The organism is Clostridium paraputrificum (assembly GCF_900447045.1).
Taxonomy (GTDB): Bacteria; Bacillota; Clostridia; order Clostridiales; family Clostridiaceae; genus Clostridium; species Clostridium paraputrificum.
This window is the reverse complement of sequence record NZ_UAWH01000005.1, coordinates 576,715-634,385: the sequence shown is the minus strand read 5'-3', so window position 1 is coordinate 634,385 and position 57,671 is coordinate 576,715. Positions and strand designations below refer to the sequence as shown.

Genomic DNA, 57,671 nt, shown 5'->3' with positions numbered 1-57,671 from the left:
AGCTAATTTAAAGGATGAACAATATAGCAAAATTGGTGAAGCTATAAATGAATTATTTAATAAATATCATGAGCAATGGCTAGAATCAATTAAATAACAAAAAATTTTTAAAAAGGTAGAGTGGATATTTATTTCCTTTGTACTAAAGGTAAAGAAATTATAAAAATCTAATTCCCCATTTAACTTCTAGGAAAAAAGAGAAATTGCTTGGCAATTTCTCTCCCCTTATTAATTTTAATCAGCTTTATTTTAATAGCTATTCTTCTGTCTTATCATTTGTTTTTTCTGGTATTTCTTCTTTTGTTTTATCATCTAAATAACCTGTATTTTCAGAAGTAGGGTTATTTAATATTCCAGCCATAACCAATACACCCAGTAAGGCAACAACTATTTCTTCGTAATTACCTGGTAGTATATTAACCCCAAAACCTTGTAAAACTAAAGGAATTAACGCAAATATTGAAACCCATAATCCATAGTTTTTAAAACGGGATAAATCCATATAGTAGCACCCCCTTTTACACTTATATTATATGTAAAGTAGGAGGAGACTGTTACATAAGTTTAAATTATTTAACTTATAACTCTACTCTCTATATTATCTAGTAATCCATGTTTAACCTTTATTCTACTTAATTTTTCTATCATAGGCTCTGAAATAAGATATAAAAAAATAACTGTTGATAACGCATGAATTGCATCAACCGGAACACCTGATAGTATAAAAGCAGTTAATGTAGCAAATGAAATATGGCTGTTCATCATAAATACAGAACTTGTATTCATTATAAAACCATATATAAAAAAAGTTGATAATCCACCAAAAATACATAATATTATTCTCTTTGGCTTTATTATTTCTTTACTGAATATCACTCCACTCAAAAATCCCACTAACCCAAAAGAAAACATTTGCCATGGTGTCCAAGGTCCTTGTCCAAAGAAAAAATTAGATACAAATGCAGTAATTGCACCTGTTAAGAATCCTGCCTCACGTCCTAGAGCAACTCCAGTAATAATTACTATTGCCATTACAGGCTTAAAATGTGGTGTCATAAAGAATATCATTCTCCCTGCAACTCCAATTGCTGATAGTGAAGATATAAGTATGATTTCCCTTGCTTTAGGTTTTCTTTTTTCAAACAGCATAAAGAATGGAATCATAGTATATATAATTACTAGTAAACTTATAAAATAATATCTTCTATCTCCTAACGCAATCTTTCCAAATAAGATTGTTGTTGGTATTAGAACTAAAATTATTAATGTGCTTATTAATTTTTTCTTCTTTACTCTAGATTCATTTTGCATAACTTAACCACATCCTCACAGGTTATTGCATCATCAAATAAGTGTCTACTCATTTTATTTCCAAAAGTAGTATAAAAATTATTATTCCTAAGAAATTTTTTTGTTTCACTAATTGAAGTCATATTACCGTTAAAAAACATTCCACATCTATCTGAATACATAGCTGCAAATTCGATGTCGTGAGTAACCATTATTATTGTGGTTCCATTTTTATTTAACTCCTTTAATATGTTCCCTAACTTTATCTTGTAATAGTTATCTAATCCCTTTGTAGGCTCATCTAACAAAAGAATTTTAGGTTCTAAAAGTAATATCTTTGCTAAGGCTACCTTCTGTTTTTCTCCTCCACTCAAATCATAAGGATGCATATCAAAAAGATGTTCTATACCAACCAACTCTGATACTTCTTTTATCTTTTTATTTAATTCTAACTTATTAATATTCTCATAAAGCAAAGTTTCTTCTAAATCTAATTTAACTGTACTCTTTACAAAGATAGACTTAGGATTCTGTGGAAGTACTGATAGGTTTTTATTAAATAACTCCCTACAAGAATACTTATTAATTTCTTTTCCTTTAAGTATCACCTTTCCCCTATAAGGTTTATTCAAACCACTAATAACTGATAAAGTTGTACTTTTTCCTGTCCCATTACCTCCAACTATAGAAAATATCTCTCCATCATATACTTCAAAAGACAGGCCTTTTAAAATATCTTCACCCTTCTTATCATACTTAAACCATATATCTTTAATTTCTAATACTGAATCTTCTCTTCTTTTAGAAATTTTATTCAAGGATTTATATCTTAAGTCTTTTCCTTTAAATAAACTATCAAGATATCTTCTGCCTTCTCTAACTGTAATAGGTAAACCTCTTTTTTCACCTAAAGATATTGCTACCCTCATTGGAACTGGTAATAAAGATGTAATAACATTTCCTATATCAGATGGCTCATCATAAGCTATAATTTCTCCATCTTCCATAACGACTACCTTATCTACCATAGGAAACACCTCTTCTAATCTATGTTCCGAAATAATTATTGTAACTCCCAAATCATTATTTATTTTCTTTAAAGTTTCTAAAAATTCTGATGATGCAATTGGATCCAATTGTGAAGTAGGTTCATCTAAAACTAAAACCTTAGGATTCATCGCCATAATAGAAGCTAAATTTAATATCTGTTTTTGTCCCCCCGATAATTCTGTTACTTCCCTCATAAACCACTCTTGTATTCCGAAATAGCTTGCCATCTCTGAAACTTTTAATCTTATTGTTTCATTGTCATATCCTAGACTTTCTAGCCCAAAAGCTAATTCATGCCATACCTTATCTGTTACTATTTGTCCTTCTGGATCTTGAAGTACAAAACCTATTTCTGATGCTTGGGTTCTGTTGTCCACATATTCTAAAACTTGACCTTTATATAATATATTTCCTTGTCTACTACCATGAGGTGTTAATGGAGTTTTAAAATGTCTTAGTAAAGTACTCTTTCCACATCCTGACTTGCCGCATACAACAATAAAATCTCCCTCTTCTATTATTAAGTTTACTTTTTTAAGAACTTTTTTTTCTTGAGTCGAATATGAGAAACTTAAATCTTCTATTTTAATAATTTCCATTTTAATTCCTCCAACGCATCTAAAATTATTGGTATTAAGCATAATAATCCATAAGCTACATAAGATATTATACTAAGCTTGCTTATCCTTGCTAATTTTATAGTTGGAAAAAATACCACTCTATTTACCCCTGCTATTCCTCCAACTAAAACTATTCCTATAAACAAAACTATTATTAACAAAATAATCTTATCCCTCTTATCAAGTCTATATATTGAAAAACTTGTCCTTCCATTTAGTCCATATCCTCTAGCATTCATTGAATCTGCTGTATCTATTGAATCTTCCAATATCCAGGTAACTAATATTGATAATATGTTCATACCACTTCTAATCCTTTGAAATAGGTTTCCCTGAGTAACATCTCTCCCCATTGACTTCTGTCCATTTGATATTACCTTTATTTGTTCTTTAATTCTTGGTACAAACCTTAAAACCATGGAAAATATAAGAGATGCTGATGGAATAACCCTTCCAAATAAATATATAAACTTATCTGATGTCATTATTTTGTTATAACAACTAAACCAGATTATAACTGATATAAACATAACTGATGAACATACAGCATAAATTATCCCTTCTAAAGTAAGTGCTTTATCATTTATGTAAAGAAGTATTGTAGCTCCTCTATGATTTAATAATACATTTATAACTACAAAAAATAAAAGCGTAGGAAGCATATATAACAAATCAAATCTTAATGCCTTTACACCTTTAAGTTTTATTGAATACAGTATAGAACTAATTAAAGATATTATGAGAAAAACAGGATGCATAAAAAACATTGAAAGCAATATCACCCCTATTAAATAAGTAAAATTAATTATTGGATGATATGTTAAAAATGTATCTTTCATCCTGATTTCTCCTTTCAAATCTTAATATCCTCCACCTATGTCATATCCTAAATCACAAGTATATAAAACCTCTATATTCTCTCCACCATTTAATTTGTAGTGTCCTACTCCATAGTTAGGAAAAATTCCATTAATCCTATACATCCAGCCACTTTGCTTGCCACAATCAAACTCATATATATGATTAATACCTTTTATATAGGCGCTCTCCTTATTTCCACTATAATCTATAGGTATCCTTTTTCCCCTAGTCACCCTATATAAAATATCAAATACTGTCTTATCACTTTCCGCTAGCTCTATCTTAGTTGATGATAATATTACACCATTATTAATATAATCCTTTTTGTCCATATTAAACTTATCCATATTGTTTAATATAGTATCACATCTAATAGAAATGGTAACATACCTCTTCTCATCCTTTACAATATCGGTACTTTCACCTTTATCTGTTATAATATGATTTGGCTTTTCGGGTTCTTTTTTATCTTCATCTTTTACCTGTGATGTAGAAGGAATTTTTTCTTCTCCCACTTTATCTTCAGTTTTTATATTGCTATTACCTTCTTCGACCTTTGTAGAATATTCTTTTTCTTCATTAGCAGAACTATTCTCAACAGAACTTTCTACTGTTGTATTATCCTTAGGAACTTCAATTTTACACCCTTTAACTCCAATAAAAACAGCTACTGCTAAACAAATACATATTAGAATACTCTTCCAGTATTTTTTCATATTCTAAGCCTCTTTTACTTCCTTCTTCTTGCTATAAATCATTACTGCTCCACTTAATATTAAGACTGCAAATAAATAGCCAAAGTTCGAAGTATCTCCAGTTTGTACAACTTCTGAATATGAAGAGTTACCTTCTTTTCCTTCTTCCTTGTTTTCAACTTCTACTTTTTCTAATGCTTCAATCTTAGCCTTTGCTGCTAAAACTTCATCATATCCAACAATATATTTCTTATCTTTATCACTTAAAGCTTCGTATCTACTGATAATGTCTAAAACATCCTTTTTATTTTCTAAGGATACATTTTCAGGATTAATTTTATCCCAAATGTCACTATTAATTGTATTTATAGTATCTTGTATTTCAGCTATCTTTGATGATGCAGAATTTAGTTTACTTTTTCCAATAACTTGTATCTTATATTCTTCTGGTAATGAATTAAACTTAGCTAATATAGAATTTACTTCTTCTTTATTATCCAAAGAAATTGCTTCTATCCCTGGTAAAGTTTCAATTCTTGAATTAACTTCCTTAACAATATTTAAATAATCTGTCGTACTAATAACATCTGTCATATCATATAAAGAAGTTTTTCCATTTACTAACCTATCATAAGAAGCTAATGAATATAAAGCTTGCTCTGTTGCCATTCCATTTGCTCCACTATCTGAATGAATATACTTAAACTCTCCATTACCGGTGTAGAAGGTTATTAAATTACCAAGTAGATTATTTTCACCCTTTACAAATGCTTCTGATGTAGTTGGATTTTCTCCTAAAGCAGTTAAGAATGTAATAACTTGAGCTACACTATTTGAATTCTCATTTCCCCATGAAACATATCCACCGGTCTCTGTTTGTAGCTCTGATAGAATTACTAGTGACCTATTCATTGTCTTTTTTACATCTTCCCTATCTTGATGTTTTACTAAAGCTTGTAATACCATTGCAGTACTATCTGGTTCAGGTGTTCCCCATCCAAATCCACCATTATCTAATTCATTAGATAATAGCGCCTCTATCATCTTATCTCTTGTATTTAAGGCATCTTTAGGTTCTTGATAATTTTTAGAATCTACAGCTATTAACACGTATGCTAATGATGTATAGTATTCATTTAAAATTCCATCTTGATGCCATACTATATCTATTAAGTCATTTCCGGCTACATTTCTAGGATCTTGTCCAATAGCTGATACTGATAAAATTAGTTTTGCTAAATCTCCACCTGACATTTTTTGATTGTTTGATATTTTATCTTGAACAAATGCCTCTACCTTGCTGTAATAAGTATCAAAAATCTCCTTTGGAACTTCTTTATCTGATCTAGCTAGTCCTATAATTGCCCATGAATCCCATGTTATATTGCTTGAGAATCCATTTTTAAATTTTTCTATATACTTTTGTATAGTTGTATTAAGTGCATTATTATAATCCACTTTTTCTGCTGCACTTATCCTTTGTGTTGGTAATGCAAATAACATTGTAAATACAAATATCACTGCTATTACTTTTGATAATAGTTTTTTCATTTCTTCTCCTCCTCTTTCTTGGAAGAAAATAAAGAAAGGACTCCTTATTGGGAGTCCTTGTAGTAGCATCACAAAAATACATAGTACTCATTGCACTATGCTCTTGCTTCCACCACACTTTATCTCCCGCCGAAATAAATTTGTGATATTAATATATGGCAGGTCTCCTGACTCAAGGCTTCAACCCTACTTTCTCATCTTCCCAAAATAAATTCAGTGATCTTTGAGATTTCGTATCCTTTACAGTAGCGGGGGCTGTTGTGGATTCTAACCACATTCCCTTTTAATTTTCTATATTAAAACCATATATTACTATATTAGTCTATCTTTAAATTTATTCTTTTGTCAAGCCTATCTAAAATACCACCTATAATTTTTAACCAAAAAAGAAACTACTCAAATTTGAGCAGTTTCTTTGTAATTAAGCCTCTAATAAGAAAGCGTAATAACCTTTCATAGCTTCATATATATCAACCTTACTAGCAACTTCCCAAGGAGCATGCATGTTGTGAAGAGCAACACCACAATCTATAACTTCCATATTGTAATTAGCTAAGATATAAGCGATTGTTCCACCGCCTCCTTGGTCAACCTTTCCTAATTCAGCTGTTTGGAATGCAACATCATGCTTATCCATAATAGCTCTAAGCTCTGCTATGAACTCTGGATTAGCATCATTACATCCTCCCTTACCTCTAGAACCTGTATACTTATTGAATACTAATCCCTTACCAAAATAAGCAGAGTTCTTCTTTTCCATTACTGATGGATAATTAGGATCAAAAGCAGCACTAACATCTGAAGATAACATCTTAGAATTCTTTAATGCTCTTCTAAGTTTTATATCAGAATAATCTCCTACTCTATCCATAACTTCTGCAACAGTATTTTCAAAGAATTTAGATTGCATTCCTGTAGCACCAACACTGCCTATTTCTTCTTTATCAACTAAAAGACAAACACAAGTTTTATCTATTTTATCAACTTTTAGCATTGCCATAAGTGAAGAGTATGAACATACTCTATCATCATGACCATATGCCATAACCATACTTCTATCAATACCATAATCTCTTGCCTTACCAGCTGGTACAATTTCAAGTTCTGCTGATAAGAAATCTTCTTCTTCTATTCCATACTTATCATTTAATATCTTTAAGATATTAGCCTTAACAGCATCCTTTTCTTCTCCCTTTAATGGAATACTTCCAACAAGTACATTTAAATCTTCACCTTCAATTACCTTGTTAGCCTTCTTTTCTTGTTGAGTTTGTGCTAAATGAACTAGAAGGTCTGATATTCCTATTACAGGATCATTATCATCTTCACCAATAACTATATCAACCTTAGTTCCATCCTTCTTACACACTACCCCATGTATAGCTAAAGGTAATGTAACCCATTGATATTTCTTTATGCCACCATAATAATGTGTTTCTAAAAGGGCAAGGTCAGTATCTTCATATAATGGATTTTGCTTTAAATCTAATCTTGGAGAATCTATATGTGCCCCTAAAATCTTCATTCCATCTTCCATAGGTCTTTCACCAACTATAAATAAAGCTATAGCTTTATCCATATTATTTGCATAAACCTTATCTCCAGCCTTTAAAGCTTCACCATTTTTAATAACATCATCTAAATTCTTATAGCCATTTTCTTCAGCTATTCTAATAGTTTCCTTTACACATTCTCTTTCTGTTTTGCATAGGGACATAAAGTTCTTATATCCTTCATTAAAATCAAATATCTCCTTTATACCTTGTTCGTCATATTTTTCCCATGCGCATTTTTCATTTTTGCTCATACTTTATAGCCTCCTTTAATATATAGAAATAGTTTATCCCTTATCCTCAATTTTTATATTGAAAGATAGGGATAAACTTATTACTTATCGCTAACTAAATTCATTCTGCTTTCTATTATATCTACAGCAGAAACATTAGACATTAATGAATATCTATAGTTTACTGCTGCTGCTTCAATAATTACAGCAATATTTCTACCTGGTCTTACTGGTACAGTTAACTTTCTAACTGGTACACCTAATATATCCATATAATCAAAGTTATTTCCTAATCTATCATAATCATTATCATCTTTCCAATGTTCAAAATGCATTACTAAAGTTATTGTTTTCTTTAGAAGAATAGAACTTATACCATAAAGAGCTGGTACATCTATAATTCCAATTCCTCTAACCTCTAACATACCTCTAGTTATACTTGGAGATGATCCTATTAGTTCCCCATCAATTTCTTTTATATCAACAGCATCATCTGTAACCAATCTATGTCCTCTTTTAATTAACTCTAACGCTGTTTCACTCTTACCTATACCACTTTCTCCAGTAATTAATATACCAATACCTGATACATCTACTAAAACCCCATGAAGGCGTGTTTCTGGTGCTAGCTTATCTGATAAATAGATAGTTAAATTACTCATAAGCTTTGTAGTAACCAAATCACTTCTAAGCACCCATATATTTTTCTTATTTGCAGCATTAATTAACTCTTCATGCGGTTCAAGACCTCTAGACATAATTATGCAATGCATAGGAAATGTAAAATACTTATTTAGTCTTTTCTTCCTAAACTCAACTTGCATATCATCTAAAAAGCTCCATTCAGCCTTGCCTATTACCTGTAATCTTTCAGGCGCAAAATAATTATAAAATCCCGCAAGTTGAAGCCCTGGCCTATTTATATCGTTTACGGTTATAAGCTCATTAGGTTTTCCTTCTACTAAAACCTCTAAGTCAAAATCTTTAATTAGTTTTTCAACTGTTACTGACAATCCCCATCACCCTTTATTTTTTATTAAGTTCTATCCCATCTAATTGTACTCTAAAATTCCTTTTAACATTATCAATATATCTTCTTCTAAGCTTTTGTTGGATTTCCTTTTCCTTATCTGACAAACCTTCTTCTTGGCTCTTTTTATAAAGCATATTTATGTGTTCTATTACTTCTTCTATTTTCATTGAATCTATATCCATTACTACAACTCCTTTGTTACTTCTTAAGCTTATTTTACCTATAATTCTCTATATTATCAACCTTTCACAAGGTTAATATTTCTTAACTTTATCTTACTTTCTGTTATTTCCTATTAATGTTTTCGCCAAATTTCGTATTTAAAATACTTTTATTATTGTAGATACTAGTTAATTCTTCTTTAAGAAAACCTTTGCTAATTTACTTTTGTTAATTCTTGTCACTTAATGTTGCATGAAATAATTTTACATTTTTTCGGGGCATGTTATAATAATAAATAAGGAAAACTTACGAATTTTGGAAAAAGAGGTGATATTATGAAAATACATAAGCTATCAAAAATAATTAAACGCGAAAAATTATTTTTAAATATATTATTAAAGTTCCTTTCCCCAACTAATAGAATTTGTATTCTCTTATCTCAAAAGTTGGACAAGCACGTAGCACTCTATCAGCATTACATTTACATAAGGTATAAGAGGAAACATAAAAAATACTTTGAACCTCGAAGATTAACGGCCTAAATATCTAAATAATAAATGAATAAAAAATACCTCAATAATAAAATTATTGAGGTATTTAAAGTCAATACTAAGTCCCAACATGCCGTTTGCTTATATATTCAGACCTGCTCCTCGCAGGTGGGTTAAGCTCATTCTACTTTTGCCATCTTCTGCCACAAAATTGTGAATTAAATGAAGCCCGACATCCATAAAAACTGTTGCAAATCCCGTTTATCATATGTAGGTTGAATATGATAAGCTAGGCGCACATCTCAGGATTTCTTATGACTCTATTATAGCACACTTTTTTTTCATTTCAATAGAAATTATTTACTATAAGTAATCGTTTAAAGTTTCTTCCAAATCTTCCTCAAAATCCTCTGAACACAAGATAGCAACAAACTTCATATAGTCTGCATTATTAACATCAATTTCAACTTCTTTTATCTTACTTGAAAGTTCAAGCTCATCTCCTAAATCCTCTACAATGCCTTCAACATTATCTTTAGCAATATCAGATAAATATGATAAATACCAATCACGATACCATTCATCGCTCTCTTCTTCTAAATCACTTTCTTCATTAGCATATGCTCTTGCTGCAAGTATTTCATCTTTATCAAAATCATAATAAAATTTTAAAACCACAAAATTATCTTCTATTTTAATTTCTTCAATTTCAGATAATCCATTTTCCTCTAAAAATTCTATTATTTCTGTTGTTTGCATAGTAAAACTCTCCCCTTATTAATATAATAATTTTTTATATTCTTTTTTTACTGCTAAGAACTCTTCATCATCTTCTACAAGATTGAGTTCTTCTTTTCCATCTACATTATCAACTCTAAAGATAAATACATCTTCACTTTCTTCATCTAAAGGCGCTAATAATAAATATTCTTGCTCTTTTACATATATTCTAGCTACCGCTTCAAAATCAACTTTATTTCCATCTTCATCTCTAAAAGACATTATTTCTCTATCTTCCATTTTTTATACCTCGCTTTACAAAAGTTATTATATCCATTGTATTATATTATAAACATATGGTAAGTTAAATAGAAAATGAATAAATTAACTAATATGCTTCTCTATAAATTAAAAAGAAACTGCCATAGGGCAGTCTCTGCTACATATTCTCTATAAACTTTTCAATCATCTCGTCAGCTTCTTTATACTCTTTTTCAGCTGGTACAAATTTAAATCTAAATCCTGGATCTACAACCTTTAATCCTAAAGACTTCATTCTATCTGTAAGCATTGGAACTGCGTTACCACCCCATCCGTAAGAACCAAATGCCATAGCTACTGTTCCTCTATTTACTATTGGATTAACAAGTGATAGTAAATCCCAAGCTGGCTTAACTGCATCCGCATTTATTGTAGGTGATCCTACCATGAATCCTTTTGACTTTTCAACTAATTCAATACAATCTTCAATTTTCATTGAAGTTATTTCATGAACTCCAGCCTTATATCCTTTTTCGTTAAGTTTTTCACTAATATACTTGGCCATTGCTTCTGTATTTCCATAAGCAGAAATATAGAATATTTCAACTTTCTTAGAATCTATAGGTTCCTCTGTTGACCATTCTCTATATAAATCTAAATATTTCTTTATATCTTCTCCTTTATGAATTGGTCCATGGCTTGTTCCTATCATTTCTATATCTAAGTCCTTAATCTTATCAAGAGCTTTTAAAACAAAAGGCTTAAATGGTCCCATAATACAATCAAAGTAGTACTTCATTTCAGTTAAGTAGTCATCTCCACCAACTTCTAAAACTGTACCTTCTGGACAATAATGACACCCAGTAAAGTCACATGTAAATAAGAACTTATTCTCCTTTACATAGGTAAACATAGTATCTGGCCAATGTAAATTAGGAGCTTTTATAAATTGTAACGTCGTCTTTCCTAAAGATATATCTTCACTAACTTCTCTAAAATTAAAAGGCTTATTTAAAATTTCTTTTAAATAATTAATAGCAGCTTTTGTTCCTAAAACTATAGCTTCTGGATAATCATCTAAAAGCTTAGTTAAAGATCCGCTATGATCTAATTCTGTATGTTGAACTACTATATAATCAACATTTCTTTCTCCAATTACATCCTTTAACTTTTCTTTAAAATCTTCATAAAAACCATTCTTGCAAATATCAACTACAGCAACCTTCTCATCATCAATAACATATGAATTATAAGTTGTTCCTCTCTTAGTCTCCATAATAATATCAAAGATTCTTAGTTCTGCATCCTTAACACCAATCCAATGTATATTATCTTTTAAGTTAACTGCTGGCATTTTGTTCCCTCCTAATAATTATTATCTTATAACATTAATTTTATTATACTCCCATCCTGACTTTGTTACAATATTATCAACAAACAATTTACTTTATTAACTCATATTTAATTATTATTCTCTTTAATCATAAATGTAATTCTATTAAGTTTTATTATATATTCATAGTGAAGAGCCCTCGTTAAAGATACATACAACAATCTTTTGTCTAAAATATTGTCAACATAGCTTTTTTCACTTGGATCTAAAATTATTGTACAATCAAATTCTAATCCCTTAGTAAGATATGAAGGAATTATAATTAACTCATCTTCTAACTTTTTCTCTTTTCCCTTTATTAAAGTAAAAGGACTTTTAGTTTTTAACTTTTTAAATAATTTTAATGCATCATGACTATTTTTTGTAATTATAGCTATACTCCTCTTACCGCTTCCACTATATTATCTATTACCTCTGAATATTCATTAATGCTTTCTACCTCTATTACTTTTGGAACATCACCATGCCTTAACACTGGCATTGAATTTTTTAGCCCAAGTTTTTGTGCTTTTAAAGCTCCGGAAGCAAAATCAATAATTTCTACCGTTGATCTATAGCTTTGTGTTAATTGTATATAAGTTGCATTTCCTTTAAATAAACCTTCTGTTATGTCTTCCCATTTGTTTATCCCCTTGTAATAATAAATTCCCTGTGCTAAATCTCCAACTAAAGTTAATGAATTGCCTCTAGATAATTTATTTATTAAATATATTTGAAGAGGACTGTAATCTTGAGCTTCATCTACCACAATATGTTGGAACTTCTCTTTTTCATCTATCCCCTCTAAAATCATTCTTATATATAAAAGTGGTGCTAAATCATCCTCATCTATAATATTACTTTCATAATTTTTATTAATCTCATTTTTCATAAATCTTGCTAATTCTTCAGGTACTTTTCCGTCAATAGAGATATCAAATAATATTTCATCATTAAAAAAGTTATAGTATATATCCTTTGGATTTATTCCTCTCCAATTTTTGAAATAGTTATTAAATTCTTTTTTAGAATTAGACTTTATATTATTTTTCATTTCATCTCTTTTATCATAAAGTTTAATAAGCCCCTCTCTTCTTTCTTGAGAGTCTTTTAAATTCATCTTAAATTCTTTTATTTTTACATCCCATTCTCTATCAACTCTTAATGTTAATTCTTCTATCTTTTCTTTTAATTTAAGATTTAAATATCTCTTAATCTCATCTTTCCTCTTATTAATTGGATATGACTTTAAGTCTTTTAAATACAACCTTGCAATTTCTTTTCTAGAAAACAGAACATAATCATCTATCTTTATATCATCTATTTCCACAGAGCTTCCCTCAACTAAAGCAATATATCTATCAAGAATAGTTTTAAATAAAAGGCTTCCTTTAACTTTGGATGAATTTGAAATATTTAGCCTTCTCTCCTCATCCTTTTCCTCCATTAAATCCTTAAGCTTTTCATCTTTATTATAGATTTTCCCCTTCAATTTAAGTTTTGATAATATAAGCTCTTCGAAGGTATTTTGATTTACCTCAGTTGCTCCTAATGATGGTAAAATATCTGAAATATAATCTAAAAATAGGTTATTAGGTGCCAAAACTAATATTTCATTACCACTCATTTTTTCCTTATACCTATAAATTAAATAAGCTAGTCTATGAAGTGCTATTGTTGTCTTTCCTGATCCTGCTGATCCTTGAACTATTATAGGTAAATTCTTTGGCCATCTAATAACATCATTTTGCTCCTTTTGAATAGTTGCAACTACTTCCTTAAGCTTCTTACCTCTACTGGTTTCAAGATTAATCTTAAGGAATTTATCTACTAACTCTTCTCCTTCTTCTCCATTTATCATAAGCTTATTTATTCCTTCATCAAAGATTTTCTTTATATCTCCATCTTCAAAAAGAAATTTTCTTTTAAGCTTAAGTTTCCCCTCTATTATTCCACTAGGGGCTTTATAATAAGCCTCTCCCCCTGTTCCACTATAATATAAATCTGCTACGGGGGCTCTCCAATCTACTACTATTTCATCTCCATTTTGACTATTATTAATTCCCTGCTTTCCAATATAAATTTTTTCTGTTAATCCCCTATATTCTCTAAAGTCTACTCTACCAAAGTAAGGTGCTTCTAAAGCGCTTTTATAGCTATCAACGTCCTTAGATAAAACCTCACTTATTTTCTCTACTGCCTCTTTTTCTACATCATACTTTCCCTTAGTTTCTTTTCTTAAATTATTAAGCTTGTTTTCTATATTTAAAGCATCAGACCTCTTTTTCTCTAATTCAAATTTTATTATGTCTCTTTTTTCTTTAAGTATCTTCTTTTCTTCTAATAAATTTATATTCATAAGTTCTTACCTCATATTTTATTTATATATTTAATTATAGACTATAAAAAGCCCTATAATCAGAGCCTTTTACAATTTACTATTAATTTCTTTTATTTGTTTTTATCTTTTTCTATTTTCTTATAAGCACCATAAATTCCATCTCTTACTGCTTCTCTAATGACTACATAAGCAAATAATACCACAATGCATCCACCTACTAAATATATCAAAATCCCCATGTTTATCCCCCTTACCAATAATAATATAACTCTCTAATACGTATTTACCTATACTTTACATCTTATAAAACAAAAAAGAAACCAGATATTTCCAGTTTCTTAAATTTAATATTCATTTATTAATACGCCTGCCATTATAGTTTTAAAATCCATTTCAAATTGTTCTAACAAATTATAATCTCCATTGTGAATTCCCCAGTCAAAAATAAGCCCACGTAAAAATCTAATGCAATAGTTTGTTAAATATTCCAAGGTATACCCTGATGATATAACCCCTTCATCAATACAACGATTAAGCTGTTCCTTTATTGCTTGATAATATGGGCGTTTAGGATCAAAAACAGAAATATTTACCCCATCTAACAAGACTTTATGATATTCCTTAACTAGTATCCCAGCCTCATTTACAATAAAGAGTACATATATTTTTAAAATTTCATAGAGTCCATGCATTATCTCCATATCATTACATGATTTAATAAAATCTGGTGTAACTAGCTTGTCAATTTGGTAATATGTATCCTTTAACAATTCCTCTTTACTATTATAATAATGATAAAATGCTCCATTAGAAACTCCTGAATTCTTACAAATATCACGAATGGTTGTATTTTTAACTCCCTTTTCTTTAACCAACTTTATAGTAGCTGACAAGAGCTTTTCTTTTGTATCAGACGTACATTTATAACTGTTTCTACGCATAATTTTCACCTCTTATTTTTCGATTATACTTTATATCAAATTGACAAGCAAGTTAAAACTATCCTATAATATTTTAAAACAGAGCATTGCTCTGGATTGGAGGGAAGGCATGAAAAATAAAATAGCAATTGTAACTGACACAAATAGTGGAATAACTCAAGAAGAAGCAAAAGAATTAGGTATTTACTTAATAGCAATGCCATTTTTTATAAATAAAAATACATATTATGAAGGAATAACATTATCTCAAGAAGAGTTTTTTAAAAAACTAGAAGATGATGAAAATATATCAACCTCTCAACCTTCACCTGGAACAGTAATAGAACTTTGGGACAACCTATTGAAAGATTATGATTATATTTTACATATTCCTATGTCAAGTGGATTAAGTAGCTCTATGGAAACTGCTAGAATGCTTTCTAGCGATTATGAGGGAAAAGTTTTAGTAGTTGATAACAAAAGAATATCAGTTACATTTAGGCAATCTATTTTAGATGCTTTATATCTTATAGAGAAAGGGCTATCTGCAAAAGAGATACAAGAAATTTTAGAAAAAGAAGCTTTAGAATCTATAATCTATGTTACAGTTGATACATTAAAATATTTAGAAAAAGGCGGTCGTATTACCCCTGCTGTAGCTGCTTTAGGAAGTATGTTTAATATAAAGCCAGTTTTACTAATTGATGGTGGAAAGCTAGATACATATAAGAAAGTAAGGGGCTTAAAAAGTGCTCAAAAAGCAATGATAGAAGCAATAAAAAATGATATAGAAAATAGATTCAAAGGAACTGATTATTTAATTCAGACAGCTTACTCAGGTGATCTTGAACAAGGTAATAAGTGGAATGAAACAGTTAAACAGGCATTTCCAGAACATGATGTTTATAATGATGTGCTTCCAATGAGTATATGTTGTCATGTTGGACCTGGAGCTTTAGGAATAACATGCGTTAAGAAAATATCTTTATAGTTAACTAAAAAAAGTGGTAATAAAAATTATTATTTTTATTACCACTTTTTACCTGCTACCTAGTCTATATTTCTGCAGTGTTATTAAATTCCCCAAATGTATCATATATATTACATCTTCTTGCTCTGCTTACACCCTTTATTACGGCATATGATAATACGCTATCAAATAAATGATGTGCTATAGTACCAATACAAGTAATTACAATTAAATAGTATAGATCAAATCCTACAAAAGGAATAACAACAAGTGCTTCTGCTATTCCATGAATAGGTGCAGTTACAATAGTTGCCAATTTATAATTCTTCTTTTTCTTAATTATTAATGCCCCAACATATCCAACTAAAATATGTGTTGCTGCTCTAAATACAACTGGCATTATTGTACCTGTTAATAAAAATCCAATTGTTGACCCTATTCCAACTACAATAGCAACCATCGGTGAAATCATCATAGCAACAAACATTGGTAAATGTGATGCTGGTGTTGCTGTAAAAGGTCCTATTATTATTTTTATACCACTAAATATTACCGGTATTATAATTGCTAGAGCTATAAGTAATGCTGCATAAATCATTTGTTTTGTTTTATTTCTCATTTTTATATCCCCCTTCTAGTGTATATACATCAGTTTACACTATATATTTACTCTTGTAAACTACATTAAACATTTACAAAGAAACTTTTAGTAATTTTTACTTTTTTCTTACTTTATATTTATATAAATCGTAGTCTATAATAGAAATAAGTACCTCATAAAAAGGAGATATATTATGAAAGATCATTTAGTGGATATTGCAATAGAACTCCAATCGATTGCTCAAGCAGGCCTAGAATATTCTAAAGATAAATTTGATATTGAACGATTTCAAAGAATAAGAGAAATATCAGCAGAAATAATGAGTAAAAAATCAGAATTGAGTTTAGATAAAGTAAAAGATTTATTCTGTAATTAAACTGGATATCAAACATCAAAAGTTGATACTAGAGCTGCTATTTTTAAAAATAATAAAATATTATTAGTGAAAGAAATATCTGATGAGAAATGGACTTTACCTGGTGGATGGTTAGATGTTAATAAATCTATTAAAGAAAATATTATTAAAGAAGTATTTGAAGAAGCAGGATTAAACATTAAAGCTGAAAAGCTTATAGGTATTCATGATAGAAATAAACATAATCTTCCTCCATTTGCTTATGGTGTATGTAAGATATTTATTTTATGCTCCATTATTAATGGAGAGTTTTCTCCAAACATAGAAATATCTGATTGCAGATACTTTGCTTTAAATGAAATTCCTGAATTATCTGTAAGTCGAACATCTCAAGAACAAATAAAGATGTGTTTTGATGCATATAATTCTCCTAACTGGGAAGTTGTTTATGATTAAGAAAAGAAACTACCAAAAGCAGTTTCTTCCTCTCCCTATTGTTTTTGTTATATTTTTTTCCTTATCAACTTTTAAAAAATTCTTTAGCAATTTCAACTGCTTCTTTAGCATCTTTTGAATAGTAGTCTGCACCTATCATATCAGCATACTCCTTAGTTAATACTGCTCCTCCTACAAATACCTTACCTTTATAGCCTGCACCCTTTAAAGCTTTTATAGTCTCTTCCATGCTTTTAATTGTAGTTGTCATTAAAGCACTTAAACCAACTAATTGTATCGCTTCATCCATAGCAGTTTTAACTACACTTTCTATAGGTACATCCTTACCTAAATCTAAAATATCATATCCATAATTCTGAAGAATAACCTTAACTATATTTTTACCTATATCATGAATATCTCCCTTTACAGTAGCTAAAATAATTCTTCCCTTTGAAATATTCTTTTCCTTTTTACCACTTAATTTTTCCTTTATAACCTCAAAAGCATTCTTTACTGTTTCTGCTGATTGTATAAGCTGTGGTAAGAAAATCTCACCTTTTTCATACTTTTGTCCTACCTCATCTAAAGCAGGAATAAGCATATTATTTACAACTTCAAGTTCCTCCATGGTTTCTAGAAGCTCTCTTGTTGCAATGGACGCCTCTTCTTTAAGACCTTTTATTACAATATACCTTAAATCCTTATTAACTGTATAATCTTCCTTTTTAATAATCTCAGTTGTAACCACTCCCCTTTCTACTTTTCCACTACCATAAAGGGAAATATATTTCTCAGCTCCCTTATCATAGTTATAAAGAACATTATAAGAGTTAATTACGTCCATCATCCCTCTACTGTTAGGATTCATTATAGGCAAATCTAACCCATAACCTAAAGCTAAGGAAAGAAATGTTTCATTAATTAATTCTCTGCAAGGTAATCCAAATGATATATTAGAAACACCAAGTAATGTTTTTACTCCTAATCTTTCCTTAACCATTCTTAATGCCTTAAGAGTTTCTTTAACTTCTGCCTGCTGTGCTGATGCTGTAAGAACCAAGCAATCTATGAACACATTACTTTTAACTATTCCATATTCCTTAGCTTTCATTACTATCTTTTCTGCTATTTTAAATCTCTCTTCAGCTGTAGGAGGAATTCCTTTTTTATCCAAAGTAAGACCTACAACGTTAGCCCCATACTTTTTAACTAATGGAAGTATTTTTTCTAGAACCTCATCTTCACCATTTACTGAGTTTACTATTGCCTTTCCATTATAAGCTCTAAGTCCAACTTCTATTGCATTTATGTCCGATGAATCTATTTGAAGTGGAGTATCTATTATTCCTTGTATTTCCTTTACTACCCTCTTCATCATATCTTTCTCATCTATTTCTGGTAGTCCTACATTTACATCTAGAATCTCTGCCCCTGCCTCAACTTGATCTATGGCTTGCTTTAAAATATAATCCATATCATTATTCTTTAAAGCTTCTTTAAATAACTTCTTACCTGTTGGGTTAATCCTTTCCCCAATTACCTTTACCCCTTTTATTTCTATCACCTTAGAAGGTGTACATACTGCTGAATAAGCAACCTTTTCCCTTTTAACTCTTTTATTATTATCTGCTAACTCCCTTAATTCTTTAATAAACCCTGGAGTAGTACCACAGCATCCACCAATTATACTTACTCCTTCTTTAATAAATTCCTTTACCCAAGTAGAAAAATCCTTAGCTGAAATATCATAAATAGCTTCACCAAATGATATTGTTGGAAGTCCTGCATTAGGTTGAGTCATTATAGGAAGATTAGTCCACTTCTTTATCCTTTTTACTATTGGTAATAGTTCCTTAGGCCCTAAAGAACAATTTATTCCTATGGCATCTGCTCCTAGCCCCTCTAGAACCATAACCATACTTTCTGGTGTACAACCCGTAAATGTCCTTTCATTCTCCTCAAAAGACATTGTACAAAATACAGGAAGACTAGTATTTTCTTTTGAAGCAAGTAATGCTGCTTTTGCTTCATATAAATCAGTCATAGTTTCTATTAGAATAATATCTGCTCCTGACTTTTCCCCTTGCACTACTTGTCTTTTAAATATTTCATAAGCTTCATCAAAGCTCAATGTTCCCATTGGTTCAAGTAGTTGCCCTATTGGTCCAACATCTAATGCTATATAAGCTTCACTATTTCCTCTAGCTTCTTTTGCTATAGATACAGCAGCATCTACTATCTCTTCTACAGAATATCCTGTTTCTTCAAGCTTTATTTCATTTGCCCCAAAGGTATTAGTTGTAATAACCATAGCACCTGAATTTAGATATTCTTCATGTATCTCTCTTACTTTATCTTTCTCTTTTATATTAAATAGTTCTGGATTTTCCCCAAGCTTTAATCCTTTTTTTTGAAGCATAGTACCCATAGCCCCATCAAAAACTAGTATATTATCTTCTAAATATTTCTTAACTTTCACAAACAATCCCCTCTTTTCTAAAGCTACAATTTTCATAATTCTTGCAAACCTCACAGCCTTTTTTCTTGACTTCTTTATTCTTTGGAATTAATCCAATAATAGCTGTTACAGACTTCCTTGGCATTAATAAGTTATGAGTCGAAACTGTTAATCCTATAGTTTTCTCTGACTTTAGTATATTTATTATATCTTTTTGAACATCTAATGATAAATCTCCATATCCCGGGCTATATCTAAAGGTTATGAACTCTCCATTGCCTATTACTTCACTCTTTATATAATCCTCTACCTTATCGCATATCTCTTCTACTGCTGTAGTGGCACAAGAGTCTAATATTAAAGACTTAGTTAAATTAGTTTTGCCATATAGGTTAATCCTCTTTTCAATATTTCCACCTATTGTAACCCCCATTAATACACATTCTTTAGAATCTTTTAAATGCTCTTTTATATCATTTCCAGTTAAAATAACACTTGTCCCTAATAACTTTACTCCATTCTCTACTAAACTCACTTTACACCTAGATGTAATGAATCTTGGAGCTATTAAGGTCTTACTTTCTTCTATGGTTAAATTTATTAATTCATCTAATTTTTCATCTATTAGCTGAGACCTATAACCTAAATATCTAAGGACTTCATCCTTAGGTATTTCTAGTTTTCCTATTTTATTCTCCATAAATATTTAAAGAAAATCCTCTTTCTAAAGCTTCTTTTGCATATTCCTTTGCTCCAAATAGGGATAGGTCTCTATAATTACCACATTGTATTTCATTTGCAGCTGGCATTTCTTTAGCATTTAATATATCCTTAAGTGTAGCTTCTAATGCTTCCTTAATTTCTGTTGGTTCCCTATCTCCCCATATACTTAAATAAAAACCTGTTCTACATCCCATTGGAGATAAATCTATAATACCTTCAAGCTTTTCTCTTAATGTATGTGCTAATAAATGTTCTAATCCATGCATTGCAGCTGTACCAAAAGCTTCTTTATTAGGTTGTAAAAATCTAAGATCAAACTTAGTAACCTTATCTCCCATTTTTCCATCTAACAAACAACATTTTCTAACATAAGGAGCTTGTACTTTTCTATGGTCTAATTCAAAACTTTCTACTTTATTCATTCTTAAATTCCTCCTAAACTAATTCCACTTTATTAATTGATTCTATTATTCTTCCTACGCTACCTGAAATTTTTTCTGCAACGTAAGGATTATTCATTACATATAAATGTATTCCTTCTACACCTGTTGATACCAAATCTACTATTTGTTCTACTGCATAAGCTATACCAGCATCCCTTAATGCTTCTGGATTATGCTCATACCTCTCTATTATTCTTTTGAATTTATCTGGAAATGATGCACCACTTAAGGCTACCATTCTTTCTATTTGCTTCTTATTTGTAACAGGCATTATTCCAGCTTCAATAGGAAGTTTTATATTGGCTGCACGAACTTCATCCTTAAAATTATAGAATAGATTATTATCAAAAAATAACTGAGAAATAAAATAAGATGCTCCAGCTTCTTCTTTTCTCTTCATGCTTTCTATTTCTCTATATAACCCTTTATGCTCTATATGTCCTTCTGGATAACATGCAGCTGCTATATTAAACTTCCCCTTTTGGTTTATAAAGTCTATAAGTTCATTAGCATGATTAAATTCCCCAATAATCTTTCCATCTGCTGGTACATCCCCTCTAAGTCCAAGAATGTTTTCTATATTATTTTCTTTAAGCTTTTCTAAATAATACTCTATTTCATTTTTAGTAGAACTTATACAAGTAAGATGAGCTACTGCCTCTATTCCATATTTATTTTTCACTAATGATGAAAGTTCAATTGTTCTATTATCTTGTACACTTCCACCTGCCCCAAAAGTAATACTCATATAATCTGGACTAAGTCCCTTTAATGAATCTAAAGTCTTATAAATTGTTTCTATTGATGATGTTGTTTTGGGTGGAAATATCTCAAAGGAGAATACCACCTTTTTGTTCTCAAATAACTCTTTTATATTCATTTTTATGCCCCCAATTATTTAAATAATAAAAAAATGCCTAAAGGTAATCCTCTAGGCATAAATAAACACACTACAAAATAACCTTATCTTTCAGCTTTACGCTGCAGGAATTAGCACCACATATGCTTATGATTCATATCGGTTGCTGGGTTTCATCGGGCCAGTCCCTCCACCTCTCTTGATAAGAGAAATATTCATTTTTATCAATTATATCCTAATTAATACATTTTGTAAATAAGTTTACATAGATAAACTTTCTATTTTTTTCATTATATCTGTTACTTCTCGTTTTATTAATAAGAACTCTTCAGTTAACTTAGTTTCTTCTCCTCTTTCTTTTGGAAGGTTAACCTTAATCTCTCCTTTTATAACTGCTGGTTTTTCAGAAATAACATACACCCTATCTGAAAGTAAGACCGCCTCATCTACATCATGAGTTATTAAAAGTATTGTAGAATTCATATTCTTTTTTATATCTAAAAGCCATTGTTGCATATTACTTCTTGTTATAGAATCTAATGCACCAAAAGGTTCATCTAAAAGCATAATATCATTTGAAGTTAGATAAGTTTGAAGGAAATTTGCTCTTTGTTTCATTCCCCCTGAAAGCTTATTGGGATATTTATTTTGGAAACCAGTTAATCCAAAGGTATCTATATACTTTTCAACTTCTTTTCTTGCATTCTTCTTATCCATCCCCCTAAATACAAGAGGAGTTGCTATATTATCAACAACCTTTTTCCATGGTACCATCATGTCCTTTTGGTACATATAACTTACATCCCCATTAACTCTCTTTTCTCCTGAGTCAAACTTAATTAAATTAGTTATAATATTAAAAATAGTACTCTTTCCACTTCCTGAAGGACCAACTATAGATACCAATTCGCCTTCATTAACTTCTATATTAATATCCTTTAAAATTACCATGTTATCAAAAGATTTTGATATTCCTCTAAGTAGCATTTTATTTTGGTAAGAACTCATTTGTATAAGCCTCGCTTGCTTTCATATCTTTGTTTATTAATTTGTACTCCAACATAAATTGAGTATAATTATCCCATATACTATCCTTCATTTCTCCCCATCTATTTGCATCTGATTTATATTCTTTAGCTAAGAACTTTTGACTTTCTACAGCTAAATCCTTATCTATTTCAGGTACTTCCTTAACTAAAATTTCAGCTGATTCTTCAGGGTTATTAATTGCAAATTCATAACCTTTTGAAGTTGCCTCCATAAACTTCTTAACCATGTCACTCTTTTCATTTAAAGTACTTTCTGATGAAGCAATAATTGGAGTATAGTAATCTAATCTTTCATCCAATTCTCTTAATGGGATATAATTAATATCAAAGTTTCTAAGCTTTGCAGATATATTAGTCCACCCTTCAAAAGTCCATTCAAAATCTAAGTTATTCTTAGTTGCAATAAAGAAATCTTCAGTTCCTACATCAACTGTAGTTAGTTTCGAAAAATCTGCTCCTGCCTTTTCCATAACAGCTTGAAGAATAGCCTTTTCACTAGGGCCTCCAAAGCCTCCATAAACCTTTCCTTCAAAGTCTTTTACTGTTTCTATATTCTTCTCCTTAGGAGATGCAAAACCTGATGTATTATGTTGTATTATTGTTGCAATTGCCTTAACAGGCATTGGTGAATCAGATGTTCTTGCATAAGTTAAATCCTCTTGATATGTTATTGCAAAATCACCTTTCCCAGCTGCAACAAGTTGAAGCGATGATCCTTCTGAGGGTTGTATTATTTCTACATCTAGCCCTAACTCTTTAAAATATCCCTTTTCTTTTGCTACATATATACCTGTATGATTAGTATTAGGAGTCCAGTCTAAAATAACCTTAACCTTTTCTACCCCCTCTTCTCCCTCACTTTTCTTTGATGCTCCACATCCTGACAACATCATTATTGAAGCTAATGCCATTGATATTATTGATACCATTCTTCTTTTTTTCATATTATTCTCCTCCATCCTTTATCTTTTTGTTCCATGGTGTAACTAATCTTTCTACTAAGCCTATCATAAAGAAAATAGCCATACTTAATATAACTATTATTACAATAGCCCCAAACATCTTATCTAGTGCATAAGCACTCCTTGCTCTAGTCATATATACACCTAGTCCCTTATCTCCTCCTAACCATTCTCCAATCACTGCACCCATTATACTGTAGGTTGCCGCAATTCTAACACCAGAAAAGAAATTAATTATCCCATAAGGTAGCTTTAAATGAGTAAATATTTTAAACTTAGATGCACCCATAAGCTTAAAATGATTAATAAAATCCTTATCTACATTTTCTAACCCATCTGAAATACTAATTACAATTGGGAAGACGCATACTATTACAACTACTATAATTTTAGGTAATGCTCCAAAACCAAACCATATTATAAATAAAGGTGCTAAAGCTATAACTGGCACAGTTTGAGATACTACAAGCAGTGGATATAATCCCTTCTTTATAAATGGTACTAAATCCATTATTATTGCTAAAACAAGTGCTAATACTATAGCGATAATAAAACCTACTAAACTTTCATACAGTGTAGCTATAATATGTGGAAGCAGAGTATTAAAATCTTTAACTATTGCTTTAACAATGTCTGTAGGTGCTGGCATTATGTACTTTTCAACTCCACCTAACTCTATTACACCTTCCCATATAGCTAAAAAAACTAATAGGAAAACTAATGGCACTAACTTGTTACTAATTCTTTTTATTTTATTCAAAACTCCCCCTCCTTCTCTTTAGTATATTGATCAATACTATACTTTTCTGAAAAGTAAAAAAAGCATAGTACTTCCTAATCTGAAAATACTATGCGTTAGATAACTATTTATTATACATATTTTATCTTCCTACGTTGGCATTATCCAAATCAGGTCATGGGTCGAATAACTTATTCCTCTCAGGCTATCTCTTAAGCCTCCCCAGATAAATCTTTTCTTGTTTAATTTTACTATTTCATATTAACCCTTATTGCTTCATTAGTCAATAATTAATAATCATTGTCCATTAGTTTTCTCCAATTTTCCATTATTATAGACTTAATATCATCCCTTTTCAAAAGCTTAGAAATATCATTTACAACTCTCTTAACCTCACTTGGATATCCATAAACTCCATTAACCCACTCTAATGCTGTTGGCCCATCTGTTTCAGAAAGGAGTTTATCTAAAGGAATACGCTTTAACACCTCTTCTGTAACCTTAGAATATCCTATATCGACACTTATAGTAAAATAGCAGCCAAGCTTTATAAACTTATCTAATACGTCTAAATTTCCACTGTACCAATGAATAATAACTTTATTATAGCTATGTTCCTTCAAAATATTATAAATCTCTTCCTCTGCTCCTTTAGTATGAAGACAGACTATCTTTTTCCTCTTAATGCTTTCCTTCAATATAAACTTAAATATTTCTCTTTGCTTAGGAAAAGTACTCTTATCCTCAACCCAAACATAGTCTAATCCAATTTCACCAATAACCTTACTCTCTTCTATATATGGAATCAGCTCCTCTAACTCTCCAGAAAAACTTCCAGCACTCCATGGATGAATACCAAAACAAGGAATTATATATTCACTTCTCTTTCCATACTCCTCATTTAAAAGGTAACTATCTATATCCATACTATTAGCTAATGTAATAATCTTATTTTTATTTATATCCTCAATAGCTTTATCTATGTTCTCCTTAAAATAATCTAAATGTGTATGACCATCTATGTACATAAAACCCCTCCTTTAATCAGTGAATAGTTAGTGAATAGATAAGAGCGAATGGTGAATAGTTTAGGAATACAATCCTAAGGGATTGTATAAGTTCATCTCAATTAATCTTCTTATCTTAATTATCTTAACTAACTCTTGTACCTTCTTACCTTGCTTTTTACCTAAAAATAAAGAGAAACTGCAAAGCAATTTCTCATCCACATCTCTATTATCTAAAATTAGTATTTTAACAATAATAATATTATTGAAATAATACTAAATCCTAAACTAATAATCATTATATAATTTACACTTTGCTGAACTGTTAGTCCCTTTTCTTCAAGCCTATAGTGCATTTGACTTCTATCTGCTTGATAAACTGGCTTCCCCTCAGTGAATCTTTTAAATATAACAAAAAGGTTATCAAAAATAGGCACTGCCAAAGCTAATATTGGTATAAATAAACTCATTATTGTAGCTTGTTTAAATGCACCATCAATAGCTATTATACTTAATAGAAATCCAATTACATTAGCTCCTGAATCTCCCATAAAAACCTTTGCTGGATACTTATTATACTTCAAAAATCCTAAAATTGCCCCTCCAAGTATAATTGATAATACTGCAGACTCTCCCTGTTTTAATACAATTGCTGCAACAAAGAAGGTCATTGATGATATTAAAGATATTCCTCCTGCTAGGCCATCCATTCCATCAGACCAATTTATAACTGTAGTAACACCAAATATCCAAGTTATAGTTAATACAAATTGAACCCACTCAGGTAAAGATATATATATTCCAGTTAAAGGATTAGTAAACCCCAAAAAAACTACGCCTGACTTATAAACTAAAATAGCTGCAAATATCTGTACTATTAATCTTGGATATATAGCAAATTCCTTTCCCTTAGATTTATAATAATCATCTACTAATCCAATTCCTAAGATTAAAGTAGTAGCTATAAATACCCATACATATTCACTATTCTTTATCCCTAACCATCTAAACATAATAAAGCTAACAATAAAGAAACCTATGTAAATTCCTAAACCGCCACAAAGAGGTATCTCTCCCCTGTGCTTCTTTCTTTCTGTAGGTTTATCTGTAAATCCAACTTTTAAGGCAATTTTCATTAATTGAGGTATAACTAAATATACAATTAAGAAAGTTGCTAGCAATGCTATTATATAATGTTGTATATTAACTTGCATTATAAACTCTTCTCCTTAACGTTTTCTGTCATTATACTTTAAGGTCACAATACACTTAAGTGTATACTTACATAAGAATTATACTATTATGTAGTTTTTTAATCAATTACAAAAAAATTAATATTATATACCTTTCCATCTAAATAATACATTATTTTATATAATGCGCCTATACTTTTATTTTATTTTTTAATATCTTAATTTCCTTTGAAAATTTACTATTAACTTGAGATTTTATATTTGCTAATATTTCATCTGATTTATTACCATTTTCTAACCCCTCATTAACTATATCATCCCATAACTTAAATACAGCTTTATCTAAAGGAGTTACAGAATATTCTTGTGTCTTAGACATTAACTCTTCATAAACTCTTTGGTCCTCTTGACCACCTAAAAATTCATTCTTATGTTTTAAGTTTTCTTCAACACCTCTAAAAGGTAAATATCCAGAAACATTTCCTAATCTATTTTTGTCATTATGTTTAAAAATGTAATATTCTATAAACTTCCATGCCGCATCTTTATTTCCACTGTTTTCCGGAATGGAAATAATTGATGCATTATTCCATCCATATGCTCCAAAAGGAAGAGCTGTAACTCTCCATTTACCTTTCTGCTCAGGTACTAAGGTCTCCAATTCACTAGCCCCCCATGAGCCTAAATATAACATAGCGAACTTATCTTCCTTCAACATTTTAATACCAGTATCTGACCAAATATCATTATAGGGTGAAATCCCTAAATCCCTTCCCTTCCTAGCTATTTCTATAGCTTCTTTAAATCTTTCATTATCTCTTTGATATTCTAAATTTTCATCAAAATACGCCATATCTGATGTTGAAATTCTTACAATCTCACCAATCCATTGAACAATATATTTATCATCAGCCTTTAGTTTTTTTCCAATTTCTAACCAATTATTAGCATCTCTCATAAATTCAGCTAATTCCTTTGGATTACTTGGAAATCCATAAGCCTCCATTATATCAGCCCTGTAATACGTAACAATAGGAGCACTTGCAATAGGTAACCCCAACAATTTACTTTTATCTATAGACTTTCCTAATTCCCATAGTTCTTTATCGTAGTCCTCTCTATATTTAGTAGCATTATATTTATCATCTAATAAATTTTCTAATCCATTAATTGAATTAAATTCTCCATATTCATTACTATCTATTATTAATATATCTGCATCCCCATTTTCCTTAATCATAGATTCTTTATATTTTAATTCGTATTCTTCATATGGAAAAGTACTTATTTTAACCTTTATATTAGGATTCTCCTTCTCAAATCCCTCTATTATTTCGTCAAATCCTCCATAGTAAGACCAAAGTTGTAATTCAACAATATCACTATCTACATTAGGCTTATCTATGTTATCACTATTATCTCCATTATTCATTCTCCCACAAGACATAATAATACTCCCTAAAATTATTATGCTTAAATATGTTCTTAACCTTCTCAAACTATTTCCCCCTCTATTTATCTAATAGCTCCTTAACTTTATCTAAAGCAATAGGTTTGCTGAAATAATATCCTTGAAAATAATCACATCCCATTTTTTCTAAAAATAATTTTTCTTCCTTAACTTCTATTCCTTCTGCTACAACACTTAAATTTAAATCGTGTGCCAGTTCTAATATTAAATTTACTATTTTCCTTTTTTTATTGTTATTTAAAATATTTTTTATAAGCTCCATGTCAATTTTAACTTCATCTATAGGCAAAGAAGTTAATATATTTAAAGATGAGTATCCTTTACCAAAGTCATCCATAGAAGTTCTTATTCCTATCTCTTTAAATCGCTCTAATATTCGTTTTACTGTTGAAACATTTTTTACAAGAGTACTTTCAGTTATTTCAATTTTTAATAATTTAGGATCTATATTATTTTTATTAATACATCCTAATACTAAATCTAGGATATCATCATTAACAAAATGTTTTGCTGATACATTTGCTGAAATTGTAATGTTATTATATCCCTCATCTTGCAACATTCTAATAACTTTACAAACTTCGCTAATAACCCACTTATCAATTTCTAATATAACTTCAGACTCTTCTGCTATAGGAATAAATTTATCTGGAGGGACAATCCCAAGTCTATCATTTTTCCATCTTAAAAGTGCTTCACCCCCTCTAATTTTACCATCTTTAGCTGATACTTGTGGTTGATACTCTAGATATAATTCACTATTTTCAATTGCGTTTTTAACTTCTTTCTCTATAGTAGCTTTTTCATAGAACTCTTTCTTTAATGTATCATTAAATAAATATAATGAATTGCCACCATTACATTTAGATTCATACATTGCTATATCTGCATATTTTATTATTTTATCTATATCAGTTCCATCTTGTGGATATATACTAGCTCCAATACTTCCTGTTATTTTAACTGAAAATTTATCTTCTAAAATAAACTTTTCTTTAAATATTTCTACAGCTCTAATACCATCATTCTTTATTTCTTCTATACTATTTACTTTTGATACAATTACAAATTCGTCTCCACCTAGTCTAAAAATATGATGCTTTTCATCTTGCAGACTCTTTAATCTTTCAGCTACTAACACCAATAACTTATCTCCAATATCATGTCCCATTGTGTCATTAATTGTTTTAAACCTATTTAAATCCATGAACATTACGCATATACGATTCTCACAATCTTTAATTTCATCTTTTAGATACTTTTTAAAGAAAAGTCTATTGGGTAGATTTGTTAATGAGTCATAGTAAGCTTGTCTATATAATTTATCTTGTGATTCTTTAAGTTTAATAAAGCTAAATCTTAAACTATTAACCATATTCTTTATATTATCTGTTAATAAGTCTATTTCCATAATACTACTGCTAGGCCACATAATAACTTCTTTACTATCTATCATTTTTAAAAAGTTAGTTGCATTATTATTAATTTTATTAAAGTCATTTATTACTATACTAATTAGCAACTTTCCTATTAATAAAATAAAAATACTAAATAAAACTAGGAATTTAAATTGTCCTATATACTCTTTTATGATTCTATCTTTATATATTATAATAGGAACCTCTACCATTAAATATAATCCCAGGTTTCCTATTTCAGATTCATATACAAAATATCCATCTGCCCATCTTTTATTATAGTCCATTGATATGTATCTTTTGGGTAGCAGTTCCCAAAAATAATCAGACATTTTCTTTCTATCATACTCATCGTAATTTTCTATATATTTATTAGAATTTATAAAATCTATAATTATATTTCCTTTTTTATCTTTTATATGTACATTATGTTCTTTATAATTACATGATTTTTGAATAACATCTCCTAAATATCCTAACTCTATAACACCTAATAACTTTAAATTGTAAATTTTCTTTTCATCCCAATCGTCTATTTCATCAAATACGCTATCATAAACTTCCTTTGCAGAAGTTAATGCAGTATTAGATATGTAATCATAACTATTTACCATATCGATAAATATGTTTATTATAAATGGAACTAATATAGCACCAGAAAGTATGTGAAAAATCATCCCCTTAAATTCGGTCTTAAATTTTTCCCTATATATAAAATCTTTAATCACATATTCATAAATAACTTCTGCAATCAAAGTATTGAACATAGAATTTACAGATAAGATTAATATGGGAAAATAATTATACTCTATAAACCCATCATATTTTTCTCCAAGAAAAATTAAAATTATCGATAAAATAATAATTGATATCCAAAAGAAAAAATCTATTATTATAACCTTAACATTCTTATTTTTCTTTATGAAATAAATTATAAAAAGGACCTCACAAAAGCTTATAAAAACATTAACTATATTTCCATTAAATAAAAGATCAAATATAGAGATAGTTATTGCTCCTATAACTGCTTTTTTAAATCCAAAAATAAAAAGGATAAGTAATAGAAAAATACTTGCAAACTCTATTATTATCCCAAAGAAAAGTTCAATTTTACTAATTTTTAACAAACATCCCAGTAATATAAGAATAATAAAAATACTTATTTCTTTTATTTTCTTCTCTTTAGTGTTCCCCATTTTTATTCTCTTTCTTAATTATTTTAAATGTTAAATCTCATTTACAATTGTACTATATTTTTCCTGTAAAACAAAGTTTTTTCTTAACATTTTTATTCCAAATTCTTATACAAATTACAACTTATTTAAATTATATATAAACTTACTTATTTAACTATATAATAAAAAAGGAGACACTTTCGTGCCTCTTTCTTCTATCCTCTTTGTTCAAGCATACTTTTAACTTTCATTAGTCTTGTTGTAGCTGATCTTTCATTTTCATCAAGCTTCATCCTAATATACTTAATAGTTTCTTGTAATTGAGGAATTGTCATATATTCAAGAGCATTAACTCTTCTTCTAGTCTTTTCTATCTCATCTGCCATAAGTTGGCATGACTTTTCTACTTCTGCAAGTTCTAGTAGTTTAGGAAGTATTCCATAAAGCTTAGCTATTGCATCATCTAGTTCTGAAGAAGTATTGGCAAAACCATAAGGATAAATGCTTCCCTCATCCCCCTCAAGTTGTCTCTTGAAGTTCATTACAGGTACATTTACACTCATAATGTTCTTTTCCCCTACTTCAACTGAAATATGCTCTTTAGGATATGCAACTGCTTCCTCTAAGAATTCTGAACTCATTACAGCTCTTGCCATAACAAAATCTTTTAAAGAACCTTCTAATTGTCCTTCAACTTCTGCTCTTAAAGTATTGTTGTATTTAACAAGGTTAATGAATTGTCTCATTAATTCGTCTTGTTTATCCTTAAGAAGCTTATGACTTCTTGTAGATGTTGCTAACTTTTTCTTAAGTCTAGTAAGCTCCATTCTAGTAGGATTGACATTTAATTTTGCCATAGACTATTCTTCCTCTCTTGGCATATATTTTTCAAGGTATTCATCTCTAATTCTCTTAAGTTCAGTTCTAGGAAGCATCTTTAATAACTTCCATCCTAAATTTAATGTCTCTTCGATAGTTCTGTTTGTTTCAAATCCTTGTGAAACATACTCACTTTCAAAAGCTTCTGCAAACTTAGCAAGTTTCTTATCTGTATCAGATAATGCTGATTCTCCTAAGATTGCTGATAATTCTTTCGCTTGTTTACCTTGAGAATATGCTGAGAATAATTGGTTCATAGTATCTGCATGGTCTTCTCTTGTCTTTCCTTTACCAATACCCTTATCCTTAAGTCTTGATAATGAAGGTAAAACATCGATTGGTGGTGTTACACCTTTCTTGTATAATTCTCTTGAAAGAATTATTTGACCCTCAGTAATGTATCCAGTTAAGTCTGGAATTGGGTGAGTCTTATCCTCTTCAGGCATTGTAAGTATTGGAATTTGTGTAATGGAACCTTCTTTACCTCTAAGTCTTCCTGCTCTTTCATATAATGTTGAAAGGTCAGTATAAAGATAACCTGGGTAACCTCTTCTACCTGGAACTTCCTTTCTAGCTGCAGATATTTCTCTTAGAGCTTCTGCATAGTTTGTAATATCCGTCATAATTACAAGAACGTGCATTCCTTTTTCATAAGCTAAATATTCAGCTGCAGTCAATGCCATTCTTGGAGTAGCTATTCTTTCGATAGCTGGGTCAGACGCAAGGTTCATGAATAGAACTGATCTATCAATAGCACCTGTTGCCTTAAATTCATCTACGAAGAATTGAGCTTCTTCGAATGTTATACCAATAGCTGCAAATACAACGGCAAACTTCGAATCAGAATTTAAAACTTTTGCTTGTCTTGCGATTTGTGCAGCTAGTTGTGCATGAGGTAATCCTGATGCAGAGAACACTGGTAACTTTTGTCCTCTAACTAGAGTATTTAATCCATCAATAGCAGAGATACCAGTTTGAATAAATTCTGATGGATAGTCTCTAGCCATTGGGTTTATAGCTTCACCATTTATATCTACTCTCTTTTCAGGAATTATGTTTGGACCGTCATCATTTGGCCTACCCATTCCATCAAAGACTCTTCCTAGCATATCTTCTGATACACCAAGTTCAAGTGGTCTACCTAAGAACTTAACCTTAGTTTCCTTTAAGTTAATTCCTGTAGATCCTTCGAAGATTTGTACCATTGCTCTTGAACCATTAACTTCAAGAACCTTACCTCTTCTCATTTCACCAGTATGAAGTTTAATTTCAACTAGTTCATCGAATTTAACTCCTTCAACACCTTCAACAACCATTAAAGGTCCAACTACTTCAGTAACTGTTTTATATTCCTTAAGCATCTAGAACCCCTCCTTCGCTGATTAACTTATCGATCTCAGCTTTTAGGTCAATGCTGATTTGATCTATCTTGTTTAGTTCTTCTTCGTGAATATACTTACTTCTTGCAATTCTATCTCTTACTTCATCAAGAGCTAAAATCTTATTTAAGTAAACACCTGCATCTAAAGCTCTTTCTGCTTCAACCTTGAATGATAATATAAGCTTTAACATCTTATATTGTTTATCTAATGAAGCATAAGTATCCACTTCATGGAAAGCATTTTGTTGTAAGTAATCTTCTCTGATCGACTTAGCAACTTCTAGCTTTAATCTATCTCTTTCTGATAATGCATCTATACCAACAAGTCTTACAATTTCTTGAAGATTAGCTTCTTCTTGTAGAAGTGACATAGCTTCTACTCTTAGTTTTGACCAGTCATCTGATACATTTTCGTTCATCCAAGAATCAATTTTATCTGCATATAATGAGTATGATGTCAACCAGTTAACTGATGGAAAGTGTCTTTGATAAGCAAGTTGTGCATCTAGTCCCCAGAATACCTTAACTATTCTAAGTGTAGATTGTGTAACTGGCTCAGAAATATCTCCTCCTGGAGGCGATACTGCACCGATAGCAGTAATAGCTCCCTCTCTACCATCTTTACCTAGGCAAATAACCTTACCAGCTCTTTCGTAGTAGTCAGCAAGTCTTGATCCAAGGTAAGCTGGGTAACCTTCATCACCAGGCATTTCTTCAAGTCTACCAGACATTTCTCTTAAAGCTTCTGCCCATCTTGAAGTTGAGTCAGCCATGATTGATACTGAGTAACCCATATCTCTGAAATACTCTGCTATTGTTATACCAGTATAAATTGAAGCTTCTCTAGCTGCAACTGGCATGTTAGAAGTATTTGCTATAAGAACTGTTCTCTTCATTAAGCTTTCTCCAGTTCTTGGGTCCTTTAGTTCTGGGAACTCATTAATAACGTCTGTCATTTCGTTACCACGTTCACCACAACCAACATAAACAACTATTTCAGTATCTCCCCATTTAGCAACTTGGTGTTGAACAACTGTTTTACCAGCTCCGAATGGTCCTGGTACCGCTGCTGCACCACCCTTAGCAACTGGGAAGAATGTATCTATAACTCTTTGTCCTGTAACCATTGGAGCTACTGGATTAAGTTTTGATGCATATGGTCTACCTTTTCTTACAGGCCATTTTTGCATTAATGAAACTTCTCTATCACCAGTTTCAGTTTCTACTACGCAAACTGTTTCTTCAACTGTAAATTCACCTTCATTTATGCTCTTAACCTTACCTGAAATTCCATAAGGAACCATTATCTTATGAAGCACAACTGTAGTTTCTTGAACTGTACCTATTATGTCCCCAGCAGAAACTTCATCCCCTACTTTAACTGTAGGTATAAATGCCCATTTTTTATCTCTATTTAATGATGGAACAGATATACCTTTTGTTAAGAAACTAGACTGAGCTGCTTCCATAAATGCATCTAGTGGTCTTTGTATACCATCAAACATTGATTCTATTAGACCAGGTCCAAGTTCAACTGAAAGTGGTTCTCCAGTTGTTACAACTGGGTCTCCAGGACCTATACCAGATGTTTCTTCATATACCTGGATAGATGCTTTATCCCCTCTCATTTCGATAATTTCTCCAACAAGGCCCTTGTGTCCAACCTTACATACGTCATATATATTAGCTTCATCCATTCCTTCAGCAACTACCAAAGGTCCAGAAACTTTAATTATCTTTCCGGTCTTCAAACTTACCAACCTACCTTCCTATAAAATATTAACGCCTACAGCTTTTTCAACGTTATCGCTAATTCTTTGCATACCTATATTTAATGTTCCTTGATTGCTTGGAATTAATATTACAGCAGGAAGTACCTCTCTATTGTATCTCTCAATAGTTTCTTCTATATCCTTTGCAACTTGTTCAGTCACAAATATTACTGCATAATTATTCATTGCTAATCTATCAATAGTTTTTCTTGCTTCATCAGCTTCAACTACTGGGAAAACATCAATTCCTAGAGCTTTGAAAGCTAAAACTGAATCTTTATCTCCAACCACTCCAATTTTCTTAAACATAAATATCACGCAGCCTTTCTCTTATTACTTCCTCAGCAATATTATTAAGCTTGCCAACCATTATAATTCTAACTACTTTAATTTCTGTCTCTTTAGCATAAATATATGCTAGTAAAGGCTCTCCTCCAAATGGAATCATCTTAGCTTCCTTCATCATATTCATGATGTAGTTATCTACTAACTTTTCTAAAACTCCAGCTGACCCACTCTTTGTATAGTCTTCAACACCATTCTTAAGTACATCTGCATAATCAGTATGGCTTAACTTACTAAAAATATTTTCATTAGCATCATTAAGCAGTGATACTAATACATCCTTATCAATCTTTCCACCATCAATTAATACAGATAATAAGAATTCTCTACCTTTATTTTGTTTCTTTACTCTTAAAAGAGTTTTTACATTAGTTAAATCTATTTGAGCTTTAACATATTTTTCTGTAAAGGTATCATTTAATTCTTTAGCAACATGCTTCATTTCTTCAAACATATATTTATCTAAAATAACATCAATTCTTTGAGGGTCCTTCTTAGAGTTAAAATCATTTATAGCTTCTTCCACTGCTTCTCTCATAATTGGATTTAAATCGCCAAAGCTATTTGTTTCTATAATTATCTTTAGCTTTGATGCTTCTATTGATCCAACATGTATTAACATATTAGAAAAATCTTTTTGTAGAAATATTCCCTTAAGAATTACTTTTATATTATGATAGTCATACTTCATACTCATGATATCAACTAACTCTTTACAAGGAGTCATGTCATACATATCATGATATACTCTCTTAAGTTCATCACTTAGTACAGCCTCATAATCTTCTGCTCTTTTTGCACCACTCATAACATTTGAATACTCAGTTTCTCCAAGTACTCTTAATGCTTCATCAGCAGATTTAGAATCTATCATTCTATCTAACTTGGCTTTATCAAGGAGTCTGGTTTCTAATACTCTAAGTCTTGGTATAACTTGAGTAAACTGCATTATATCCATTACTTATCCTCCTTAATTAAATAATTCATTTGCCACTTCAAACTCTAATTCATCCTTTAATGAGCTTACTAAAGCTTCAAAAGTATTATTTATTTCTATTCCACCTTTTTCAAGGATAAATCCACCCTTAAAGTTACCCACTTCTGTGCTTATAGTTAATAAACCTTTTTTACCTTTTGAAGTAAGTTCTTTATTTATATCAACTAATAATGTGTTATCAACTAAACTCTTACCTTTTTCATTTAGAATTAGCTTTTCATCTCCAGCTATCCCAAGTGTAAGAATACTTTCTTTAATAAAAGTTTTATATTCTACATCGCTTAACTTGCATAATTCATCAACACTTTTATTAAATACTTCTTCAATGATAGCTTGCTTAGCCTTAAGCTTTTCATTTCTAGCCTTTAATTCAGCTCCAGAAATAACTCTTTCTTTTCTTGTTTGAGCTTCGCTTTTTGCCTTCTCTATCATTTCAGCTTCTAGTGCCTTAGCTTCCTTGTTTCTTTTTTCAATTATAGAAGCTTTTTCACTTTCAGCCTTAGCTAAAATACTGTCCTTTCTTTCTTCTGCATCCTTAAGGATTTTAGAAGTCAGATTACTTATATTTGACATAGCTTCACTTCCCCAATCCTAGAATAATTGAACTACTAACATGATTGATATAACGAATCCTAATAGCGCATATGTTTCAACCATTGCTGTTAAAACGATACCCTTTGTGTTATGTTCTGGCTTTTTAGCTAAGATTTGAACTGCAGAAGCTGCTGCTTTACCTTGAGCTATACCTGAGAATAAACCTGCTATACCAACTGGTAAACATGCACATAATAAGTACATACCTTGTGCTAATGTAGTAGTAGAGCTTAATTGGAATAATACCATTAATCCAACAACGAAACCATAAAGACCTTGTGTACCTGGTAATAATTCAAGAATTAAAGCCTTACCAAACTTTTCTGGTTGTTCTGTAAGTAATCCAGAAACCGCTTGACCTGCTATACCAACACCCTTAGCTGAACCTATACCTGATAAACCTACTGCTAATGCAACACCTAAGCCTCCTAAAACGAAGCCACCAAAATTTTCTGATAAATATTGAATCCAAGTCATTTCCATTATAAAAATCCTCCTAATCTTTCTTTACATTAATGTATTTATTTTGTGTCTTAAATGGAGAGAATGCCTTTCCTCCACCTTCATAGAATTTTCCAAAGTATTCAACATACTGTAATCTACAAGTATGAACATATGCTCCAAGTAAGCCTAACGCAAGGTTAAATATATGACCAAATACGAATATTACAGGTGCAAATAAAATTCCTGCAACTCCAGGAATCATACCCATTATCATGTTAAATGCTCCTGCAAGTGATCCACCTGCAAGACCAAGTGCCATAAGTCTTGTATATGAAACTAAGTCTCCAACATAGCCTGTAATACCATAAAGTGCATACGCACCTTGACCTAATTGTGCTCCTCTTGTTTTTTCTTCTCTACCACCTGTTAATACAATTACAATCATACCAAAAATCATAAATCCGATTGCTATATTTTTAACTAATGGTGATAAACCTAACATACCTGAACCTAAAACTAAAGCTACTGATACTAAAGTAATTACCCAAGCCCCTACATCATAGAAGGCATCCTTAGGTTTTCCTGCCCTAAGTAACATGTATGCTTTAATTCCTAAACCAAAGAATATTTGAACTGCTCCAAATATTACAGAAACAATTAATATGGTTGTAACATCCTTATTAGGATCTACTAATCTCCAAGGCATTTCTATAATACCTCCAAAGAATGAACCATAAAGTATTCCAAATCCAATAATAGGGTAACTTAAGTAATAGAAGAACTTAGCAAACTTTCTTGTTCCCTCATCTAAATTAAAGGCCTTAAGTGCCACTAAGGTTACTATTAATTGAAGTAATCCATATCCTATATCCGCTACCATCATACCAAAGAATAATAAGTAGAATGGTGTAACAAACGGAGTTGGGTCTATTTCATCATATCTAGGAGTAGCATACATCTCAGTAATATTTTCAAATGAACTATTCAATTCATTATTCTTAAGTTTTACTGGAACCTTATCTATTTCTTCATCTTTAACATCTTCAAATGTTAAATAATAATCTTCTCCTAAAGCTTCTTTTATGATAGCTTCTAATTTTTGATTCTCTTCAACTGCTAACCAACCTTGAAGGACAGTAATATTTTCTGTTCTCAAGAAATTACTTATAGCATTTTTTCTATCTACAAGGTTTGTATAATATTCATTAGCAGCTTCTAACTTATGATATCCTGCTTCAAAACCAGACAATTCTTCTTGAACAAAGAACTTCTTTGAATCTAGTTTAGCTATTGTATCCATATTGTCATGCATGACTTTAATTGGCGTTTCTTTTATATCTGTCTTAAATTGACTAAAGCCAAACCCTCTTAACTTGTCACTTACTTCCTCTTTATGCTCTTCTCCGCATATTACTAAGAAAAACATATCCTGATTGTTTCTAGATATAATTTCTAGATAATAATCATTCATTTCAGCAACTAAAGTATCTTCATACTGCTTTGGTACACTTCCTATGAAATAAGGAGTTTTAATTGAAGATAATTCTTCAAATGAAACATCTAAACCTTCCCATGGTCTTAAGGATTCAACAATAGATTGTAGTTTAGTTTTTTCGCCTTCTAAACTTGCTATTACCTCTTCCTTTTCTTTAACTTTCTTATAAACTTCTTCCCAATTATTACTCATAACTTCTGTTTCAAGTTCTTTTAAAGTTAATTGTCTTTTTCCTTCCTTCATAGCCTTTAGTGCTGACTTTTGAGGAATATAATCTTTTAGAAATTCAAGGGCAAATTTAGTCATAGATAACTTTTCTTCACACCCTGCAAACTCTGAATCATCTCTATCCTTTGAAAGGTCACTAAATACTTCATTTTCTTCTAAAAACGAAGCATCTTGAAGATTTACAAATTCAGTTTCTGCAAATCCCTGTAATCTTTCTAGAATTCTCGTTTTTTGTGATTCAAAGGCAAGCAAAGTGAATTTATTCATCTTAACAATTGCCATTTACTTTCACAATCCTCTCAACTACTAATTTAACAGCATTATTCTTTTTATCATCAGAGATATTATAAATATTCTCAGACTCTTGCTTTCCTTTTTCTAAAATAGGCTCAGCCACCTTATTACCTTCTGCTAAAGCATTTTCCATGACTCTATTACATTCTTCCTTTGCAGCACTAATTACCTCATTATATTTTTGTTCTGCTTCATCTGAAGCTTTTTGAACAATTTCTTTAGATTTTAATGTTGCTTCTTTAATCATTTCATCAGCTTTTGCTTCTGCACTTTTAATCTCATTTATTGCTTCTAATGCCAAAAATATCACCACCTTTATGCACACCATGTAATAAAATATGAATAAAATATGAATTAGTACTTTATATAGTATTAATTACTTTTTACCATTTCTATTATACACTGTTTTAAGAGTTTTTCAACACCTTTATTATTTGATTGTTCATATTTTGTTACATTTTTCGATATTTGTAAACAATATCAACATTGAAAACTCTACCATCTTAAATTTGGATATATCAATTAAATTTTTATAATTTCACAATTGTTACCAACTAAATAAAAGCATTCCTTTTTTATAATTTTTCCTGTATTCAAGTACTCACTCATATCTATATCAAACTTTTCAATTTGGTAATCTTTAAATGAATATCTTTCTCTAAGTTCATCCTTTATTTGAAGTTCCAATTGTTTATCTATATTTGATTTAATAAAATCAGGCATTCCTCTTCTTTTATTAAAAGATAGATAATCATATTTAATAATATCTTTAAGATAGCTTTCATCACCCTTTAATATTTCCATATTAAAATCTAAAAATACCTTATAATATTCTGTATTTCCTATATTTCTATTAAAATATCCTCTTGCCTCAAAAAAATTCCCTAAATCATAAAAGAAATCAAAAGGTGTTTCATACTTTTCATAGAAAAATTTCAATGTATTGTTAAATTTTTGACTGTTATAATATTTATCGACCATTTCTTCTACCTTTTTTAGCCTAATCATTTCTTTATATGAAACTTTATCTGTTTTTATTATTTCATAAGGAGGATATGGAGAATAAACCATCCCATATTTTTCTGCTTCTTCCCTCATAGAAGAACCTTTTAATAACTTTAAAAATCCTAGTTGTATTTCCTCTGGTCTTATGCTATGAACATCATTAAAAGATCTTCTAAATGATTCATAATCCTCCCCTGGAAGACCTGCAATTAAGTCTAAATGTTGCTTTATATTTCTAATAGAAAGAAGTTCAATAACCTTTTCCTTTATATCACTAAAGTTAACAAATCTATTTATATTTCTTAAAACATCATCATTAGTAGTCTGTACTCCTACTTCAAATTGGAATCTTCCTTCTGGTGCATTTCTCAAAAGCTCAATTTCTTCTTTCTTTAAAATATCAGCTGATATTTCAAAATGGAACTGAGTTTTTGTATCTTGATTAATTAAAAAATCCCAAATAGCCATTGAATATTTATGGTTACAATTAAAGGTTCTATCTACAAACTTAACCAACCTAACACCTTTATCAATAAAGAACTGAAGTTCTGATAAAACTCTCTCTATAGAATGAAATCTTACCCCATGAGTAGTTGATGATAAGCAATATTTACAATTGAAAGGACAGCCTCTGCTTCCTTCGTAATAAACTATTTTATTGCTTAAATCCTCCTCTTCCTCATAAGGAAATACAATCTCATCCATAGACATTAGTGGTCTACTTGCATTCGATAGAACCTTATTATTTACTTTATAATGTAATCCTCTTATATCCTCTATTTCTCTTAATCCAAGCTTATATTCTACAAACTCTCTATAAGTTTTTTCACCTTCTCCTTCAATTACATAGTCACCTTTAAACTGACTAAGGAAAACCCTACTATCATAAGAAACTTCAGGGCCTCCATAAAGCACCTCAATATTAGGATCTACAAGCTTTATAAGATTAGAAATCCTTTCAATCATTTCTACATTCCATATGTAAGTTGAAAATGCCACTACATCTGCTTTTTCTCTTATTATTTCTTTAAGGATATTTTCTTCTCTATCATTTATTGAAAACTCCTTTATTGCACACTCATATGGCATATCCTTTGTAAATGCTCTTAAATATCTAACAGCCAAGTTACTGTGAACAAACTTCGAATTTAAAGCTGTAAGTAAAATTTTCATTATTATTCCTCCTAAAGTTAATCAATTATTTTCTTTGCTTTAATAAAGAAAATATCTTCCCAAACTTTAGTTTCTTCTATTTTGCAATATTTTTCAAGGATTTTTTTAACTTCCTCGAAAGAACATGTTAATAAAGGATTATAATTTTTAAATTCTATTTCTTTTACTTTTTCATTTGGAAGAATAACCTTAACTTTATTATCTATTATTTTTCCTCTTTCCTTATTAATATCCCATACATATATATCTCCATCCTTATTTAAATATTGAGATATCTCTTTTATTATTCTCTCCTTTTTTCTGCTTCCCCACACTTTATTTAAATTAAAAAAAAATGTGCAAGCTCCATATTTCCTATGCTTTAACAAATTCTTATTCTCTCCATCTACATAATCTACAGATATTTCATCATCTATCTCTTTTGAAATGTTATATATTATTCCTGTTATGTCTCCAGCAACATCTAATATATCTCCTTCAATAACTATATCTTTCATATTTATAACCAATGTTTTTCCCATAAAATCACCTCTCAAAATTATATTACCATAATTTTACATAATGTAAAACTAATATAACTCCAATTGTTTCTTTTTTACAAACTAACAAATAAAGGAACCAAAGCAGTAGCTAGGTCCCCTTATCAATTACTTTATTCCTTTTTTTTACTCATTTTATACACAAATATCATTAATATTGCAAAAGCCAATAAAAATACAAATACCCATACTATAACAGGTAATGTAAATCCAAGGATACCTTCCTTAGCTTTTATATTATAAACGCACCCAATTCCACTATCTAAAATTAAAAATTCATTGCCATTAAAAATAATATCTTCCACGAAACTCTCATTACTTACCTTAAGAACTTTTTTATATACATTATTCTTATCTAAGGCTCCTATAACATTTTCACTCTTATCCCAAAATACCATTGTGTCCTTACCAAAAACTAACCCGTTTTTATCTATAGCTAACTCTTTCAAAGAATCAACTGAGGTATGTTGATAACTTGGTCCAAGAGGCGACTTCTTTGGATATGTTTTAAGTAATGGCTTTATTATTTCATCACCTTTAAATCTAGGAGAAGAGATATTATCCCCTCCACTAAAATCAGGGAATCCATACCATTCGTTCTTTTTTAGTTCATATATATAGTCCTTGTCCCTTTTTACAGGTCTTATTCCCACATCCTTCATTCCACTAAAAATAGCCATAATATTATTTTCGGAATTAATATCAATACCAGATATTCCTCTAATTCCACAAGCATAAAGTTCTAATGACCCACTTTCTAATGAAATCTTATAAACAGTTCCATTACCTATAGGAGAACTTTTAATCCCCTCCCCCTGTTCAGATTTTATCCCATTACCTTTAAAAGCTCCTGTACCATCAATATTTATGCCATTTAAAGTTAACTCTATTGGAGTTCTATCAAAATTATCTCCCTCTGATATTCCAGAGTTAGTTACCGATCCTATTGTTATATATGATTCCTTATCAGTAATTAATAGTTTTCTATCTATTCCATTTCCTCCTAGAGGAATATTATCAATTAATACCTGTACAGTATTGTTACTTAACAAAAATTTATTTAATCTGCTATCAGAAATAAAATATAAAGCTCCATCCTTATAGGCTAAATCCTCAATCTTTAAGTTCTTATCCTTATAAATAAGCTTTTCCTTACCATCATTATCAATTTGTTTAATAGAATCATCAAATGCTATGTACATAATACCATTCTCATCTAAGGCTATAGCTCTAGAGTTTTCTACTCCTTTTGTTATTATAGTACAATCTATATCATCCTTAAGAATGTCCAAATTATATTTATCTGACACTTTATAAGTAATAAAAGCTAACGTAACTATAATTATAGACATCAAACAAAACTTAAGAAATTTCTTCATAACTATCCCCCTCAACATCCCTCTATAAATTTATATTTTTTTAACCCCAAAATATAACCCTATTATTGAAAATTATATTCTTAATGCTATACTAGAAGATAATCATTATTAAAGGAGGAAAATTTATGAAAGACCCACGATTTACTAAACTAGCCCACAACTTAATAAATTATTCCTGTAGGCTTAAAAAGGGAGAAAAAGTTTTAATAGAAGGTATAGGTGATTGCGAGGCATTAGTTAAAGAACTAGTTAAAGAAGCTTATAAAGCAAAAGCTATACCTCTAGTTACATTAAAAAATAAAGAAGTAGATAGAGAAATTTTAATGGGAGCTTCTAAAGAACAGTTAGAATTAATGGCTAAATATGAAGCTGCTAGAATGTCAGATATGGATGCTTACATAGGAATAAGAGCAGGACAAAACTCTGCTGAAACTTCAGATGTCCCATCAGAAAAACTTTCTTTATATAGTAAATATTTTGCTAACCCAGTTCATGGAGAAATTAGAGTTCCTAAAACTAGATGGGTTGTTTTAAGATACCCTAACTACTCAATGGCTCAAGCTGCAAATATGAGTACAGAAGCTTTTGAAGATTATTACTTTAATGTTTGTAACTTAGACTACTCAAAAATGTCTGAAGCTATGGATAAATTAGTAGCTTTAATGGATAGAACTGATAAAGTTAGATTAACAGCTGAAGGTACAGATTTAACTTTCTCAATAAAGGATATTCCTGCAATTAAATGTGCTGGAGAAGCTAACATTCCTGATGGTGAAGTTTATACAGCTCCTGTTAAGAACTCTGTTAATGGTACAATAACATATAACACTCCATCACTTAGAGAAGGATTTACATATGAAAATGTAAAACTTACTTTCAAAGATGGAAAGATTGTTGAAGCTACAGCTAATGATACTGAAAGAATCAACAAGGTGTTTAATATTGATGAAGGAGCAAGATATGTTGGTGAGTTTGCTATAGGTGTTAATCCTTACATACTAGAACCAATGAAAGATACTTTATTCGATGAAAAGATAACTGGTTCTATCCACTTTACACCAGGTGCTTCTTATGATGATGCCTTTAATGGAAATAAATCTGCTCTTCATTGGGATCTAGTTCTTATACAAAGACATGAATACGGTGGAGGAGAAATTTACTTTGATGATGTTTTAATAAGAAAAGATGGACTATTTGTAATAGACGAATTAAAATGTTTGAACCCAGAAAATCTTATATAAATAAAAGAGCTCTGCTTTTTGCAGGGCTTTTCATTTTAATCTATTGAATTTTACAACTCACAAACTAATATTCATATCTAGATATCCTAATTAGCCAATTCCCTTTCAAATAATGATATATTTATATATTGTTATATTTATATATTCTTATATTTTTTTGCCACAAAAGAATTTTTCTAAGATAAATTCTTTTAAAAGATATATAAATAATATTTTTTTTATTATTTATATTATCCAACACTATTAATTAATCATTGACACGAAAAGATTTTACCAACTCCTCAATCACATTCTGAATAACAAATAAAAAAACTCAATCACATTAACCAGCTCTCTTATCTTTATTAGCCTCCTATTTCTTTTTATCTTTTTTTATTCCTCTTACTCTTCTTATCTCTCTTATCCCCATTACTCCTACTCTTTTTGTTATATTTCTTCCCTTAACCGAATATGATTTATTGTAATCTAAAGGAGTGAATAGCTTTGGAGAAAGACAATTTTTTTAAGAACTCATTTTTACTTACAGCCTCAAATATCACCACTGGAATATTAGGATTCATATTTTCAATATACCTATCACATGTGTTAGGTCCTGAAGGAATGGGATTATATAACTTGGTAATGCCAATATATAATCTTTTTATTTGTATGATGTCAGCAGGAATATCTGCATCCATATCAAAAATCTCTGCTGTATATGCTGAGAAACAAGAAAATGGAAATCTAATAAAGACTATAAATACAGTTGCTGTATTCAATATCGTATGGGCAATAGTTATTGGAATTTTAGTATTTATATTTGCACCTTTTATAGGTAAATATGGCATAAATGATGTAAGAGCCATTGATGCAATTAGAGTTACTTGTCCAGCTATGATATTTATAGCATTATCTAACATTCTAAAGGGATATTTTTGGGGAACATCAAAAATCACAATGCCTGCAATAATAGACATATTTGAAAAAGCATTAAGAATTTTAACAGTAGCAATATTAATTTTTCTTTTCTCTGCAAAAGAACTTACAACTTTAGTAACTTTATGCTACGTTGCTCTGTGTTTAGGAGAACTACAAAGTTTAGTTCTACTTTATTTTTATTATAGGCAGTGTGCTAAGAAACTACCAAAGACTTATGAAAAAACAGAAAGAAGATCTCAATTACTGTTCAATGTACTTATAATTTGCTTACCACTAACCTTAAATGGATTCTTAAGTAATATATTTAATACATTATCAACCCTAGTTGTACCTAGGTGTCTAATTACAGCAGGTTTTGATCATACAGAAGCTCTTGCTACGATTGGAAAGTTCTCAGGTATGGCTATGATGATTATTGGAATCCCTTTGATTGTTGTAAGCTCCATAAACACATTACTTATACCAGACTTATCACAAACCCTTGTTAAAGGAAATTATTATGATGCAGCTGTAAGAATTAGAAAAGTAATAAAAATAGCATTTATACTAGGACTTGCTACCACAACTATATGCTGTCTAATTCCCAATTCATTAGGTGAACTTTTCTATCAAAGAGATGACCTTGGCAAATACATCTTATATGCTGGATTAACTGCTCCAGTATTTTTTACATCTACAACGATGTTCGGTATATTAAACGGCATAAATAAACAAGGAATAATTCTAAGGAATTCACTTATAGTAGCAGCATTAGAATTAGTAGGCTTATATGTATTTACATCCATCCCTAGTATAAATATTTATGGATATGTAATTACCTTATTCTTTACTTCTCTAGTAAGCTTAGTGATAAATCTTTATGAGGTTAAAAAACATATTGAATTAAAGTTATCCTTAGCTAATGTAATAATATTTACATTACTTGCAGTTTTAACATTTTTAGTTTTACGTACGATAATTAGAAAATTCTTTTTACCTCTAAATTTTGCGAATACTATATTTATAATAATTTTAACCTTTGTAATATTTGTATTCTGGGGAACATTTGGAGAGTTTGAAGAATAATGGACCAATAAAAAAGTGTAGTGGATATTTATCTTGTTTGTTCCGTGAAAAACTATAAGTTACAGAAAAACAAATATCCACTCCACTTATATTGAAGATAAATAAATTATATTTTTATAACTGATCTATGCTTTAAAATCCCCCTCCTACCAAACACTTTTTTTCAATACTTCATATATTTACCTAACAACCAAATTTGTGTAATATTATAGATATACTATATATTATGTGTATTTGGAGGGTTGTAATGAGAATTAACTATGAAAATGCTAAATCCGAAATAATCTCTACTCTTGAAAAAAATAGAAATTGGGTATTATCTACTTCCTATAAGGATAAAGTATCATCTAGAACTATGAGTATTATTAACAATGGCTTAGATATATATTTTCAAACTAATAAATGCTACTTAAAATATGATGAAATAAGCAATAATAACAATGTATCTCTTTGCTTTAATAATATTTCTATAGAAGGTATTGCTGAAGAAATCGGAGATTGGAAAGATCCTAAAAACACTGAATTAATGAATCTTTATAAATCAGTGCATCCTAGTTCTTTTGATGCCTACGGCTTATTGGACGGACAAGTTGTCTACAAGGTTATACCAACTAAAATTAAAGTTTGGAAGTACGTAGATGGAAAACCTCTAAGAGAATTTCTATATATTAAAGAAGGAATAGCCGAACAACTAGATTTTATGTAAAAATAAAAGAAACTGCCAAAAGCAGTTTCTTAAAAATATATTATTTCTATCTTATCTAAGTTTTCTTCTCATAAATCGTGGCATTATTCTTATTAACTTTGGTGATATAGTTTGTATATCACTCTTTCTAATTCCCCCCATTACTATCATTAGGTATAAATAAACAATTCCACCTATTGCAATAATTATTATTGTAATAGGAGCTGCTGTAACTCTAGATAGAGAGATAACCTCAAACACATACTTTAACGGTAATTTTAATAAGTATATGACTCCTGCCATAACAATTGATGCTATCACTGGCTTTATTACTAACTTTGGAATGGATAACTTCATCCTCATAATCTTACAAAGTTTTTTATGGTTTAAAATTGCCGGAATTAGATGCCAAAATACATTACCTATTAAAACACCATAAATATTTATACCTGGAATACCAACAAAAATATAATTAACTATAATCTTCGTTACTATACCCGCCATAAATGTTCCTAGTATAAAATATAATTTATTTATACTTTGCATAATAACAGCTTGAATTTGTGTAGTTGTATATAAAATTAATATAAATGCTCCAATCATCATAAGCTTATGACCATCAGTTCTATTATATAAAGTAGCATATACTAACTCACTTAACATTGAAAGCCCAACTGCAGCTGGTATTGCTATTGAAAAAGCCATCTTAAATGCATATGCAATCTTTCTCTTTACTTCTCTTCTTTCATTAAGAACCATTGACCTTGCAATTGATGGTAAAGTAGTAGTTCCTATAGATGTAATGACTACCAATGGTACACTTAACAATGTTTTATACATACCTAGTTGTCCATATAATGTATCCGCCATTCTTCTATCAAATCCAGCAAATATTAACCTAGAATTTACATTTACCATATCTACTAGCCCACCGAAATTTTGCATTCCTGTACTTAATGTTATAGGGATAGAATACATTATAATTTTTCTTAGTATTTTCTTCTCACTAACTTTTCTTACGTTTGTAAGACTCTCTATCTCTTCTTCCTCTTTGCTATACTTTTTATCTAAACTGTAGATTAAATATAGCATAGCAAATAAAGCCCCTACAGATGTACCAACTTGTGCACCTGCATTTCCTGCAGCTAAAGATACTTGGACAAGAATATAAGCACATAATAAACTTAAAATTACATTTATAAGTTGTTCTATAACTTGAGATATTGCAATTTGAGTCATATGTCCTTTTCCTTGCATATATCCTCTATAAGCAGAAAGAATACAAGTTATTAAAACACATGGTCCTAAAGCCATTACACCATAGGCAGTATCCGGTATTCCAAATAAATTACATAGAGGAATAGCTAGAATCATCATTAAGATTCCAAGCCCTCCTCCTAGAATTATATAAAATTTCCTTGATATCCTTAAAGCTTTCTTTGCTCCCTCTTCATTTCCAAGAGCAGAAAGTTCAGATACAACCTTTGCTACTGCAGGTTGTGCTCCCATACAGGTGATTGCATAAATAAATAAAAATATTTCAGTAGTTCTTGAGTATATTCCAAACCCATCTACATCTAATATAGATACTAAAATTGGACTATAAAAAACCGATATAAACTTTGCCACCATCCCAGCAACGGAAAGTATAAAGACTCCCTTTGCTGCTGAATGCTCCTCTCCCATACCAATTCTCCTATCTTATAGAAAATTTAAACACATCACTTTTTATTTTCTTAAATATTGGAGGTAAAGCAGCTGCTATTGTTTTGTTCTTTAAATAAGATAACTTGCCTCCAACTTCTCTAAATATAAGCTTATATGCATAAAGGAACTGATAATTTAATCCAAACTTATTGTTAAAGAATGAGTTAAGTTCCTTATCCCCATATTTACTATCTCCTATAACTGGATTTCCTAAATGAGCTAAGTGTGCTCTAATTTGATGACTTCTTCCTGTTATAAGATCAATTTCTAATAGTGAGAAGGCCCCATTTGTTTGAACAGTTTTAACTTCCATAGATATTTCTTTAGAATTTGAAACTTGTTTATCAAATACTCTTGAAATATTGGCTTCTTCATTCTTTAATATGTACCCTTTATATACGCCATCCTTTAGCTTTCCTTTAACCAAAGTATAATAGTATTTCTTAACTTGACCTTCTCTAACTACTTCATTTAAAGTCTTTAAAGCTTCAAAGTTCTTACCAAAAATAACTACACCTGAAGTATTTCTATCTAATCTATTGCAAGATGCTGGTGTGAAAGTTATCTCTTCTTCTGGTCTATAGTCACCCTTTTCGTTTAGATACGAAAGTACATAATCTGTTAATGTAGCTTCACTTCCCTTACTATCTGGATGAACTAACACTCCTGGCCACTTTTCTACTATTAAAACATTTTCATCCTCATATACAACTTTCAATCCTGATGAATCAACTTGGATAAAGTTGGTTTTATTTTCCTTCTTACTTTGTATGTATCTAATTTCAACTTCATCACCTTCAAGTAATGAATATTTTTCCTTTTGTTTCTTTCCGTTTACTCTTATGTCACCTTTTCTAATTGCTTTAAAAATTGCACTTAAAGGAACATCCTTTAACAATTTTCTTAAAAATTTATCTAATCTTTGCCCTGCTTCATTAGATCCTATTTCAATTTTCAAATATAATCAACTCCTAGTCTTCGCTTTTGTTTACTATTCTCCATTCTAATAGAGTAATATTTATTTATATTCTTGTCAAATAATCGTATGCTATTCCACACTGCATTGCAACACCTAAGGGAATAGCATCCTCATCTATGTCGAATAAATTGGAATGTGCAGCTTTATCTGTCCCTTTTGTTCTATTTCCTGTACCTAAATAATAAAAAGCAGAAGTTCTTTCCATTGCAAAAAAAGCAAAGCTTTCTACCCCCATACTAGGATGCTTTTGTTCTACAACATTTTCTACACCTAGTAGCTCTTTTCCAACATATTTTACTCTCTCTACCATTGTAGCATTATTATATAGGCAAGGATATCCCTCTTCTATATAAATATCACACTCTCCCCTCATGCCTCTACAAATTCCCGTAACTAATTCTTTAAATCTTCTTACTACGTATTCTCTATCCTCTTTAGTTAAGGTTCTAATTATTCCTGTAATCTCCACTTCCTCTGGAATAACATTTTGAGCTGTTCCTCCATTAATGCTACCAACAGTTATTACACTTGGATTTACAGGAGCTATCTCCCTACTAACTATAGTTTGAAGTGCCATTACAACATTTGAGGCAATAACAATGGGGTCTATTGTTGTATGAGGTGCAGCGCCATGGCCCCCTCTTCCTTTTATCTTTATTTTATACGGATTTGATGCAGCATTTACCACACCACTTTTTATTCTAATTTTCCCATAATCTAAATCCTCAGTAACATGAAGCCCCACTATTGCATCTACTCTTGGATTCTCTAAAACGCCTTCCTTTATCATAAAAGGAGCTCCCCCAACAGTTTCTTCTGCTGGCTCAAAGAATAACTTTACACATCCGCCAAATAAGCGTTTATTCTTATTTAATATTCTTGCCACACCTAGGAGAATCGTTGTATGTGCATCATGCCCACAAGCATGCATTTTTCCTGGAACTTTAGAACTATAGCTACATACCTTTTTATCTTGTATTGGAAGAGCATCCATATCTGCTCTTAACCCTATAACTCTATTATTGTCCTTTTTTTCACCTTTTATAATTCCACATACCCCTGTTTTAGCTACTTCAACATATGGAATTCCTTCTTTAGTTAAAAACTCTTTTATTTTTTCTGAGGTTCTCTTTTCTTCAAAGCCCAATTCTGGATGTTCATGTAAATCTCTTCTTATTGTTATTAATTCATCCTTTATCCTATTTGCTTCCTCAAGAAAAGTAATCATTAAAGTCCTCCCTAAGAATTATTAACTCCAAAATACCTCTACTATATCACCATTATTCAATTTATCTGTATAAGATGCATCTTTTCCATTAATCTTTAGTGTAATATCACCAGTAACTTTAGTTATATCAATATCCATATGGTTAAATACATCTATAAACAAAGGTTTTTCTCCCCTTAAGATTACATCCTTATTATTAACCACAACTTTTATTCCCTCTTCTTTTTTCACTTCATTAGTAACTTCTTTGTTTTCTAACTTTTTAGAGTATATTCTATCTCCCTCTTGAATAAGAAAGTCATCTTCTAATAAAATACCTTCTTTAAATAATTCTATTTCTCTTTTCAATATGTAATTCTTAATATCTAACATTTTCGATGGAATATATACTAAAATTTCATCTCCATCCTTAATATGAGCTGATATCTTTTTCTCTTTACCATTTATAAGTACAACTGGTTCTAAGCTAACCAATTTATCATCTATGTATATATCAATAGAATTAATATTTTCTATAACTTCACTTACTTTAGGTGATGCATCCCTACCATTTTGAGCATAAGTGATTTTTACATTATCTCCTGCATTCACCTCTGATTCTATAGATGCCTTCTTTCTATTTATACTTATCTTTGGATTCTTTCCCATCTCTCCAAATGCTAATCTTCTTTTACCATTAAGATTGAACCTTATACTCTTACCATTCTTTCCTATGAGTAATGATGGGTTAATTCCTGCTTGAAGCAAAACATCCATTACAGTATGTTTATGAGAATTAAATAAACTTACTGGTGTACCATTTAAATTTACATCTATAAAATCATGTCCCATTTTCTTAATAGCTGATAATGCTATTCCTAAAACTGTAACACCAGCAGATCCTAATTCATTATTTGACAAACATTCTATTACGCTTGTCCTATCCTTAATTGCTATTCTTTGGGTAGGTAGTCCTATGTGATTAGATATTTCTTCTATAAGACCTGGAGTGTGAGCTCCTCCACCTACTAAGAATAAAGCTGCTGGTGGCTTATTGCCATTAAGAGAAATTATCTCACTTGAAATAGCTGTTGCAATCTTTTCTACAGTTGGAGTAATAGATTTTATAATAGAGCTAGATTCTATAGTATTTTCTAGTCCTAATACATCTGTATATGTAACTTCATCCTGTAATGCCACACTTCTTTTTATATTTTCAGCTGAATTAAAATCAACTAAGCACTCTTGAGCTATTACTTCTGTAACCTCATCTCCTGCCATAGGCACCATTCCATAGGCACTTATACTTTCTTTTGAGCTTATAGCTATATCTGATGTTCCTGCCCCAATATCAACTAAAGCTATATTTAATAATCTTAAATTCTTAGGAACAGCAGCCTCAATTGCTGCAATTGGTTCTAGTGTTAAATTAGACACTTTCAAATTCACTTTATTCATAACAGTATATAATGAATCAATAACTGATCTAGGCAAGAAAGTTGCTATTACCTCTGCTCCAACTCTTTCCCCTTTATGCCCTAGTAGATTTGCTATTACATAGGAATTTAGATAATAATCTTTTACTGAATAACCTACACAATATAGCTTACTTTCAGTATTCTTTATTACTTCCTCTTCAGCCTTTTTAACAGCACTTAGTTCTACACTTCTTACTATTTCTTCATCTATTTCTTCGTCACCATTAAGCTCTATTTCACCCATTGCATTAACAGTTCTTAGAAATCTACCTGCTGCTGCAATCGATACTTCTTTTAACTGTATTCCTAATTCACGTTCTATATTTTCTTTAACATCCTTAACTACAGATGCAACTAAGTTTATATCGTGAATTTGTCCATCTACCATAGCTCTTTCTTCATGTTCTTTATACTTTTCATATAAAACTTCAAACTTCTTTTCTCTTACAACTCCAACGGTACCAATTATCGATCTAGTACCAATATCAAGAGAAAATATTATATCTTTAGGATTAAATACACCTTTATCCATATTAACCTCTTCCTAGCAAAACTATAATTAAAGGCTTATATCATGAGATATAAACCTACTTAAAATTATATATTAATACCAATATTTATTCAATATTTGATAAATTTCATCATATTTACTTAGATATTAATCCATTATCCAATAGAACCTTAGCAGAGAACTTTCTTTTCATTCCATCATGAAATAAAATCCCTACTTCATCACCATTAACATCCACTACTTTTCCTGCTCCAAAAGCCTTATGTGTAACTACTGAATCCTTAACTAGACCATGTGAAACCTTAACAATTTCCATAAAGCCTCCCTCTTCAATAAATCTAGAGACATCCCTAAACTTTCCTTTTCTCATCTTAGGTACAAAAAGAAACAAATTATCTATTGCTCTTGTTATTCCAACATAAAATAATCTTCGTTCTTCTTCTATATTTTCCTCTTTACTAGATGAATGTGGTATTGTGTCCTCATTACAGTTAATTAAGAATACATTTTTAAACTCCATTCCCTTTACACCATGAATAGTGCTTAATAAAACTCTGTCTTCTGTCTTATTTCTTTTACTTTCTTCTATCTTCTTTCCCACTTCATCTACATGCTCAAAAAATTCAAAGATAGTTTTAAATGATGAAGCTGACATTTTGAATTCTTCAACTATTTCCTCTAAATCTTCAATATTACCTCCAAATCTTTCTGTATATGTTTTAAGGTAATCTATATATCCCATATCCGTTACTATATATTGTATACCACTGCTTAATGATGACTTCTTTATATAATTAAAATCTCTTTTTAGTTCATCAAGCTTCTTTCTTTGAAATTGTGGAGTATCATCTTTTTCTATAAGTATATCAAAAGTATCTTTTTCATACTTATATTCCCTAATATAAGCTATACTAGTTTTACTCACATACCTAAAAGGTTTATTAATTATATTTATAAAAGCTTCTCTATCGTAAGGATTCACTGCTAAAGATAAATATGAAAGCAAGTCTTTACATATAAAATGGTTAAAGAAGTTATATTCTTTATCTAACAAAGTAAATGGTATCTTATTTCTTATAAATGAATCTATAACACTCATAGCCTCCATATTAGTTCTATAAAGAACTATATTTTCTTTATATCTATAGCTAGGATTATTATAGAAATCTCTAATCTTTTCAGAAATTTCATCTCCCTGTATTCTCTCATCATAAACTCCCTTACAAAGGATAATTCCATCCTTATCTTTATACCACTGTATGTCCTTTTTATTTCTTTCCTTATTAAAAGAAATAACCTTTTTTGAACTCTCTATTATATTTTTATTACTTCTATAATTTATATGTAAATAATATTTCTTTGCACTTTTAAAAGTTTTATCAAAAGAAACCATGTATTCAGGTTTTGAACCTCTAAAACTATAAATGCACTGATCCTCATCCCCAACAGCGAAAAGAGAATTCTCCTCCCCCTCTGTCATTAATTTCAAAAATTCTATTTGAAGATCATCACAATCTTGAAACTCATCTACAAGAATATATTTAAATACTCTTTTGTATCCTTCCCTTATTCTTTTATTATTTTTAAATAATTCTAAAACCTTAATAGTTAAGTCATCAAAATCCCAAAGATTATTTTCTTTCTTATATTTGTCATAGGCATCATAACATTCCATAAAAATATCTTTAGCTATAGATGGTTTAAAATCATCTATATTTTCACCTGATGTTTTAAATAACGATATGTTATTTACAGCCTCCTTAACCCTATCCTCATTAACTTCATCTGAATATTTTCTAAGAACACCTTCTATAATTTTATTGGTTATATATCCTTCTATAATATTTATATTAGCTCCTTCTCTTAGAAGAATTTTATAAAACAGCCCATGGAAGGTACCAAAAAAAGGAGAACTTTCTTTATGAAAAGTATTTATATATCTATTTTTCATATTCAGAGCTGCTGCTTTAGTAAAGGTTATAACAATGATATTTGATGTATATACTCCAACTTCATCAACTAAATATTTAATTCTATTTATAATAACAGTTGTTTTACCTGAACCTGGTGCTGCTACAACTAATACATTTCTTTCATTTGCCTTTACTGCTTTTAATTGATTCTTATCTAAATGCATATTAATCCTCCCATCTACTAAGTATTACCTTGTAAATGCCTAAAAAATCATTTTGAGTCTTCATTATATTGTAATAATTAAAACGAAAGGGTACAATAGGAATAAGGCATTTTTATGAAAAGAGGAGATTAAGATGACAAATACTAATTCATTCGATGTTAAAAATGACAGAAACTTAACAATGCTTGTAGACTTTTATGAATTAACAATGGGTAACGGATATTTCAATAAAGGATTAGAAGATAAAATTGCCTACTTTGACATGTTCTTTAGAAGAGTACCAGACGGTGGTGGATATTGCATCATGGCTGGTGTAGAACAATTAATTGAATATTTAAGTACCCTAAAATTTACTGATGATGATATTGAATACTTAAAAAGTAAGCATACTTTCTCAGAAGAATTTTTAAATTATCTAAAGAATTTCAAGTTCTCTTGTGATGTTTGGGCTGTTCCAGAGGGAAACCCAGTATTCCCAAATGAACCTTTAGTAACAGTTAGGGGACCAGTAATTCAAGCTCAATTTATTGAAACTATGATACTTCTTACAATAAACCATCAAACTCTTATAGCTACAAAAGCAAACAGAATATCAAGAGCTGCAAATGGTAGACCTGTAATGGAATTTGGTTCAAGAAGAGCTCAAGGTTATGATGGAGCTATATACGGAGCAAGAGCTTCTATAATTGGAGGATGTAGCTCAACTGCATGTACCATTTCAGATAAGATGTTTAATATTCCTGCTGTTGGAACTATGGCACATAGCTGGGTTCAACTATATGATAGTGAATATGAAGCATTTAAGAGTTGGGCAGAAATATACCCTGACAACTGTACTTTATTAATAGATACTTATAATGTAATAAAATCAGGTATTCCAAATGCTATAAAGGTATTTGATGAAGTTCTAAAACCAATGGGTAAAAGACCTTCAGGTGTTAGAATTGACTCTGGTGATATAACTTACTTAACTAAAAAGTGTAGAAAGATGCTTGATGCAGCAGGCTACGAAGATTGTAAGATAGTAATTTCTAACTCTCTTGATGAATATATAATTAGGGATGTTCTTGAACAAGGTGCTTGTATAGATTCATTCGGTGTTGGAGAAAGATTAATTACTGCTAAATCCGAACCTGTTTTTGGAGGAGTATATAAATTATCTGCTGTTGAAAAGGATGGAGAAATTATCCCTAAAATAAAAATAAGTGAAAATGATGAAAAAATAACTAATCCAGGCTTTAAAAAGTTAGTTAGAATTTTCGATAAGGATTCACATATGGCTATAGCAGACTTATTAACTATTAATAACGAAGTTATAGATGAGAAGGAAGAGTTAGAGATATTCGATCCAGTTCATACATGGAAGAGAAAAAAAATAACAAACTTCTATACTAAGGATTTACAAGTTCCTATATTTGAAAAAGGAAAGCTTGTGTACACTAGTCCTACAGTAATGGAAATTAAAGATTTTGCTAAAAAGGAAACAGAAAAGCTATGGCCTGAAGTTTTAAGATTTGAAAATCCTCATACCTACTATGTAGATTTATCTTATGACTTATGGACATTGAAACAAAATCTACTTCATAAATACAGTACAATTTATAAATAGTATTTTCGAGAAATTGCTTTGCAATTTCTCTTTTTATTTAAACAAAAAACTTTGCTTTCGCAAAGTTTTAAATGCACTTATCCTTTATTAACTATTCCTTTAATATTGACTTACTTCTCTTTCTATTTTTATTCCCAAAAAATCTCCATTAAATGTTTCCTCAGAATAGTCATATTCTTCCTTAACTATATCCTTATACTTCAATTTAGAATCTGAAACATATTCTCTAAAAGGACAATTCTCTTCTAAAGCTAATGTGTTCATAGGACATTCTGTATTACATTCAATCCTATCTTTACCAGTTGACCAAAACGGACACTTACTCATATTCTCCCCCACCTTCACTGAAAACGAATCCATCATATGCCCACATTATATTATAATTTTCAGTAAAAATAAAGTTATTTTTTACAATTTAGTATTTTTTTATATAATTGCCAACCTATTAGACCACTCTATCGACTCCATATATAAATCAATAAGTATTTTTTTATCTAAATTTAGAATTTCACAATATTCTTCCATTCTATTAATATTCATACTCTCATAAGAAAGAACTAACTCCAATACCTTTCTTAGCTTATTATCTTTTCCT

Annotated in this window: 51 protein-coding genes, 1 other RNA gene, 2 pseudogenes and 3 riboswitches (2 of these 57 only partly in view); of the genes and pseudogenes, 7 read left to right on the top strand and 47 right to left on the bottom strand. The window is 30.2% G+C overall.

Annotated elements, in window-relative coordinates; translation table 11 throughout:
• Positions 1–97 carry the 3' end of an aspartate 4-decarboxylase gene (gene aspD / locus DR024_RS03060; RefSeq protein ID WP_099327954.1) on the top strand. Its footprint begins 1,532 nt before the window's first position, so only the last 97 of its 1,629 coding nucleotides appear in the window; its start codon lies off the left edge, out of view; it ends in the stop codon at positions 95–97.
• Positions 98–256: 159 nt separating this feature from the next.
• On the opposite strand, the gene DR024_RS03055 is transcribed toward aspD, so the two are convergent.
• The 16 genes and pseudogenes from DR024_RS03055 to DR024_RS02980 all read right to left on the bottom strand — a co-directional run bounded on the left by DR024_RS03055 (position 257) and on the right by DR024_RS02980 (position 15,174).
• Positions 257–502 carry a holin gene (locus DR024_RS03055; RefSeq protein ID WP_027096758.1) on the bottom strand — a complete coding sequence of 82 codons (246 nt, stop codon included), beginning with the start codon at positions 500–502 and terminating at the stop codon, positions 257–259.
• Positions 503–573: 71 nt separating this feature from the next.
• Entirely contained in the window at positions 574–1,311 is a 738-nt protein-coding gene (locus tag DR024_RS03050; protein WP_027096759.1) for an ECF transporter S component, read from the bottom strand.
• Positions 1,290–2,939, bottom strand: coding sequence for an ABC transporter ATP-binding protein (locus DR024_RS03045; RefSeq protein WP_111918143.1), 1,650 nt, complete (start codon positions 2,937–2,939; stop codon positions 1,290–1,292). Before DR024_RS03045 ends, DR024_RS03050 begins: the two co-directional genes overlap by 22 nt.
• Positions 2,921–3,799 carry an energy-coupling factor transporter transmembrane component T gene (locus DR024_RS03040; RefSeq protein WP_027096761.1) on the bottom strand — a complete coding sequence of 293 codons (879 nt, stop codon included), beginning with the start codon at positions 3,797–3,799 and terminating at the stop codon, positions 2,921–2,923. The genes DR024_RS03045 and DR024_RS03040 overlap by 19 nt, the downstream gene beginning before the upstream one ends.
• A 21-nt stretch (positions 3,800–3,820) precedes the next feature.
• Complete coding sequence (locus DR024_RS03035; protein ID WP_051195861.1) at positions 3,821–4,537, bottom strand: DUF4430 domain-containing protein; 717 nt, start codon at positions 4,535–4,537, stop codon at positions 3,821–3,823.
• Between the two features lie 3 nt (positions 4,538–4,540).
• On the bottom strand, positions 4,541–6,067 hold the full coding sequence (locus tag DR024_RS03030) for a prenyltransferase/squalene oxidase repeat-containing protein (protein ID WP_111918141.1): 1,527 nt from the start codon (positions 6,065–6,067) through the stop codon (positions 4,541–4,543).
• A gap of 140 nt (positions 6,068–6,207) precedes the next feature.
• Positions 6,208–6,389, bottom strand: a riboswitch (cobalamin riboswitch).
• A gap of 99 nt (positions 6,390–6,488) precedes the next feature.
• Positions 6,489–7,874 (bottom strand): aminopeptidase, encoded by a 1,386-nt coding sequence (locus DR024_RS03025; protein WP_027096763.1) that lies wholly within the window; start codon positions 7,872–7,874, stop codon positions 6,489–6,491.
• An 80-nt stretch (positions 7,875–7,954) separates the two neighbouring features.
• The gene (hprK, locus tag DR024_RS03020; RefSeq protein WP_027096764.1) at positions 7,955–8,866 is read right to left on the bottom strand and encodes an HPr(Ser) kinase/phosphatase; all 912 of its coding nucleotides are present in this window, start codon (positions 8,864–8,866) and stop codon (positions 7,955–7,957) included.
• A gap of 13 nt (positions 8,867–8,879) precedes the next feature.
• On the bottom strand, positions 8,880–9,068 hold the full coding sequence (locus tag DR024_RS03015; RefSeq protein ID WP_027096765.1) for a DUF896 domain-containing protein: 189 nt from the start codon (positions 9,066–9,068) through the stop codon (positions 8,880–8,882).
• Between the two features lie 589 nt (positions 9,069–9,657).
• Positions 9,658–9,851: non-coding RNA, 6S RNA (ssrS, locus tag DR024_RS03005), on the bottom strand.
• Positions 9,852–9,902: 51 nt separating this feature from the next.
• A complete protein-coding gene (locus DR024_RS03000; RefSeq protein WP_055183439.1) occupies positions 9,903–10,298 on the bottom strand; it encodes a hypothetical protein in 396 nt (131 codons plus the stop codon).
• An 18-nt stretch (positions 10,299–10,316) separates the two neighbouring features.
• A complete protein-coding gene (locus tag DR024_RS02995; protein WP_027096767.1) occupies positions 10,317–10,559 on the bottom strand; it encodes a DUF1292 domain-containing protein in 243 nt (80 codons plus the stop codon).
• A 139-nt stretch (positions 10,560–10,698) separates the two neighbouring features.
• Positions 10,699–11,874: an FprA family A-type flavoprotein gene (locus DR024_RS02990; protein ID WP_111918139.1), complete on the bottom strand. Its 1,176-nt coding sequence runs from the start codon at positions 11,872–11,874 to the stop codon at positions 10,699–10,701.
• A 107-nt stretch (positions 11,875–11,981) separates the two neighbouring features.
• A pseudogene (gene helD / locus DR024_RS02985) lies at positions 11,982–14,251 on the bottom strand (RNA polymerase recycling motor HelD).
• A gap of 92 nt (positions 14,252–14,343) precedes the next feature.
• Positions 14,344–14,472, bottom strand: coding sequence for a DUF6019 family protein (locus DR024_RS17950; protein WP_242829685.1), 129 nt, complete (start codon positions 14,470–14,472; stop codon positions 14,344–14,346).
• 105 nt (positions 14,473–14,577) lie between these two features.
• Positions 14,578–15,174, bottom strand: a complete 597-nt coding sequence (locus DR024_RS02980) for a TetR/AcrR family transcriptional regulator (protein ID WP_027096770.1) — start codon at positions 15,172–15,174, stop codon at positions 14,578–14,580.
• Between the two features lie 109 nt (positions 15,175–15,283).
• Between DR024_RS02980 and DR024_RS02975 the strand changes: the two genes are divergently transcribed.
• Positions 15,284–16,144: a DegV family protein gene (locus tag DR024_RS02975; protein ID WP_055183442.1), complete on the top strand. Its 861-nt coding sequence runs from the start codon at positions 15,284–15,286 to the stop codon at positions 16,142–16,144.
• Positions 16,145–16,208: 64 nt separating this feature from the next.
• On the opposite strand, the gene DR024_RS02970 is transcribed toward DR024_RS02975, so the two are convergent.
• A complete protein-coding gene (locus DR024_RS02970; RefSeq protein WP_027096772.1) occupies positions 16,209–16,742 on the bottom strand; it encodes a membrane protein in 534 nt (177 codons plus the stop codon).
• A gap of 175 nt (positions 16,743–16,917) precedes the next feature.
• Here DR024_RS02970 and DR024_RS18300 point away from each other — a divergent pair.
• Positions 16,918–17,535, top strand: a pseudogene (locus DR024_RS18300) (NUDIX hydrolase N-terminal domain-containing protein).
• A 64-nt stretch (positions 17,536–17,599) separates the two neighbouring features.
• Here the strand turns inward: DR024_RS18300 and DR024_RS02960 are convergent.
• From DR024_RS02960 to DR024_RS02850, 23 genes are all read right to left on the bottom strand, one after another.
• A complete protein-coding gene (locus DR024_RS02960) occupies positions 17,600–20,032 on the bottom strand; it encodes a homocysteine S-methyltransferase family protein (protein WP_423236499.1) in 2,433 nt (810 codons plus the stop codon).
• Entirely contained in the window at positions 19,986–20,675 is a 690-nt protein-coding gene (locus DR024_RS02955) for a methionine synthase (RefSeq protein ID WP_099327958.1), read from the bottom strand. The genes DR024_RS02960 and DR024_RS02955 overlap by 47 nt, the downstream gene beginning before the upstream one ends.
• Positions 20,665–21,120, bottom strand: coding sequence for an S-ribosylhomocysteine lyase (locus DR024_RS02950; protein WP_027096776.1), 456 nt, complete (start codon positions 21,118–21,120; stop codon positions 20,665–20,667). The genes DR024_RS02955 and DR024_RS02950 overlap by 11 nt, the downstream gene beginning before the upstream one ends.
• A gap of 13 nt (positions 21,121–21,133) precedes the next feature.
• Positions 21,134–22,021 (bottom strand): methylenetetrahydrofolate reductase [NAD(P)H], encoded by an 888-nt coding sequence (gene metF, locus DR024_RS02945; RefSeq protein ID WP_027096777.1) that lies wholly within the window; start codon positions 22,019–22,021, stop codon positions 21,134–21,136.
• An 80-nt stretch (positions 22,022–22,101) separates the two neighbouring features.
• Positions 22,102–22,209, bottom strand: a riboswitch (SAM riboswitch).
• Between the two features lie 52 nt (positions 22,210–22,261).
• On the bottom strand, positions 22,262–23,008 hold the full coding sequence (locus tag DR024_RS02940) for an ABC transporter ATP-binding protein (protein ID WP_027096778.1): 747 nt from the start codon (positions 23,006–23,008) through the stop codon (positions 22,262–22,264).
• Positions 22,989–23,993: an ABC transporter substrate-binding protein gene (locus tag DR024_RS02935; RefSeq protein ID WP_111918135.1), complete on the bottom strand. Its 1,005-nt coding sequence runs from the start codon at positions 23,991–23,993 to the stop codon at positions 22,989–22,991. The genes DR024_RS02940 and DR024_RS02935 overlap by 20 nt, the downstream gene beginning before the upstream one ends.
• A 1-nt stretch (position 23,994) precedes the next feature.
• The gene (locus DR024_RS02930; protein ID WP_027096780.1) at positions 23,995–24,771 is read right to left on the bottom strand and encodes an ABC transporter permease; all 777 of its coding nucleotides are present in this window, start codon (positions 24,769–24,771) and stop codon (positions 23,995–23,997) included.
• Positions 24,772–24,880: 109 nt separating this feature from the next.
• Positions 24,881–24,985: riboswitch (TPP riboswitch) on the bottom strand.
• A 55-nt stretch (positions 24,986–25,040) separates the two neighbouring features.
• Positions 25,041–25,778, bottom strand: coding sequence for a TatD family hydrolase (locus tag DR024_RS02925; RefSeq protein WP_027096781.1), 738 nt, complete (start codon positions 25,776–25,778; stop codon positions 25,041–25,043).
• Between the two features lie 218 nt (positions 25,779–25,996).
• On the bottom strand, positions 25,997–26,971 hold the full coding sequence (locus DR024_RS02920) for an MraY family glycosyltransferase (RefSeq protein ID WP_055183446.1): 975 nt from the start codon (positions 26,969–26,971) through the stop codon (positions 25,997–25,999).
• Positions 26,972–27,140: 169 nt separating this feature from the next.
• Positions 27,141–28,448 (bottom strand): ABC transporter substrate-binding protein, encoded by a 1,308-nt coding sequence (locus tag DR024_RS02915; protein WP_055253337.1) that lies wholly within the window; start codon positions 28,446–28,448, stop codon positions 27,141–27,143.
• A gap of 13 nt (positions 28,449–28,461) precedes the next feature.
• A complete protein-coding gene (locus tag DR024_RS02910; protein WP_055253335.1) occupies positions 28,462–31,035 on the bottom strand; it encodes a putative bifunctional diguanylate cyclase/phosphodiesterase in 2,574 nt (857 codons plus the stop codon).
• A gap of 194 nt (positions 31,036–31,229) precedes the next feature.
• Positions 31,230–31,871 carry a V-type ATP synthase subunit D gene (locus DR024_RS02905; protein WP_027096784.1) on the bottom strand — a complete coding sequence of 214 codons (642 nt, stop codon included), beginning with the start codon at positions 31,869–31,871 and terminating at the stop codon, positions 31,230–31,232.
• 3 nt (positions 31,872–31,874) lie between these two features.
• Complete coding sequence (locus tag DR024_RS02900) at positions 31,875–33,254, bottom strand: V-type ATP synthase subunit B (RefSeq protein WP_027096785.1); 1,380 nt, start codon at positions 33,252–33,254, stop codon at positions 31,875–31,877.
• Entirely contained in the window at positions 33,247–35,025 is a 1,779-nt protein-coding gene (locus DR024_RS02895) for a V-type ATP synthase subunit A (RefSeq protein WP_055253478.1), read from the bottom strand. The genes DR024_RS02900 and DR024_RS02895 overlap by 8 nt, the downstream gene beginning before the upstream one ends.
• A gap of 18 nt (positions 35,026–35,043) precedes the next feature.
• Positions 35,044–35,355 carry a V-type ATP synthase subunit F gene (locus DR024_RS02890; protein WP_034865825.1) on the bottom strand — a complete coding sequence of 104 codons (312 nt, stop codon included), beginning with the start codon at positions 35,353–35,355 and terminating at the stop codon, positions 35,044–35,046.
• On the bottom strand, positions 35,348–36,349 hold the full coding sequence (locus tag DR024_RS02885) for a V-type ATP synthase subunit C (RefSeq protein ID WP_055253334.1): 1,002 nt from the start codon (positions 36,347–36,349) through the stop codon (positions 35,348–35,350). The genes DR024_RS02890 and DR024_RS02885 overlap by 8 nt, the downstream gene beginning before the upstream one ends.
• A gap of 12 nt (positions 36,350–36,361) precedes the next feature.
• A complete protein-coding gene (locus tag DR024_RS02880; RefSeq protein WP_027096789.1) occupies positions 36,362–36,961 on the bottom strand; it encodes a V-type ATP synthase subunit E in 600 nt (199 codons plus the stop codon).
• Positions 36,962–36,979: 18 nt separating this feature from the next.
• Complete coding sequence (locus DR024_RS02875; protein WP_027096790.1) at positions 36,980–37,465, bottom strand: V-type ATP synthase subunit K; 486 nt, start codon at positions 37,463–37,465, stop codon at positions 36,980–36,982.
• 13 nt (positions 37,466–37,478) lie between these two features.
• The gene (locus tag DR024_RS02870; RefSeq protein ID WP_055183450.1) at positions 37,479–39,431 is read right to left on the bottom strand and encodes a V-type ATP synthase subunit I; all 1,953 of its coding nucleotides are present in this window, start codon (positions 39,429–39,431) and stop codon (positions 37,479–37,481) included.
• Entirely contained in the window at positions 39,418–39,744 is a 327-nt protein-coding gene (locus tag DR024_RS02865; RefSeq protein WP_027096792.1) for an ATPase, read from the bottom strand. Before DR024_RS02865 ends, DR024_RS02870 begins: the two co-directional genes overlap by 14 nt.
• A gap of 221 nt (positions 39,745–39,965) precedes the next feature.
• On the bottom strand, positions 39,966–41,621 hold the full coding sequence (locus DR024_RS02860) for a B12-binding domain-containing radical SAM protein (protein WP_027096793.1): 1,656 nt from the start codon (positions 41,619–41,621) through the stop codon (positions 39,966–39,968).
• Positions 41,622–41,638: 17 nt separating this feature from the next.
• Positions 41,639–42,142, bottom strand: a complete 504-nt coding sequence (locus tag DR024_RS02855) for a hypothetical protein (RefSeq protein ID WP_027096794.1) — start codon at positions 42,140–42,142, stop codon at positions 41,639–41,641.
• A 131-nt stretch (positions 42,143–42,273) separates the two neighbouring features.
• Entirely contained in the window at positions 42,274–43,539 is a 1,266-nt protein-coding gene (locus DR024_RS02850; protein ID WP_111918133.1) for a PQQ-dependent sugar dehydrogenase family protein, read from the bottom strand.
• 125 nt (positions 43,540–43,664) lie between these two features.
• Here DR024_RS02850 and DR024_RS02845 point away from each other — a divergent pair, with 125 nt between their 5' ends.
• The 3 genes from DR024_RS02845 (at position 43,665) to DR024_RS02835 (ending at position 47,469) form a co-directional block, all read left to right on the top strand.
• Entirely contained in the window at positions 43,665–44,780 is a 1,116-nt protein-coding gene (locus DR024_RS02845; RefSeq protein ID WP_027096796.1) for an aminopeptidase, read from the top strand.
• Between the two features lie 483 nt (positions 44,781–45,263).
• A complete protein-coding gene (gene spoVB / locus DR024_RS02840; protein ID WP_055253330.1) occupies positions 45,264–46,763 on the top strand; it encodes a stage V sporulation protein B in 1,500 nt (499 codons plus the stop codon).
• 247 nt (positions 46,764–47,010) lie between these two features.
• Positions 47,011–47,469: a pyridoxamine 5'-phosphate oxidase family protein gene (locus DR024_RS02835; RefSeq protein ID WP_034865790.1), complete on the top strand. Its 459-nt coding sequence runs from the start codon at positions 47,011–47,013 to the stop codon at positions 47,467–47,469.
• A 51-nt stretch (positions 47,470–47,520) separates the two neighbouring features.
• Here DR024_RS02835 and DR024_RS02830 read toward each other — a convergent pair whose 3' ends face one another.
• The 5 genes from DR024_RS02830 to DR024_RS02810 form a co-directional block, all read right to left on the bottom strand.
• On the bottom strand, positions 47,521–49,134 hold the full coding sequence (locus DR024_RS02830) for a putative polysaccharide biosynthesis protein (RefSeq protein WP_111918129.1): 1,614 nt from the start codon (positions 49,132–49,134) through the stop codon (positions 47,521–47,523).
• 10 nt (positions 49,135–49,144) lie between these two features.
• The gene (locus DR024_RS02825; protein WP_027096800.1) at positions 49,145–50,113 is read right to left on the bottom strand and encodes an RluA family pseudouridine synthase; all 969 of its coding nucleotides are present in this window, start codon (positions 50,111–50,113) and stop codon (positions 49,145–49,147) included.
• A 64-nt stretch (positions 50,114–50,177) separates the two neighbouring features.
• Positions 50,178–51,362 carry a M20 metallopeptidase family protein gene (locus DR024_RS02820; RefSeq protein ID WP_027096801.1) on the bottom strand — a complete coding sequence of 395 codons (1,185 nt, stop codon included), beginning with the start codon at positions 51,360–51,362 and terminating at the stop codon, positions 50,178–50,180.
• A gap of 21 nt (positions 51,363–51,383) precedes the next feature.
• Positions 51,384–53,351, bottom strand: coding sequence for a cell division protein FtsA (locus DR024_RS02815; protein ID WP_027096802.1), 1,968 nt, complete (start codon positions 53,349–53,351; stop codon positions 51,384–51,386).
• Positions 53,352–53,466: 115 nt separating this feature from the next.
• On the bottom strand, positions 53,467–55,467 hold the full coding sequence (locus DR024_RS02810) for an ATP-dependent helicase (RefSeq protein ID WP_034865792.1): 2,001 nt from the start codon (positions 55,465–55,467) through the stop codon (positions 53,467–53,469).
• Positions 55,468–55,600: 133 nt separating this feature from the next.
• Between DR024_RS02810 and DR024_RS02805 the strand changes: the two genes are divergently transcribed.
• The gene (locus tag DR024_RS02805) at positions 55,601–57,076 is read left to right on the top strand and encodes a nicotinate phosphoribosyltransferase (protein ID WP_027096804.1); all 1,476 of its coding nucleotides are present in this window, start codon (positions 55,601–55,603) and stop codon (positions 57,074–57,076) included.
• A 99-nt stretch (positions 57,077–57,175) separates the two neighbouring features.
• On the opposite strand, the gene DR024_RS02800 is transcribed toward DR024_RS02805, so the two are convergent.
• The gene (locus DR024_RS02800; RefSeq protein ID WP_034865793.1) at positions 57,176–57,403 is read right to left on the bottom strand and encodes a hypothetical protein; all 228 of its coding nucleotides are present in this window, start codon (positions 57,401–57,403) and stop codon (positions 57,176–57,178) included.
• 99 nt (positions 57,404–57,502) lie between these two features.
• A protein-coding gene (locus tag DR024_RS02795; RefSeq protein ID WP_027096805.1) for an EAL and HDOD domain-containing protein crosses the window boundary here: on the bottom strand, positions 57,503–57,671 show its 3' end. 1,046 nt of this gene lie beyond the right edge of the window; 169 of the gene's 1,215 nt are visible here — the last part of the coding sequence; the start codon falls outside the window, past its right edge — the gene reads right to left on this strand; it ends in the stop codon at positions 57,503–57,505.

Coding starts and splice junctions, on each gene's coding strand:
- DR024_RS02870 (WP_055183450.1), bottom strand. CDS start 39,431: ATGGCAATTGTTAAGATGAATAAATTCACTTTGCTTGCCTTTGAATCA.
- DR024_RS03025 (WP_027096763.1), bottom strand. CDS start 7,874: ATGAGCAAAAATGAAAAATGCGCATGGGAAAAATATGACGAACAAGGT.
- DR024_RS02800 (WP_034865793.1), bottom strand. CDS start 57,403: ATGAGTAAGTGTCCGTTTTGGTCAACTGGTAAAGATAGGATTGAATGT.
- DR024_RS02910 (WP_055253335.1), bottom strand. CDS start 31,035: ATGGGGAACACTAAAGAGAAGAAAATAAAAGAAATAAGTATTTTTATT.
- DR024_RS02975 (WP_055183442.1), top strand. CDS start 15,284: ATGAAAAATAAAATAGCAATTGTAACTGACACAAATAGTGGAATAACT.
- DR024_RS03050 (WP_027096759.1), bottom strand. CDS start 1,311: ATGCAAAATGAATCTAGAGTAAAGAAGAAAAAATTAATAAGCACATTA.
- DR024_RS02980 (WP_027096770.1), bottom strand. CDS start 15,174: ATGCGTAGAAACAGTTATAAATGTACGTCTGATACAAAAGAAAAGCTC.
- DR024_RS02905 (WP_027096784.1), bottom strand. CDS start 31,871: ATGGCAAAATTAAATGTCAATCCTACTAGAATGGAGCTTACTAGACTT.
- DR024_RS02885 (WP_055253334.1), bottom strand. CDS start 36,349: ATGGATATAATGCAGTTTACTCAAGTTATACCAAGACTTAGAGTATTA.
- DR024_RS02850 (WP_111918133.1), bottom strand. CDS start 43,539: ATGAAGAAATTTCTTAAGTTTTGTTTGATGTCTATAATTATAGTTACG.
- DR024_RS03045 (WP_111918143.1), bottom strand. CDS start 2,939: ATGGAAATTATTAAAATAGAAGATTTAAGTTTCTCATATTCGACTCAA.
- DR024_RS02900 (WP_027096785.1), bottom strand. CDS start 33,254: ATGCTTAAGGAATATAAAACAGTTACTGAAGTAGTTGGACCTTTAATG.
- metF (WP_027096777.1), bottom strand. CDS start 22,021: ATGAATATAAAAGAGTTATTTGAGAACAAAAAGGTGGTATTCTCCTTT.
- DR024_RS02955 (WP_099327958.1), bottom strand. CDS start 20,675: ATGGAGAATAAAATAGGAAAACTAGAAATACCTAAGGATGAAGTCCTT.
- DR024_RS02830 (WP_111918129.1), bottom strand. CDS start 49,134: ATGGGAGAGGAGCATTCAGCAGCAAAGGGAGTCTTTATACTTTCCGTT.
- DR024_RS02920 (WP_055183446.1), bottom strand. CDS start 26,971: ATGCAAGTTAATATACAACATTATATAATAGCATTGCTAGCAACTTTC.
- DR024_RS03000 (WP_055183439.1), bottom strand. CDS start 10,298: ATGCAAACAACAGAAATAATAGAATTTTTAGAGGAAAATGGATTATCT.
- DR024_RS02890 (WP_034865825.1), bottom strand. CDS start 35,355: ATGTTTAAGAAAATTGGAGTGGTTGGAGATAAAGATTCAGTTTTAGCT.
- DR024_RS03035 (WP_051195861.1), bottom strand. CDS start 4,537: ATGAAAAAATACTGGAAGAGTATTCTAATATGTATTTGTTTAGCAGTA.
- DR024_RS02880 (WP_027096789.1), bottom strand. CDS start 36,961: ATGTCAAATATAAGTAATCTGACTTCTAAAATCCTTAAGGATGCAGAA.
- DR024_RS02970 (WP_027096772.1), bottom strand. CDS start 16,742: ATGAGAAATAAAACAAAACAAATGATTTATGCAGCATTACTTATAGCT.
- DR024_RS03015 (WP_027096765.1), bottom strand. CDS start 9,068: ATGGATATAGATTCAATGAAAATAGAAGAAGTAATAGAACACATAAAT.
- DR024_RS02805 (WP_027096804.1), top strand. CDS start 55,601: ATGACAAATACTAATTCATTCGATGTTAAAAATGACAGAAACTTAACA.
- DR024_RS02845 (WP_027096796.1), top strand. CDS start 43,665: ATGAAAGACCCACGATTTACTAAACTAGCCCACAACTTAATAAATTAT.
- DR024_RS02820 (WP_027096801.1), bottom strand. CDS start 51,362: ATGATTACTTTTCTTGAGGAAGCAAATAGGATAAAGGATGAATTAATA.
- DR024_RS03055 (WP_027096758.1), bottom strand. CDS start 502: ATGGATTTATCCCGTTTTAAAAACTATGGATTATGGGTTTCAATATTT.
- DR024_RS02925 (WP_027096781.1), bottom strand. CDS start 25,778: ATGTACATAGATGGTCATACACATTTAGATTATTTTAAGGAGAACATA.
- DR024_RS02815 (WP_027096802.1), bottom strand. CDS start 53,351: ATGGATAAAGGTGTATTTAATCCTAAAGATATAATATTTTCTCTTGAT.
- DR024_RS02950 (WP_027096776.1), bottom strand. CDS start 21,120: ATGAATAAAGTAGAAAGTTTTGAATTAGACCATAGAAAAGTACAAGCT.
- DR024_RS02855 (WP_027096794.1), bottom strand. CDS start 42,142: ATGGGAAAAACATTGGTTATAAATATGAAAGATATAGTTATTGAAGGA.
- DR024_RS02810 (WP_034865792.1), bottom strand. CDS start 55,467: ATGCATTTAGATAAGAATCAATTAAAAGCAGTAAAGGCAAATGAAAGA.
- DR024_RS03040 (WP_027096761.1), bottom strand. CDS start 3,799: ATGAAAGATACATTTTTAACATATCATCCAATAATTAATTTTACTTAT.
- DR024_RS02995 (WP_027096767.1), bottom strand. CDS start 10,559: ATGGAAGATAGAGAAATAATGTCTTTTAGAGATGAAGATGGAAATAAA.
- DR024_RS02860 (WP_027096793.1), bottom strand. CDS start 41,621: ATGAAAATTTTACTTACAGCTTTAAATTCGAAGTTTGTTCACAGTAAC.
- DR024_RS02990 (WP_111918139.1), bottom strand. CDS start 11,874: ATGCCAGCAGTTAACTTAAAAGATAATATACATTGGATTGGTGTTAAG.
- DR024_RS02960 (WP_423236499.1), bottom strand. CDS start 20,032: ATGAAAATTGTAGCTTTAGAAAAGAGGGGATTGTTTGTGAAAGTTAAG.
- DR024_RS02935 (WP_111918135.1), bottom strand. CDS start 23,993: ATGAAAAAAAGAAGAATGGTATCAATAATATCAATGGCATTAGCTTCA.
- DR024_RS17950 (WP_242829685.1), bottom strand. CDS start 14,472: ATGGGGATTTTGATATATTTAGTAGGTGGATGCATTGTGGTATTATTT.
- DR024_RS02875 (WP_027096790.1), bottom strand. CDS start 37,465: ATGGAAATGACTTGGATTCAATATTTATCAGAAAATTTTGGTGGCTTC.
- DR024_RS02835 (WP_034865790.1), top strand. CDS start 47,011: ATGAGAATTAACTATGAAAATGCTAAATCCGAAATAATCTCTACTCTT.
- DR024_RS02940 (WP_027096778.1), bottom strand. CDS start 23,008: ATGAGTTCTTACCAAAATAAAATGCTACTTAGAGGAATATCAAAATCT.
- DR024_RS03030 (WP_111918141.1), bottom strand. CDS start 6,067: ATGAAAAAACTATTATCAAAAGTAATAGCAGTGATATTTGTATTTACA.